Annotated in this window: 48 protein-coding genes and 6 tRNA genes (2 of these 54 running past the window's edge); 34 read left to right on the top strand and 20 right to left on the bottom strand. The window is 65.4% G+C overall.

From position 1 onward, the window contains the following. From CK498_RS04755 to mnmA, 6 genes are all read right to left on the bottom strand, one after another. On the bottom strand, window positions 1-685 hold the beginning of the coding sequence (locus CK498_RS04755) for an isocitrate lyase (protein WP_095619719.1). Its footprint begins 914 nt before the window's first position; the window shows 685 of its 1,599 coding nt (coding positions 1-685); the start codon lies at window positions 683-685; the stop codon falls past the left edge of the window. A 368-nt stretch (window positions 686-1,053) separates the two neighbouring features. Beyond that, window positions 1,054-1,485 (bottom strand): GNAT family N-acetyltransferase, encoded by a 432-nt coding sequence (locus CK498_RS04750; RefSeq protein ID WP_095619718.1) that lies wholly within the window; start codon window positions 1,483-1,485, stop codon window positions 1,054-1,056. Continuing rightward, the gene (locus CK498_RS04745; RefSeq protein WP_095619717.1) at window positions 1,482-2,669 is read right to left on the bottom strand and encodes a cupin domain-containing protein; all 1,188 of its coding nucleotides are present in this window, start codon (window positions 2,667-2,669) and stop codon (window positions 1,482-1,484) included. Before CK498_RS04745 ends, CK498_RS04750 begins: the two co-directional genes overlap by 4 nt. A gap of 439 nt (window positions 2,670-3,108) precedes the next feature. Continuing rightward, the gene (purB, locus tag CK498_RS04740; RefSeq protein ID WP_095619716.1) at window positions 3,109-4,473 is read right to left on the bottom strand and encodes an adenylosuccinate lyase; all 1,365 of its coding nucleotides are present in this window, start codon (window positions 4,471-4,473) and stop codon (window positions 3,109-3,111) included. Between the two features lie 44 nt (window positions 4,474-4,517). Then, window positions 4,518-5,162, bottom strand: a complete 645-nt coding sequence (gene hflD, locus CK498_RS04735) for a high frequency lysogenization protein HflD (RefSeq protein ID WP_095619715.1) — start codon at window positions 5,160-5,162, stop codon at window positions 4,518-4,520. Continuing rightward, on the bottom strand, window positions 5,159-6,271 hold the full coding sequence (gene mnmA / locus CK498_RS04730) for a tRNA 2-thiouridine(34) synthase MnmA (RefSeq protein WP_095619714.1): 1,113 nt from the start codon (window positions 6,269-6,271) through the stop codon (window positions 5,159-5,161). Before mnmA ends, hflD begins: the two co-directional genes overlap by 4 nt. 135 nt (window positions 6,272-6,406) lie before the next feature. On the opposite strand from mnmA, the gene CK498_RS04725 reads away from it, so the two are divergent. From CK498_RS04725 to CK498_RS04715, 3 genes are all read left to right on the top strand, one after another. Further along, entirely contained in the window at window positions 6,407-7,012 is a 606-nt protein-coding gene (locus CK498_RS04725) for a TetR/AcrR family transcriptional regulator (RefSeq protein WP_176475720.1), read from the top strand. Window positions 7,013-7,081: 69 nt separating this feature from the next. Continuing rightward, window positions 7,082-8,173, top strand: a complete 1,092-nt coding sequence (locus tag CK498_RS04720) for an efflux RND transporter periplasmic adaptor subunit (RefSeq protein ID WP_095619712.1) — start codon at window positions 7,082-7,084, stop codon at window positions 8,171-8,173. Next, window positions 8,170-11,172, top strand: coding sequence for an efflux RND transporter permease subunit (locus tag CK498_RS04715; RefSeq protein ID WP_095619711.1), 3,003 nt, complete (start codon window positions 8,170-8,172; stop codon window positions 11,170-11,172). Before CK498_RS04720 ends, CK498_RS04715 begins: the two co-directional genes overlap by 4 nt. 19 nt (window positions 11,173-11,191) lie before the next feature. On the opposite strand, the gene CK498_RS04710 is transcribed toward CK498_RS04715, so the two are convergent. Then, a complete protein-coding gene (locus CK498_RS04710) occupies window positions 11,192-11,641 on the bottom strand; it encodes an NUDIX domain-containing protein (RefSeq protein WP_095619710.1) in 450 nt (149 codons plus the stop codon). After that, the gene (locus tag CK498_RS04705) at window positions 11,638-12,234 is read right to left on the bottom strand and encodes a pseudouridine synthase (RefSeq protein ID WP_095619709.1); all 597 of its coding nucleotides are present in this window, start codon (window positions 12,232-12,234) and stop codon (window positions 11,638-11,640) included. The genes CK498_RS04710 and CK498_RS04705 overlap by 4 nt, the downstream gene beginning before the upstream one ends. A gap of 241 nt (window positions 12,235-12,475) precedes the next feature. On the opposite strand from CK498_RS04705, the gene CK498_RS04700 reads away from it, so the two are divergent. The 3 genes from CK498_RS04700 (at window position 12,476) to clpA (ending at window position 17,720) form a co-directional block, all read left to right on the top strand. Continuing rightward, entirely contained in the window at window positions 12,476-14,710 is a 2,235-nt protein-coding gene (locus tag CK498_RS04700) for an NADP-dependent isocitrate dehydrogenase (protein WP_095619708.1), read from the top strand. A gap of 226 nt (window positions 14,711-14,936) precedes the next feature. Then, complete coding sequence (clpS, locus tag CK498_RS04695) at window positions 14,937-15,299, top strand: ATP-dependent Clp protease adapter ClpS (RefSeq protein WP_095620230.1); 363 nt, start codon at window positions 14,937-14,939, stop codon at window positions 15,297-15,299. 144 nt (window positions 15,300-15,443) lie between these two features. Continuing rightward, window positions 15,444-17,720 (top strand): ATP-dependent Clp protease ATP-binding subunit ClpA, encoded by a 2,277-nt coding sequence (gene clpA, locus CK498_RS04690; RefSeq protein WP_095619707.1) that lies wholly within the window; start codon window positions 15,444-15,446, stop codon window positions 17,718-17,720. A gap of 129 nt (window positions 17,721-17,849) precedes the next feature. Here the strand turns inward: clpA and infA are convergent, their stop codons facing one another. The 3 genes from infA to aat all read right to left on the bottom strand — a co-directional run bounded on the left by infA (window position 17,850) and on the right by aat (window position 19,590). Beyond that, window positions 17,850-18,068, bottom strand: a complete 219-nt coding sequence (infA, locus tag CK498_RS04685; RefSeq protein WP_013332816.1) for a translation initiation factor IF-1 — start codon at window positions 18,066-18,068, stop codon at window positions 17,850-17,852. Between the two features lie 93 nt (window positions 18,069-18,161). Next, the gene (locus CK498_RS04680) at window positions 18,162-18,899 is read right to left on the bottom strand and encodes an arginyltransferase (RefSeq protein ID WP_095619706.1); all 738 of its coding nucleotides are present in this window, start codon (window positions 18,897-18,899) and stop codon (window positions 18,162-18,164) included. Continuing rightward, entirely contained in the window at window positions 18,889-19,590 is a 702-nt protein-coding gene (aat, locus tag CK498_RS04675) for a leucyl/phenylalanyl-tRNA--protein transferase (protein WP_095619705.1), read from the bottom strand. The genes CK498_RS04680 and aat overlap by 11 nt, the downstream gene beginning before the upstream one ends. 181 nt (window positions 19,591-19,771) lie before the next feature. Here aat and CK498_RS04670 point away from each other — a divergent pair, with 181 nt between their 5' ends. Then, complete coding sequence (locus CK498_RS04670) at window positions 19,772-22,876, top strand: DNA translocase FtsK (RefSeq protein ID WP_095619704.1); 3,105 nt, start codon at window positions 19,772-19,774, stop codon at window positions 22,874-22,876. 116 nt (window positions 22,877-22,992) lie between these two features. Then, on the top strand, window positions 22,993-23,622 hold the full coding sequence (lolA, locus tag CK498_RS04665; RefSeq protein ID WP_095619703.1) for an outer membrane lipoprotein chaperone LolA: 630 nt from the start codon (window positions 22,993-22,995) through the stop codon (window positions 23,620-23,622). A gap of 44 nt (window positions 23,623-23,666) precedes the next feature. On the opposite strand, the gene CK498_RS04660 is transcribed toward lolA, so the two are convergent. Further along, the gene (locus CK498_RS04660; protein WP_095619702.1) at window positions 23,667-25,001 is read right to left on the bottom strand and encodes a replication-associated recombination protein A; all 1,335 of its coding nucleotides are present in this window, start codon (window positions 24,999-25,001) and stop codon (window positions 23,667-23,669) included. Between the two features lie 184 nt (window positions 25,002-25,185). On the opposite strand from CK498_RS04660, the gene CK498_RS04655 reads away from it, so the two are divergent. Continuing rightward, complete coding sequence (locus tag CK498_RS04655) at window positions 25,186-25,731, top strand: hemerythrin domain-containing protein (RefSeq protein ID WP_095620229.1); 546 nt, start codon at window positions 25,186-25,188, stop codon at window positions 25,729-25,731. A gap of 12 nt (window positions 25,732-25,743) precedes the next feature. Here CK498_RS04655 and CK498_RS04650 read toward each other — a convergent pair whose 3' ends face one another. Beyond that, entirely contained in the window at window positions 25,744-27,006 is a 1,263-nt protein-coding gene (locus CK498_RS04650) for a Y-family DNA polymerase (RefSeq protein WP_095619701.1), read from the bottom strand. A gap of 14 nt (window positions 27,007-27,020) precedes the next feature. After that, on the bottom strand, window positions 27,021-27,464 hold the full coding sequence (locus CK498_RS04645; RefSeq protein WP_095619700.1) for a LexA family protein: 444 nt from the start codon (window positions 27,462-27,464) through the stop codon (window positions 27,021-27,023). 155 nt (window positions 27,465-27,619) lie between these two features. On the opposite strand from CK498_RS04645, the gene CK498_RS04640 reads away from it, so the two are divergent. The 5 genes from CK498_RS04640 to CK498_RS04620 all read left to right on the top strand — a co-directional run bounded on the left by CK498_RS04640 (window position 27,620) and on the right by CK498_RS04620 (window position 36,570). Beyond that, complete coding sequence (locus CK498_RS04640) at window positions 27,620-28,495, top strand: LysR family transcriptional regulator (RefSeq protein ID WP_229358961.1); 876 nt, start codon at window positions 27,620-27,622, stop codon at window positions 28,493-28,495. Then, the gene (gene murI / locus CK498_RS04635) at window positions 28,492-29,307 is read left to right on the top strand and encodes a glutamate racemase (protein WP_095619699.1); all 816 of its coding nucleotides are present in this window, start codon (window positions 28,492-28,494) and stop codon (window positions 29,305-29,307) included. Before CK498_RS04640 ends, murI begins: the two co-directional genes overlap by 4 nt. Window positions 29,308-29,347: 40 nt before the next feature. Then, window positions 29,348-30,496: a tRNA (uridine(54)-C5)-methyltransferase TrmA gene (gene trmA, locus CK498_RS04630; RefSeq protein ID WP_095619698.1), complete on the top strand. Its 1,149-nt coding sequence runs from the start codon at window positions 29,348-29,350 to the stop codon at window positions 30,494-30,496. Between the two features lie 101 nt (window positions 30,497-30,597). Then, entirely contained in the window at window positions 30,598-35,436 is a 4,839-nt protein-coding gene (locus CK498_RS04625) for an NAD-glutamate dehydrogenase (protein WP_095619697.1), read from the top strand. A gap of 111 nt (window positions 35,437-35,547) precedes the next feature. After that, the gene (locus CK498_RS04620) at window positions 35,548-36,570 is read left to right on the top strand and encodes a quinone-dependent dihydroorotate dehydrogenase (RefSeq protein WP_095619696.1); all 1,023 of its coding nucleotides are present in this window, start codon (window positions 35,548-35,550) and stop codon (window positions 36,568-36,570) included. Between the two features lie 92 nt (window positions 36,571-36,662). On the opposite strand, the gene rmf is transcribed toward CK498_RS04620, so the two are convergent. Next, entirely contained in the window at window positions 36,663-36,869 is a 207-nt protein-coding gene (gene rmf / locus CK498_RS04615; protein WP_076748798.1) for a ribosome modulation factor, read from the bottom strand. Between the two features lie 246 nt (window positions 36,870-37,115). On the opposite strand from rmf, the gene rlmKL reads away from it, so the two are divergent. The 11 genes from rlmKL to CK498_RS04560 all read left to right on the top strand — a co-directional run bounded on the left by rlmKL (window position 37,116) and on the right by CK498_RS04560 (window position 49,306). Then, entirely contained in the window at window positions 37,116-39,344 is a 2,229-nt protein-coding gene (gene rlmKL, locus CK498_RS04610; RefSeq protein WP_095619695.1) for a bifunctional 23S rRNA (guanine(2069)-N(7))-methyltransferase RlmK/23S rRNA (guanine(2445)-N(2))-methyltransferase RlmL, read from the top strand. Next, entirely contained in the window at window positions 39,341-39,688 is a 348-nt protein-coding gene (locus tag CK498_RS04605) for a glutaredoxin family protein (RefSeq protein WP_095619694.1), read from the top strand. Before rlmKL ends, CK498_RS04605 begins: the two co-directional genes overlap by 4 nt. Window positions 39,689-40,018: 330 nt before the next feature. Further along, a complete protein-coding gene (locus CK498_RS04600; RefSeq protein WP_217987690.1) occupies window positions 40,019-40,813 on the top strand; it encodes a sugar phosphate isomerase/epimerase family protein in 795 nt (264 codons plus the stop codon). Continuing rightward, complete coding sequence (locus CK498_RS04595) at window positions 40,810-42,207, top strand: enolase-like domain-containing protein (RefSeq protein ID WP_095619692.1); 1,398 nt, start codon at window positions 40,810-40,812, stop codon at window positions 42,205-42,207. The genes CK498_RS04600 and CK498_RS04595 overlap by 4 nt, the downstream gene beginning before the upstream one ends. Before the next feature lie 55 nt (window positions 42,208-42,262). Continuing rightward, window positions 42,263-43,414 (top strand): Gfo/Idh/MocA family protein, encoded by a 1,152-nt coding sequence (locus CK498_RS04590; RefSeq protein WP_095619691.1) that lies wholly within the window; start codon window positions 42,263-42,265, stop codon window positions 43,412-43,414. 1 nt (window position 43,415) lies between these two features. Beyond that, on the top strand, window positions 43,416-44,582 hold the full coding sequence (locus CK498_RS04585; RefSeq protein WP_095619690.1) for a dihydrodipicolinate synthase family protein: 1,167 nt from the start codon (window positions 43,416-43,418) through the stop codon (window positions 44,580-44,582). Next, window positions 44,579-45,418: a sugar phosphate isomerase/epimerase family protein gene (locus CK498_RS04580; protein WP_095619689.1), complete on the top strand. Its 840-nt coding sequence runs from the start codon at window positions 44,579-44,581 to the stop codon at window positions 45,416-45,418. Before CK498_RS04585 ends, CK498_RS04580 begins: the two co-directional genes overlap by 4 nt. A gap of 39 nt (window positions 45,419-45,457) precedes the next feature. Next, entirely contained in the window at window positions 45,458-46,492 is a 1,035-nt protein-coding gene (locus CK498_RS04575) for a Bug family tripartite tricarboxylate transporter substrate binding protein (RefSeq protein WP_095619688.1), read from the top strand. 71 nt (window positions 46,493-46,563) lie between these two features. Further along, window positions 46,564-47,082, top strand: coding sequence for a tripartite tricarboxylate transporter TctB family protein (locus tag CK498_RS04570; protein ID WP_176475718.1), 519 nt, complete (start codon window positions 46,564-46,566; stop codon window positions 47,080-47,082). Window positions 47,083-47,100: 18 nt separating this feature from the next. Further along, a complete protein-coding gene (locus CK498_RS04565) occupies window positions 47,101-48,651 on the top strand; it encodes a tripartite tricarboxylate transporter permease (RefSeq protein ID WP_217987689.1) in 1,551 nt (516 codons plus the stop codon). A gap of 25 nt (window positions 48,652-48,676) precedes the next feature. After that, window positions 48,677-49,306 carry a TetR/AcrR family transcriptional regulator gene (locus CK498_RS04560; protein ID WP_095619686.1) on the top strand — a complete coding sequence of 210 codons (630 nt, stop codon included), beginning with the start codon at window positions 48,677-48,679 and terminating at the stop codon, window positions 49,304-49,306. A gap of 5 nt (window positions 49,307-49,311) precedes the next feature. Here CK498_RS04560 and CK498_RS04555 read toward each other — a convergent pair whose 3' ends face one another. Continuing rightward, window positions 49,312-49,593 carry a hypothetical protein gene (locus CK498_RS04555; RefSeq protein ID WP_095619685.1) on the bottom strand — a complete coding sequence of 94 codons (282 nt, stop codon included), beginning with the start codon at window positions 49,591-49,593 and terminating at the stop codon, window positions 49,312-49,314. A 130-nt stretch (window positions 49,594-49,723) separates the two neighbouring features. On the opposite strand from CK498_RS04555, the gene pdxB reads away from it, so the two are divergent. Beyond that, a complete protein-coding gene (pdxB, locus tag CK498_RS04550; protein WP_095619684.1) occupies window positions 49,724-50,884 on the top strand; it encodes a 4-phosphoerythronate dehydrogenase PdxB in 1,161 nt (386 codons plus the stop codon). 77 nt (window positions 50,885-50,961) lie between these two features. Here pdxB and htpX read toward each other — a convergent pair whose 3' ends face one another. The 4 genes from htpX to msrB form a co-directional block, all read right to left on the bottom strand. Next, a complete protein-coding gene (gene htpX, locus CK498_RS04545) occupies window positions 50,962-51,864 on the bottom strand; it encodes a protease HtpX (protein ID WP_095619683.1) in 903 nt (300 codons plus the stop codon). A gap of 92 nt (window positions 51,865-51,956) precedes the next feature. Beyond that, on the bottom strand, window positions 51,957-53,183 hold the full coding sequence (locus CK498_RS04540) for a pyridoxal phosphate-dependent aminotransferase (protein ID WP_095620226.1): 1,227 nt from the start codon (window positions 53,181-53,183) through the stop codon (window positions 51,957-51,959). Between the two features lie 46 nt (window positions 53,184-53,229). Further along, window positions 53,230-54,183, bottom strand: coding sequence for a ribosome biogenesis GTPase YlqF (gene ylqF / locus CK498_RS04535; RefSeq protein ID WP_095619682.1), 954 nt, complete (start codon window positions 54,181-54,183; stop codon window positions 53,230-53,232). Between the two features lie 86 nt (window positions 54,184-54,269). Continuing rightward, complete coding sequence (gene msrB, locus CK498_RS04530; RefSeq protein ID WP_095619681.1) at window positions 54,270-54,671, bottom strand: peptide-methionine (R)-S-oxide reductase MsrB; 402 nt, start codon at window positions 54,669-54,671, stop codon at window positions 54,270-54,272. Window positions 54,672-54,854: 183 nt separating this feature from the next. Here msrB and CK498_RS04525 point away from each other — a divergent pair. The 8 genes from CK498_RS04525 to CK498_RS04490 form a co-directional block, all read left to right on the top strand. Beyond that, window positions 54,855-54,930, top strand: a tRNA-Glu gene (locus CK498_RS04525). 45 nt (window positions 54,931-54,975) lie between these two features. Then, window positions 54,976-55,050 (top strand) — tRNA-Gly (locus tag CK498_RS04520). A 17-nt stretch (window positions 55,051-55,067) separates the two neighbouring features. Continuing rightward, window positions 55,068-55,143 (top strand) — tRNA-Glu (locus tag CK498_RS04515). A 27-nt stretch (window positions 55,144-55,170) separates the two neighbouring features. Beyond that, window positions 55,171-55,245: transfer RNA gene (locus tag CK498_RS04510), tRNA-Gly, on the top strand. Between the two features lie 93 nt (window positions 55,246-55,338). After that, window positions 55,339-55,414: transfer RNA gene (locus CK498_RS04505), tRNA-Glu, on the top strand. Window positions 55,415-55,436: 22 nt separating this feature from the next. Beyond that, window positions 55,437-55,511: transfer RNA gene (locus tag CK498_RS04500), tRNA-Gly, on the top strand. A gap of 176 nt (window positions 55,512-55,687) precedes the next feature. Next, the gene (locus tag CK498_RS04495) at window positions 55,688-56,653 is read left to right on the top strand and encodes an ABC transporter ATP-binding protein (protein ID WP_095619680.1); all 966 of its coding nucleotides are present in this window, start codon (window positions 55,688-55,690) and stop codon (window positions 56,651-56,653) included. Further along, window positions 56,650-56,891 carry the beginning of an ABC transporter permease gene (locus CK498_RS04490; RefSeq protein WP_095619679.1) on the top strand. Its footprint extends 532 nt past the window's final position, so 242 of the gene's 774 nt are visible here — the first part of the coding sequence; it begins with the start codon at window positions 56,650-56,652; the stop codon falls past the right edge of the window. The genes CK498_RS04495 and CK498_RS04490 overlap by 4 nt, the downstream gene beginning before the upstream one ends.

Raw genomic sequence — 56,891 nt, 5'->3', positions numbered from 1 at the left:
CCTTGCCATCCTGGTGGCCGCACTGCTTGACGTCGGAAACCTGGTTCTCGAGCTGAATGCAGCAGGCGCCAGCCTCGATCATGCGCTTGGCCAGCAGGTAGGTGGCCTCCTCGTTGCCGAAGCCGGCGTCGATATCGGCGATGATCGGCACCACATGGGTCTCGTAGTTGTCGATGCGCTTCTGGACGGCGCGTGCGGCGACGTCGTCGCCCTTGGCCTGGGCCTCGTCCAGCTCGTGGAACAGGTGGCCGAGCTCGCGGGCGTCGGCCTGGCGCAGGAAGGTGTAGAGCTCTTCGATCAGCGCCGGCACCGAGGTCTTCTCGTGCATCGACTGGTCGGGCAGTGGGCCGAATTCCGAGCGCAGCGCGGCGATCATCCAGCCCGAGAGGTACAGGTAGCGCTTGCTGGTGGTGCCGTGGTGGCGCTTGATGGCGATCATCTTCTGCTGGCCGATGAAACCGTGCCAGCAGCCCAGCGACTGGGTGTACTGGCTGGTGTCGGCGTCGTAGTCGGCCATGTCCTGACGCATGATGCCGGCGGTGTAGCGGGCGATGTCGAGGCCGGTCTTGAAGCGGTTCTGGGCCTTCATGCGCGCGGCGTACTCGGGGTTGATGGCATCCCACTTGCCGCCCTGGGCGTCGCGTAGTCGAGTGATGGTGTCGAGGTCGTCTTGGTAAGCTGACATGGGGCCGTCCTTTCTCGTCTGTTGCACTGCGGTATCACGCTGTTGGCTTGGTCGACTTCACCGGGTGCCGTGTGGGTTAGGGTTATGCTGCACCTGCGAAGTAATCTCAGGATTGACCAGGTTTCAAAGGCTGTCTGTACTGCCTTGGTCGTATCAGGCGGTAATATCAAACGAATGTTTAATGGCGACTACAAGTTGCATTGAAACAATCGTTTTAACTCATGCCTGTGATTGAACTATGGCCCATGACTACTGGGCCTCACAATCATTACTTAGCGGCAGAAGGGGTTGTAGTATGACTACAAGCGAGCCAATAATGGCTCGCTTTATGTAGTCAACTTTCCGCTATCGAGAAAGGAGGTGATGAATCAATCACCTAGGGGAAGGGACATGTTGCGGTGCGGAATTCCGGCGTCGAGAAATTCATCGCCGTAGGCAATGAAGCCGAGACGTTCGTAGAAGGGTATCGCCTGGAGCTGGGCGGACAGTTCCAGGTGGGCGTGGCCCTGGGCGCGGGCCGCTTCGATGGCGGCCTCGACCAGTCGCTGGCCCAGACCCAGGCCGCGTCCCTCCTCGAGAACCGCCACGCGCCCCAGGTGGCCGTCGGGCAGCAACCGTGCTGTGCCCAGTGCACGGCCCCCGCGGCGGATCAGGAAGTGCAGGCAAAAGCTGTCGCGGCCGTCCCACTCCTCCTCCTGAGGCACCTGCTGTTCGACGATGAACACGATGCGGCGTATCTCGCTGGCCTCGCTGCCGAGTTCTTCCCAGTCACCCTGTTCCATGCTGATGGCGTCGCTCATTGGTCATCCTCGTCGTCGTCTTCCAGTGGCCAGCCGAGGCTGCCGCGGTCGTGAAGCAGCGCGAGCAGCTCGGCGGCCCCGTCGAATTCGAGCAGCGTGGCGTCCAGCGCGGCGTCGGAGGCCAGTGCCCGGGCCAGCGGCAGCGAGCAGGTCAGGCCGTCGCCGTCGACGAACAGCGTGGCACGCGCATCGTCAAGCGCCCGCCAGGCGAAGCGCGACCCCAGGCTGCGCACCAGCTGGTCGCCGTCGTGTAGTGTCGCGACAAGCTCCTCGACTTCAATGGGGCGTTCGGCGGGTACCAGCTGGTCGACGTACTTGGGCTGGGTCATGGCCCGGCCGAACCACTGTGCCATCTGGGCGGGGTCATCGAGGCTGTCGAGGATCAGCCGGCGTACACGTTGCACTGCGGCGTCGTCGAGCTCATGGGGATCGGCAGGCGCAGCCATGCCGGCATCGCCGAAGCGCCTCGAGGCGGGCAGCGTCTCGCCGACATAGTCGGCATAGGAGGTCACCGCCTCGTCGGCGGAGGGGGCGCGGAAGCCCACCGAGACGGTCATGCAGTCGTCGGACTGGCTGACCCCGTGATGGGCCCAGCCGGGCGGCAGGTAGAGCATGTCACCGGGCTCGAGTACCCAGTCGGCGCCAGGAGTCACCTCGAAGCGTTCGAGGATGCGCAGGTCGATGCCGGCGATGATCGGGGCGTCGTCGGCCACTGGGCCGCCCAGCTGCCAGCGGCGCTGGCCGCTGGCCTGGAGCAGGAAGACGTCGTACTGGTCGACGTGGGGGCCGACGCTGCCGCCCGGCGGGGCGTAGCTGATCATGATGTCGTCGAGGCGCCAGCGCGGCAGGAAGTCGAAGTGCTCGAGCAGCGCGGCGACCTCGGGTACGTAGTGGTCCACGGCCTGGACCAGCAGCGACCAGTTCTCGTCGGGCAGGGCGGCGAAGGTGGCGTCATCGAAGGGGCCGTGCTGGACCTGCCAGGGGCCGTCGCGGCCATGCTCATCGACCAGGCGCGCCTCGATGCCTTCCTCGCAGGCCAGGCCGGCCAGCTCGTCTGGGTCGAGCGGGCATTCGAGGTCGGGCAGGGCGCCGCGGATCAGCAGCGGTTTCTGCTGCCAGACGTCGCGCAGGAACTCGCTGGCGGTAAGGCCGCCGAGCAGTTGTCGCGGGGAATCAGAGGGCATGCGTCGTACCTCGTTGCAAATATTGGAAGCTGCGGGCGGGCGACGCGGCTGTCCCCGGCGCCGTTCATCCTGTCCCGCGCTGACCCGTCGACAGGCCTGCGAGGGGGCGCTGTGAATACGTCCCTGTACGCTACCTTTTGCCGTCCCTGGCAAAAACCCCCTCTGCGACCTGTCCCCGGCACCGCTTATGCTGTGTCGCGGCTGACCCGGCGACAGGCCTGCGAGGGGGCGCTGTAAATACGTCCCTGTACGCTACCTTTTGCCCTGCGGCGCTCTCGCATCCTGCTCCGCTTGCAGGACCGGGGCTGGCCATCCATGGCCAGCCCGTTCGGCGGGAAGAAGATACACTGGATCTTCTTCTCTTTCCGCCTCACCCCTGGCAACCCCCCCCTCTATGGCCTGCCCCCGGCGCCGCATGCCATGGCCACCAGCTTCCAGCTTAAAGCTTGCGAGCTTGCTCGGCGGCGTTGCCAGTATAGGTCGCCGGGCTGAGCGCCTTCAGCTCCACTTTGACGTCCTCTGGAAGTTCCAGGGTGTCGATGAAGGCGGCGAAGCCGGCCTGGTCGATGCGCTTGCCGCGGGTTAGTGCCTTGAGCTTCTCGTAGGGCTGTTCGATGCCGTAGCGGCGCATCACCGTCTGGATCGGCTCGGCGAGCACCTCCCAGCTGGCGTTGAGGTCTTCGTCAAGACGCGAGGGGTTGGCCTCGAGCTTGGAGATGCCCTTGAGCGAGGCCTGGTAGGCGATCAGGCCGTAGGCCAGGCCGACGCCGAGATTGCGCAGCACCGTGGAGTCGGTGAGGTCGCGCTGCCAGCGCGAGATCGGCAGCTTCTGGGCGAGGTGGCCGAGGATGGCGTTGGCCAGCCCCAGGTTGCCCTCGGAGTTCTCGAAGTCGATGGGGTTGACCTTGTGCGGCATGGTCGAGGAGCCGATCTCGCCCTCGACGGTGCGCTGCTTGAAGTAGCCCAGCGAGATATAGCCCCAGACGTCGCGATCGAAGTCGATCAGCACGGTGTGGAAACGGCAGATGGCGTCGAACAGCTCGGCGATATAGTCGTGGGGCTCGATCTGGGTGGTGTAGGGGTTGAAGGTCAGCCCCAGGCCCTCGACGAAGGTGCGGGCATTGGCTTCCCAGTCGACCTCGGGGTAGGTAGTGAGGTGGGCGTTGTAGTTGCCCACCGCGCCGTTGATCTTGCCGAGGATCTCGACGCCCTCGATCTGCTTGAGCTGGCGGCGCAGACGGTAGGCGACGTTGGCCATCTCCTTGCCGAGCGTCGTGGGACTGGCGGTCTGGCCGTGGGTACGCGACAGCATCGGCTGGGCGGCGTGCTCGTGGGCGAGTGCGGCGATGGCGTCGGCCACCTCGTGCATCACCGGCAGTAGGCTCTTGAGCCCGTCTGTCAGCATCACGCCGTGGGACAGGTTGTTGATGTCCTCGCTGGTGCAGGCGAAGTGCACGAACTCGCTGATTGCATGCAGTTCGGGCTGCTCGGCGATGCGTTCCTTGATGAAGTACTCCACCGCCTTGACGTCGTGATTGGTGGTGCGCTCGATCTCCTTGATGCGTGCGGCGTCGGCTTCGCTGAAGTTGGCCACCAGGGCGTCGAGAAAGGCCTTGGCGGCCGGCGACAGCGGCGGCACCTCGGCGATGCCGGGCAGCGCGGCCAGCGCCTCGAGCCAGCGTACCTCGACGGTGACCCGGGCGCGGATCAGGCCGAATTCGCTGAAGTGTTCGCGCAGCGCCGCGGCCTTGCTGCCGTAGCGGCCGTCGACGGGGGAGAGAGCGGTCAGGGAGGAGAGCTGCATGGTCGGGACTTCCTGGAGGTTGGGACGGGCCGTCTGTTTGCGCGTCACTGGCGGTTGATCTGGTCGAGGGCGCGCTTCATGGCGCCGCGCTGGAAGACCAGCTTCCAGCGCCGGCCGCCCTGCTGATGCCACAGCAAGGCGAAGCGCACGCCGGCCAGCAGCGCGGCGCGCACTCGCTCGGGCATCATGCGCTGCTGTAGCAGGCTGGGCTCGCCCTGCACCACGATGCGGTACTTGAAGGTCGAGAGCGTCTCCTGATAGAGCTCGCCAAGGCTGGCGACCACGTTCTCGTGGGTGTCGCCGAAGTGCTCGGCCTGGCCCTGGATACGCGTCAGCTTGCTACCCAGATCGCTCATCATGTTGCTGTTGTTGCGCAGCTTGTTCATCAGCATCAGCAGCGAGAAACCATAGCGCAGTACCACCGGGTTGGCCTGCTTGCGGCCGACCACCGCCTCGAGCACCTCGAGTCCCTGGCGCAGGTAGTTGGGGTGGCCGCCGTAGATCGCTTCGAAGCTCTCGGGGTCGGTGTCGACGGTGGCGCGGATCAGGGTGCTCCAGGCGCGCTCGTCGGCCTGGCCGGTGCGTGCCATTTCATCGACCACCGCGGCGGCCTGAAAGACCCCGGCAAGGGCCAGGGCCTGGCGGGCCATCGGGCTGTCCGGGGCGCTGTGGATCGGGGTGCTGCTCATGCGGCGGCCTCCGTGGCGTTCCAGGTGGTGCGGATCACGCCGCCGCCGAGGCAGATGTCGTCGGCGTAGAGCACCAGCGACTGGCCTGGCGTCACCGCGCGCTGCGGCTCATCGAAGCGTACCTCGACGCCGCCATCGGGCAGCGTGTGCATATGGCAAAGCACGTCTTCCTGGCGGTAGCGGGTCTTGGCGGTGAAGCGTCCTGCGCTGACAGGCGGTTCGCCGGCCACCCAGTCCATGGCCTCGGTGGCCAGGCTGTCGCTGTAGAGCAGCGGGTGATGCTTGCCCTGCACGGCGACCAGCACGTTGCGCTCGAGGTCCTTGGCGGCCACGTACCAGGGCGCGTCCGGGTGGTTGGCCAGGCCGCCGATGCCGAGCCCCTGGCGCTGGCCAAGGGTGTAGTACATCAGGCCCATGTGCTCGCCGATGACCTCGCCGTCGGGGGTCTCGATGGTGCCGGGCTGGGCCGGCAGGTACTGCTTGAGGAAGTCGCTGAAGCGGCGCTCGCCGATAAAGCAGATCCCCGTCGAGTCCTTCTTGCGTGCGGTGACCAGGCCGTGCTGCTCGGCCAGCGCGCGGACCTCGGGCTTTTCGAGCTCGCCGACCGGAAACAGGGTGCGGGCGATGGCCGCCTCGGGCACCGCGTGCAGGAAGTAGCTCTGGTCCTTGTTGACATCGATGCCCTTGAGCAGCCGTGCGCGACCCTCGCGCACGCCGCCGCGCACATAGTGGCCGGTGGCGATCTTGTCGGCGCCGAGCATCTCGGCGTAGTCGAGGAACACCTTGAACTTGATCTCGCGGTTGCACAGGATATCGGGATTCGGCGTGCGCCCGGCCTGGTACTCGGCCAGGAAGTGCTCGAAGACGTTGTCCCAGTACTCGGCGGCGAAGTTGGCGGTATGCAGCGTGATGCCGAGCTTGTCGCACACCGCCTGGGCGTCTGCCAGGTCCTCCTTGGCGGTGCAGTACTCGGTGCCGTCGTCCTCGTCCCAGTTCTTCATGAACAGGCCTTCGACCTGATAACCCTGCTCCAGCAGCAGCAGGGCGGAAACGGAGGAGTCGACGCCGCCGGACATGCCGACGATCACCTTGCCGGTAGCTGAAGACATACACTCTCTCGGGTTGGAGCCTCAAATGGCCGGCGATTATACCTCATGTTGCCGCGGTGCTTCATCTCGTGGGGCATCGCTGCGACGAGCGCGCACTCAATTGACCGGTCGGCCAATCGAGGCTATCGTCTGCTGATGAGCGAGAAAACCCAGACACGAGACCCTGAACTGACCCGCACCCGCATTCTCGACGCGGCGGAATCCCACTTCGTGGAGCAGGGCTTCTCTGCCGTCAAGCTGAGTGCGCTGGCGCGTTCCGCTGACGTCACCAAGAGCCTGATCCATCACCATTTCGGCAGCAAGGAACAGCTGTGGGAGGCGGTCAAGAATCGTGCCTTCGAGCGCTATTACACTGGCCAGATGGCCATGCTGGAGGAGGCCGGCGAGCCGGATGCCATGCTGCTGCGGCATTCGGTGGAAGCCTACTTCCACTTTTTACGCGACAACCCCGGCGTAGTGCGGTTGTTCGCCTGGACCCACCTGGAAGGGGACAGCCATTGTGGAGAGCTCGACAACCAGCTCGTCGGTGCGGGGGCCGAATGGGTTCGCCAGGCCCAGATGCGTGGCCTGTTGCGTAAGGACATCAACCCAACCCATGTGATCGCGCTGTTCGTGATGACGTGCACGCAATGGTTCGAGGCCAAGTGTCACCATCAACACTGGCCGGGCATGGGCAGCGACGAGGCCTTCCTGGAAGATTTCCTGACGATTTTCATGGCCGGGGTCGCGCCGCAGAACTGAGTTTTTTGCGCCAATTACTGACCGGCCGGCCAGTTTATTAGCCGGTTCGCTGAATGAGGAAGCAGGAACATGACACAGGGGAAAAGAGGGGGACCTGCCACGGGGGTGCTGGGGGTGTTGGGCATCGTGCTGCTACTTGCAGGCTGCGACTCGGCGCCGGCCGCGAGAGGCGAGGCCGGCGAGACGCTGGATTCTCGGCCGATGGTGCGTGTCGCTCAGGTGCGCAACGGTTCCGCCGAACAGAGGATGCGCTTCCCCGGTGTGGCGCAGGCAATGGACCGGGTCGCGCCGGCATTCCTGCATGCCGGCGTGCTCAGCGAGCGCCTGGTGGAGCGTGGCCAGCGTGTCGAGCAGGGTGAGCCCCTGGCACGGCTGCACAACCCCGCGCTTGAGCCTGCCCTGGTGGGTGCCGAAGGACGGGTCAAGGAGCTTGACGCCCATCTGGCCAGGCTGGGCAGGGATGTGGAGCGGGCTCGGGTACTGCGTGAGCGGAACCTTGTCGCCGAGGAGGAGTTGGATCGGCTGGTTGCGGAACGGCAGGCCACCGCCCAGGTCAGGGAGCAGGCAGTGGCTGCCCGGGCCGATGCCGCAGCCCAGGTCGAGGAGATGACGCTGCGGGCGCCGTTCGCCGCCAACGTGGCCGACTTGTTCGTCGAGCCGGGAGACTTCGTGGCCGCCGGCGAGCCGGTGCTGGCGCTTTCCGGTGTCGATGGCGTGGAGGTGGCGATTCGCGTCCCGGTGACGCTCGGCGCCCGGCTGACCGCGGGGATGCCGGCTCAGGTGTCGCCGACGCTGCAGGAAGGCCGCTTTGAGGGAAGGATCAGTAGCGTGGGGAGGGCGGGTTCGGCACTGGTGCCGGTGGTGGTCGAACTCGAACCCGACCCGCGCCTGGTCCCGGGGGAGTCGGTGCAGGTATATCTTGCCGTTGCCACGCAGCCATCGCTGCAGATACCGCTTGTGGCGGTGCAGGACCCCGGCGGGCACGCGCCCTACGTCCTTGCCCTCACTGATGATGAGCGCGTGCGGCGGGTGGCGGTGGCGCCGGGACGGCTGGAAAACGACTGGGTGACCATCTCGGCCCCGCTCTCTCTCGGCGATCGGGTGGTCACTGCTGGTCAGGGGCGCCTCCAGCAAGGCGATAGCGTGCGGGTGCTGCCATGAAGTGGCTGCACGCGGCGCTGCACGTCAAGCGCCTGGTGCTGACCGTGACGGCACTGCTGGCGCTGATCGGGCTGGCCGCCTGGCTGACCATGGATCGTCAGGAGGATCCCTTCTTTCCCTACCGCTTCGGCCAGGTGCTGGTGCCGTATCCCGGCGCGGAGCCGGAGCAGGTCGAGCGTCTGGTGCTCAACGCGCTGGAAGAGGAGTTGGCCCAGGTCGAGGAGGTCAACGAGCTCATCGGCACGGCGCGGCTGGGTGTGGCGCATGTCAACATCGAGATGCACGAACATGTCTATGACACCGACGCCGCCTGGGAGCAGATCCGCATTGCGGTGAATCGGGCGTCGCGGAAATTTCCCGACGGGGTGGGCGAGGCCGAGATCAGCGACCGGGACTCCGACGCCCACGGCATCGTGCTATCGGTGACCGGCAGCGATGACCTGCTCGAGCTGCGCGAGGCCGCCGAGCGGCTGCGGCGCGACCTGTTCCGACTCAAGGACATTGCACGCATCGACCTGCTCGCCGATCCCGGACAGCAGGTCATCGTCAGTTGGGACGATGCCCTGGCGGAACTGACCGGGCTCGATGCCCAGGCGCTGGGCGATCAGTTGGCCGCCCGCAACCTGACTACCGCGGGAGGCAGCCTCTCCAGCGGTGGGCGCTCGGTGGTGCTCGATCCGGTGACGGAGTTTGGCAGCCTCGATGAACTGGCCGCGACCCCGATTCGCACGCGGCGAGGGGACACTTTGCCACTGGGCGAGCTGGCGGATGTACGGCTGTCGCCACGCGAGCCCGCCACCGAGCGCATCTGGCATGACGGCGAGCCCGCCGTGTCGCTGGGCATCATTCTCTCCAACGAGCGGGTCAATGCCGTCCGTTTCGGCGAATCCCTGCGCAGCCTGCTCGACGAGGTGCGCCCCGCCTATGCGCCGCTGCAGATCCAGGAGATGTTCTATCAGCCCCGCTGGGTGGAGCAGCGGCTGGCCGAACTCGGCGTCTCGCTGCTGCTGGGCATTGCCATTCTCGGCGCCCTGCTGTTCCTGACCATGGGCCTGAGGCTGGGATTCGCGGTGATGCTGATCGTGCCGCTGGTGACCTTTTCGGCCCTGGCCATCTATGCCATGGGCGGCGGCATCCTGCACCAGATCGCCGTGGCGGGCATGGTGATTGCGCTGGGCATGCTGGTGGACAATGCCATCGTCATGGTCGAGAACCTGCAGTGGCATCGCGACCAGGGGCGCTCGGCGGCGGAGGCCGTGTCGCGCTCGGTGCGAGAGCTTGCCGCGCCGCTGCTGGCGGCGACCGGCACCACCCTGGCCGCCTTCGTGCCGCTGCTGCTCTCCAGTGGCAATACCGCCGACTTCACCCGGGCGATTCCGGTGATGGTGATGCTGACCTTGGTGGTCAGCTATCTCTACGCGATCTTCGTCACCCCGGTCTTCGCCGCCGCCATCCTCAAGCCCGGCGGCGGTTCGCAGCGGCGCAGCCTGTCAAGTGCCGGCCGGCGGATCGGGCGCTTCGCCGTGCGCTGGCCGGGCGGCATACTCGCCGGTGCCGTGGTCCTGTTGGTGGGGGCGATGGCCATGCTGCCACTGCTCAACCATGACTTCTTCCCCGATACGGACCGCAATCAACTGGTCATCGACCTGCACTTCGCCGAGGGTACGCATCTCGATTACACCGCCCATGAGGCAAGCGTGCTGGCCGCGGACCTGCGTGAGCGACCGGCGGTGACCGGCGTACACCTCTTTGCCGGCTTCAGTGGCCCACGGTTCTATTACAACCTGGTCGAGCAGCCCCGTCAGGCGCATCTGGCGCGGCTGGTGGTCGAGGCGGAGCATGCCGACGATCTGGCTCCGCTGATGGCGTGGGTGCGGGACGTTACCCCGGAACGGTTGCCGGAGGCCGATGTGGTGGCGCGACGCCTGGGGCAGGGGCCTCCCGTCACGGCCCCCGTCGAGATTCGCGTCTTCGCCGAAGAGCGCAGCCGGCTCGCCGAAGGCACCGAACGTATTCTGGCGCTGTTGCGGGGTGCCGAGGGTGCGCGCGATGCGCGACATACCCTGGGTGAAGGGCTGCCTACGCTGCGGCTGGACGTGGACGATGCCCGTGCCGGCGAGTTCGGCCTGTCGCGGCGCGAGGTCGCCATGGCGGTGGCGGGTGCCAGTCGCGGCATCGAGGTGAGTACCTGGCGCGCCGAGCGCGACCCTGCGCCGCTGTTGATTCGTTCGCCGGAAGGCGAGCGCTTCCCGCTATCCGCGCTCGAAGGGCTGCGCCTGGCGACTGGCAATGGCGATTCGGTGCCCCTCGGCGAGGTCGCTTCCCTACGCACCACATGGCAGCCGGCAGTGATCCAGCATCGTGGCCTACGTCGCATGACCACCGTGCTGGCCGAGGTGGCCGATGGCCAGACCTATGCCAGCGTGCTGGACGGGCTGCTGCCGCGGCTGGCAGAACTCGAGCTGCCGGAGGGAGTGACCTACATGGTGGGTGGGGCGGCCGAGTCGGCGGGGGATGCCAATACGGCGCTGTTCCAGACCCTGCCATTCGGCGTCCTGTTGCTGATCGTGTTCCTGCTGGCGCAGTTCAACTCCTTTCGCCAGCTGGGCATCGTATTGACCAGCGTGCCACTAGCGGCCATCGGCGTGATCCCGGGCCTGTGGCTGACCGGGCAGCCATTCGGCTTCACCGCCATGCTGGGTGTCGTCGCCCTGGTGGGGATCGTGGTCAACAATGCCATCGTGCTGATCGATGTGATGAATGCCAATCGCCGGCAGGGCATGCCCCTCGACGATGCAGTGGTCGGGGCGGTCGCCCGGCGCACCCGACCGGTGCTGCTGACCACCGCCACCACCGTCGCCGGCCTGGTGCCCCTGACCCTGACCCAGTCGACGCTGTGGCCGCCGATGGCCTGGGCGATCATCTCCGGGCTCGTCGCCTCGACCCTGCTGACACTACTGGTGATCCCGGCGCTCTATCGACTGGCCATGAAGTGGTGAACTCAGGGGACGCGGGGTGCTAGCGCTCCTGAATCACGTCCATCGGAAACACCCGGCCGCTGCGCGCGTCGCGGATGCGGCGCATCACCAGCGGGCTCCTCAGCCGCCCGGCGCGCTCCAGGTCCTCGATCTCGTCGAAGGTCAGCCAGTGAATGGCCAGCACGTCGCGGTCGAGCTCGTTGCCCAGGTGGGCCAGCGCCATGCCTACGTAGCCGTGGCTGTGGAAGGTCACGCCGTCCGGAGCGTGGTAGACGTAGAGCCCCAGGTAGTCGGTAATGCCGACCCGCCAGGCGGTCTCTTCGCGGACTTCTCGCTCGGCGGCCTCGAGCAGCCGTTCATCGGGTTCGAGGTGGCCGGCGGGCTGGTTGAACAGGGTGAAGGGGCCACCGCGGTCCTCTTCGACCAGCAGGTAGCGCCCGGCACGTTCGACCACGGTGGCAACCGTGACGCGGGGAGACCAAGGTTTCATCGTGAGCGCCTCTGTGGGGAGTGGTGCGGGTTGGCCGTGCGGCGCGCTGGCGCATGCAGGGTTTCGCGGCGCCATTCGCCGGGGGCCAGGCCATCGAGTCGCCAGGCACCAATGGCCACGCGCACCAGGCGCAAGGTGGGATGGCCGACGTGAGCGGTCATGCGCCGCACCTGGCGGTTACGGCCCTCGCTGATGGTTAGCTCGAGCCAGGTGGTATGCGGGTGGCGCCTGGCGTCCAGCGGCGGCTGCCGCTCGGGCAGCTCACTGGTCGCCAGGCGGCGCACCTTGGCCGGCTGGGTGGTGCCATCCTTGAGCGGCACGCCGCGGCGCAGGGCCTGCAGTGCGGCATCGTCGGGCTCGCCCTCGACCAGCACCCGGTAGGTCTTGGGTTGCTTGTGGCGTGGGTGGCTGATGCGATGGATCAGCGCGCCGTCGTCGCTGAGCAGCAGCAGGCCCTCTGAGTCGTAGTCGAGGCGGCCGGCGGCGTACACCCCGGGGGCGTCGAGATAGTCGCCCAGAGTGGCGCGGCCCTCGCGGTCGGTGAACTGCGAGAGCACCTGATAGGGCTTGTGCAATAGATACAGGGTGCTCATGGGGCTCCGTCATCAAGAGTAAATCGTGCCGCGCCATGGCAGGCTTGCCCAGCGCCTGGCGGCGGGGTATACGAACATCGCTCATGCGAAACAGGCCTCGCGCTGGTATACTCCCAGCCGATCGTTGGGAACGCCGTCGTCACAACCGGACCCGCCGAGTCCTGTCCCTGCCTGGTGTTCCGACCCGCTCGCCTTTCCTGCAATCGCTGTGACCAGAGAGACCAGAGAGACTACCGCCAACATGTCAAAAACGCCGAAGATTATCTACACGCTTACCGACGAAGCGCCTGCCCTCGCCACTCATTCGCTGCTGCCGATCATCGATGCTTTCACCGATCCGGCCGGTATCGAAGTGGAGACCCGCGATATCTCGCTGGCCGGGCGCATCCTGTCTCAGTTTCCCGATTACCTGAGCGACGAGCAGCAGCTCGGCGACCATCTGGCCGAGCTCGGCGACCTGGCCAAGACGCCGGAAGCCAACATCATCAAGCTGCCCAACATCAGCGCCTCGACGCCGCAGCTCAAGGCGGCCATCCGCGAACTGCAGCAGCAGGGCTACAAGCTGCCCAACTACCCCGATGAGCCTTCTTCGCAGGTCGAGCACGACGTCAAGGCGCGCTACGACAAGACCAAGGGCAGCGCGGTCAACCCGGTGCTGCGCGAAGGCAACTCCGACCGCCGTGCGCCGCAGTCGGTCAAGGGCTTCGCCCGCAAGTACCCGCACCGCATGGGCGAGTGGAGCGCCGATTCCAAGTCCCACGTGGCGAGCATGAGCGACGGCGATTTCTACGCCAGCGAGAAGTCGGCGCTGATCGAGGCCGCCGGCAACGTCAAGATCGAGCTGGTGGCCGCCGACGGCAGCACCCAGGTACTCAAGGAGCAGACCCCGGTACTGGCCGGCGAGGTGATCGACGGCTCGGTGATGAGCCGCCGCGCGCTGAGCGCCTTCATCGCCGAGCAGATCGAGGATGCCAAGCAGCAGGACGTGCTGTTCTCGCTGCACCTCAAGGCCACCATGATGAAGGTCTCCGACCCGATCATCTTCGGCGTGGCGGTGGAGGCCTTCTACGGCGACGTGCTGGCTAAGCACGCTGCCGACCTCGACGAGGTGGGCTTCAACGCCAACAGCGGCATCGGCGATCTCTACGCCACCATCAAGGAGCTGCCCGAGGCCAAGCAGGAGGCGGTCAAGGCCGACGTCGAGGCGCTCTACGCCGAGCGTCCGCGCCTGGCGATGGTCAACTCCCACAAGGGTATCACCAACCTGCACGTGCCCAGCGACGTGATCGTCGACGCGTCGATGCCGGCGATGATCCGCGACTCCGGCAAGATGTGGGGCGCCGACGACCAGCTGCATGATGCCAAGGCGGTGATTCCGGACCGCTGTTACGCCAGCATCTATCAGACCGTGATCGACGACTGCAAGGCCAACGGCGCCTTCGATCCGACTACCATGGGCAGTGTACCCAACGTCGGTCTGATGGCACAGAAGGCCGAGGAGTACGGCTCCCACGACAAGACTTTCGAGATTCCTGCCGACGGCACCGTGCGGGTCAGCGACGAGAGCGGCGCGCTGCTGTTCGAGCACGCCGTCGAACGCGGCGACATCTGGCGCATGTGTCAGACCAAGGATGCGCCGATCCAGGACTGGGTCAAGCTGGCGGTGACCCGTGCCCGCGACAGCGGCGCACCGGCGATCTTCTGGCTCGACGCCAAGCGCGCCCACGACGCCCAGCTGATCCGCAAGGTCGAGACCTACCTCAAGGATCACGACACCAGCGGCCTGGATATCCGTATTCTGGCACCGGTAGAAGCCATGAAGGTCTCGCTGGAGCGTATCCGCAAGGGCGAAGACACCATCTCGGTCACCGGCAATGTGCTGCGCGACTACCTGACCGACCTGTTCCCGATCATGGAGCTTGGCACCAGCGCCAAGATGCTCTCCATCGTGCCGCTGATGAACGGCGGTGGCCTGTTCGAGACCGGTGCCGGCGGTTCGGCGCCCAAGCACGTCCAGCAGTTCCTCGAGGAGAACCACCTGCGCTGGGATTCGCTGGGCGAGTTCCTGGCCCTGGCCGCGTCCCTCGAGCACCTCGGCAACACCTTCGGCAACGTCCGCGCTACGCTGCTGGCCAAGGCGCTGGACAGCGCCAACGGCAAGTTCCTCGACAGCAACAAGTCGCCGTCGCGCAAGGTCGGTGAGATCGACAATCGCGGCAGCCACTTCTACCTGGCGATGTACTGGGCCGAGGCGCTGGCCGCCCAGGACGAGGATGCCGAGCTCAAGGCGCTGTTCGCGCGCCTGGCCGAGTCGCTGAAGAGCAACGAGGCAGCTATCCTCAATGAACTCAACGGTGTGCAGGGCAAACCGGTCGATATCCGCGGCTACTACCATCCGGATCACGACCTGACCCGCGCGGCGATGCGCCCCAGCCGGACCCTCAACGAGGCGCTGAACGTGGTCGCCAACGGCTGATCACTTCGCTCTCTGCGAGGCTCAGGGCCCTCGTCCGCCAGGCGGGCGGGGGCTTTTTTGCCTGTATCGCTGGCCTGGCCCTTGCAAGAGGCGTGCTGGGGACGCATTTATCACTTAGTACTGAACCCGCTGCCGCGAATGGCGTCGAAAGAGCGTGACGCCGGCGGTGAGCAGACGCTATCGATGGACATGAATGGTTATGGTTGAACACGATGAGTCCGTGCCGATGGGTGCCGCCGACCGTGCCCCCGCGTTGGGCATGACGAAGCCGCCCGAGCCGGATCAGGAAGATGATGGCAATCTGGCGGTCAAGCCAGCCGACCCGGAACTGGCCAAACCGCCGATGTACAAGGTGGTGCTGCACAACGACGACTTCACGCCGATGGAGTTCGTGGTCGAGGTGCTGCAGACTTTTTTTCATTTCGAGAGCGAGAAAGCCGTACAGGTGATGCTGGCGGTGCATACTCAGGGTAAGGCGACCTGCGGGATCTTTACTCGCGATATCGCCGAGACCAAGAGTCATCAGGTCAATGAGTATGCCCGGGAGTGCCAGCACCCGCTGCTGTGCGACATTGATGCGGCGGATTGAGTGCATACGCAATCGGTCGTTTGCACGCTACGACCGGCAAGCGTTGGAACATCGAGCTTGCGAAACCCATGAATGTGCCCGATGGTGAGAATGCGGCCGAGAAATTTGCCGACGTAAGCCCGAGGCGGCGAGAAGGGGACTGCCATGCTGAGCAAAGAACTTGAACTGACCCTGAACACGGCCTTTACCGTGGCCCGCTCCAAGCGCCACGAGTTCATGACCGTGGAGCACCTGCTGCTGGCTCTGCTGGACAACGCCTCTGCGGCAGACGTGCTGCGAGCCTGCGGGGCCAACCTCGAAAAGCTGCGCTCCGACCTGCAGGATTTCATCAATTCCACCACGCCGCTGATTCCCGAGGATCAGGTCGACCGCGAAACACAGCCAACGCTAGGTTTCCAGCGGGTGCTGCAGCGCGCGGTCTTCCACGTGCAGTCCTCCGGCAAGAGCGAGGTCACCGGCGCCAATGTGCTGGTGGCGATCTTCTCTGAGCAGGAGAGCCAGGCGGTCTACTTCCTCAAGCAGCAGAACGTGGCGCGAGTGGATGCCGTCAACTACATCGCCCACGGCATCTCCAAGGTCTCGGGGCACACCCAGAACCCGTCGTCGGCACCGTCATCGGATGCCGAAGAGGGCGAGGAGGGCGGCAACGAAGGGGCCGCGCACCCGCTTACCGGCTATGCCACCAACCTCAACGAGCAGGCGCGACTGGGCAAGATCGATCCGCTGATCGGTCGCGACCACGAGCTCGAGCGGGTGGTGCAGATCCTTGCCCGGCGGCGCAAGAACAACCCGCTGCTGGTGGGTGAGGCCGGGGTCGGCAAGACCGCCATCGCCGAGGGTCTGGCCAAGCGGGTCGTCGAGGAAGAGGTGCCCGACGTGATCGCCGATGCAGTGGTCTACTCGCTGGACATGGGCGCGCTGCTGGCCGGTACCAAGTACCGCGGCGACTTCGAGAAGCGTCTCAAGAGCCTGCTGGCCGAGCTCAAGAAGCAGCCCAACGCGATCCTGTTCATCGACGAGATCCACACAGTGATCGGCGCCGGCGCGGCATCCGGTGGGGTCATGGACGCCTCCAACCTGCTCAAGCCACTGCTCTCGTCTGGCGAGCTGCGCTGTATCGGCTCGACCACCTTCCAAGAGTTCCGTGGCATCTTCGAGAAGGACCGTGCCCTGGCCCGGCGCTTCCAGAAGGTCGATGTCATGGCGCCCTCGGTAGAGGACACCATCCGTATTCTCAAGGGCCTGCGTGGGCGCTTCGAGGAGCACCACAAGCTCAAGTACACCGACGGCGCGCTGGAGAGCGCTGCGCGCCTGGCGGATCGCTACATCAACGATCGCCACCTGCCCGACAAGGCCATCGACGTGATCGACGAGGCCGGCGCCCATCAGCGCCTGCTGCCGCCGGAAGTGCGGGTCGATGCCATCGACGTCGATCAGGTCGAGGCGGTGGTCGCCTCGATCGCGCGGATTCCGCCGAAGAGCGTCTCCAGCTCCGACCGCAAGCTGCTCTCCAACCTCGAGCGCGACCTCAAGATGCTGGTGTTCGGCCAGGACGAGGCGATCACCAGCCTGTCGGCGGCGATCAAGCTGTCGCGGGCCGGTCTCAAGTCGCCGGACAAGCCGGTGGGCAGCTTCCTGTTCTCCGGCCCCACCGGGGTCGGCAAGACCGAGGTGGCCAAGCAGCTGGCCTCGCTGATGGGCATCGAGCTGGTGCGCTTCGACATGTCCGAGTACATGGAGCGCCACACCGTGTCGCGGCTGATTGGCGCGCCTCCCGGCTATGTCGGCTACGACCAGGGCGGGCTGCTCACCGAGGCGATCACCAAGCAGCCGCACTGCGTGCTACTGCTCGACGAGATCGAGAAGGCGCACCCCGAGGTCTTCAACCTGCTGCTTCAGGTGATGGATCACGGCCGTCTGACCGACAACAACGGCCGTGAGGCGGACTTCCGCCACGTGATCCTGATCATGACCTCGAATGCCGGTGCCGAGCAGATCGCACGGCGCTCGATCGGCTTCCAGACCCAGGACCACTCCACCGACGGCATGGAGGTGATTCGCAAGACCTTCACCCCCGAGTTCCGCAATCGTCTCGACGGCATCATCCAGTTCCACGGCCTGATGCCCGAGGTGGTGCGCAACGTGGTCGACAAGTTCCTGGTCGAATTGCAGGCGCAGCTCGACGAGAAGCGCGTGCAGCTCGATGTCGACGAGGCGGCGCGCAGCTGGCTTGCCGAGCAGGGCTATGATCCGGAGATGGGCGCGCGGCCGATGGCGCGGCTGATCCAGGACAAGCTCAAGAAGCCGTTGGCCGAGATGATCCTGTTCGGCGAGCTCTCCGAACACGGCGGCGTGGTCCACGTCAGCATCGAGGAGGGGGACGACGAGTTGCGGCTGGAAACCGAGGCCGAGCTGGCCTGAGCGTAGCGCGACCGGTGAATGCCGGTCGCAGCCTGTCGACGCGTAATACCGGCGCCCTGTCACTTGACGGGGCGTCGCGCGTTATGGGGCTGCGGTTCGAGGGCTGGCGGCCGGTGGCGGGGCGCGGGCTTAGCGGGAGCGGTAGACGATGCGGCCCTTGGACAGGTCGTAGGGCGTCAGCTCGACCTTGACCTTGTCGCCGGTCAGGATGCGGATGTAGTTCTTGCGCATCTTGCCGGAGATGTGCGCGGTGACCACGTGGCCGTTTTCCAGCTCGACGCGGAACATGGTGTTGGGAAGGGTATCGACGACGACGCCTTCCATTTCGATATGGTCTTCACGTGCCATATTAGGCGGTTCCTCGTAATGGTGCGCTTGGTGTTGGTCAACAAGATAGCGCGATATTGTGCCGCAAGCCGCCCTTCAAGGCAAAAAAGCTGCTCATAGTGGAATCTCGCGTCGCCAGTGGCGGCCGTGCAAGTACTCCAGTGGCTGAAAGCTGCGCTTGTAGTTCATCTTGCGGCACTCGCGGATCCAGTAGCCCAGGTAGACATGGGGGAGCTCGCTGCGGCGTGCCAGCTCGACCAGGCTGAGCACTGCATAGCTGCCCAGCGAGCGCCGCTCGAAGGCCGGGTCAGGATCGAAGAAGGTGTAGATCGCCGATATCCCGTGCCCCAGCAGGTCGATGGCCGCGACCGCTACCAGGCGTCCCTCGAGGCGAAACTCGAGCAGCCGCGCATAGGGGTGATCGAGGGTCAGGAAGGTGCGGTACTGCTCGTGGCTGGGTGGGTACATGTCGCCATCGGCATGGCGCTCGCGAATATAGCGCGAGTAGAGGCCGTAGTGCTCGGCGTCGAAGCGCGCCGGACGCTCGTGCAGGGTCAGGTCGGCGTTACGCCGCAGCAGCTTGCGCTGGCTGCGGCTGGGGGTGAAGTCGGCGACCGGGATGCGCACCGAGACGCAGGCGTTGCAGGCGTCGCAGTGAGGCCGGTAGAGGTGCCGCCCGCTGCGCCGAAAACCGAGCAGGGCCAGGGCGTCGTAGACGCCCTGGCCGGGGGACTCCTGGGGGTCGAGAAACAGCGTGGTGGCCTCGCGTTTCTCGAGATAGCTGCAGGCATGCGGGACCGTCAGAAAGAAGCGGAGATCCCGCGTCGGCTGCTGAGGCGTGTTACTGCTCACTGTCGCCCTCTCCTGGCGGGTGGAAGGCCGGCTCGGCGGCCCGTGCATACTGCTCAAGATAGTCGAGGAAGCTGTCTCGGGCGATGTCCCGTGCGCCCAGACTGGCCAGGTGGGCGGTATGCATCTGGCAGTCGATCAGCCCGCCGCCATCGGCCTCGAGGTGCCTGGCAAGGGCCACCAGCGCGATCTTCGAGGCATCGCGCTCCCGCGAGAACATCGATTCGCCGAAGAACATCCGACCAATGGCCACGCCATACAGGCCGCCGACCAGTTCTTCTTCGCGCCATACCTCCACTGAATGGGCGTGACCGAGGCGGTGCAGGGCCAGGTAGGCGTGGCGCATCTCGGCGGTGATCCAGGTGCCCTCGTGGGCGGCTCGTGTTTCGGCACAGGCCTCGATGACCGCCGCGAAGGCGCGGTCGAGGCTGGTCGAGAAGCCGCCGTTGCGCAGCCGCTTGGCGAGGCTGCGGCGCACCTTGAGCTCCTCGGGAAACAGCACCATGCGTGGATCGGGGCTCCACCACAGGATCGGCTGGTCGTCGCTGTACCAGGGGAAGATACCGCGCCGATAGGCTGCCAGCAGCCACTCCGGTGTCAGCGCGCCGCCAGCGGCCAGCAGGCCATCGGGATCGTCGAGGGCGGTGTCGGTCGGCGGAAACTGAATCGGCGTCGGGGGCAGCCAGGGCAGCATCGGTGGGCACGGTCTATATCGGAAGCGGGCAGCCATTATTGACCATGGGCAGGGCAGGGGTCATCCCCAGCGTGGTGCTGTCGCCGATTCCCTACTGTGATGCGGCCTGCTGGCTCGGTATGATGGCGCCATTGCAAGACCATGGAAGACGCCGTGACAGGCGTACAAGGGGGAAGGTCGCTTGAGTGTCAAGAAGAGAGCCAGCGGTCGCCGCACCACGGCGACCCAGGCCAAGGGCAGGGCCAGTCAGGCCAAGGACCAGGCGCGTCGCGTCGGATTGAAACTGCAGGGCGCCAGCCGCGAAGGCGTGGTGATCATGCTGCTGGCCGGCTGCGTGTTTCTGCTGCTGGCGTTGTTCAGCTACCAGTCGGGCGATCCGGGGTGGTCGCACAGCGGGCCGGAGACGACGGTTGGTAACTGGATGGGGCCGGTCGGCGCCTGGTTGTCGGACGTGCTCTACTCGCTGTTCGGTGCCAGCGCGCTGTGGTGGCCCGGCATGCTCGGCTTCGCCGCCTGGTGGCTGGTGCGCTCGCGTCAGGTGCGTTTCGAGTGGGACACCACCGTGCTGGCGGTCAAAGCCGCCGGCCTGGTGCTGCTGCTGCTCGGCACCACCACTATCGGCGCACTGCACTTCTACAGCCCCTATAGCGGTTTGCCCTACGCCTCGGGCGGGATTCTCGGCGAAGGGCTGGTGGCGGGGCTGTATCCGCTGGTTGGCGCTCACGGCACCACGCTGCTGGCCATGGTATCGATTCTGTGTGGCTTCCCGCTGTTCTCCGGCCTCTCCTGGTTGACGGTGATGGACGAACTGGGTCGCCAGCTGTTTCGCCTGATCGGCTGGGTCTGGGGGCTGCTGGGGGGAGCCAAGGATCACTGGCTGGTGCGCCGTGAGCAGGCTCGCGATGCCAAGCGAAGCGATGAGCAAGCCCGGCGCAGCGAGGAAGAGGCTACATCCCGCGATGCTCCCGATGAGCAGGACGACGCGCCGTCGCGCCGCTGGTGGCGGCGCCTGCTGCCCGGTGGGCATGCTGCCAGCGTAGCGCTAGATACGACGTCGGCGAACGGCGAGGCGCGTCGAGAACCCGGCTTCGGCGACGATGGCAAAACCGAGATTCCCTGGGAAGTGCCGGTACAGACGCCCTCGGCCAAGCGCCCCGAGGCGGCCTATAGCGCGCGGGCAGCGGACACGCCTTCGGCGAGCGACGGTCAGCCCGCCTGGGCGGGGGCCGCCAGCCTCGCGGGCGCCGCCAGTACCCGTGAGACGCCGCTGCGTCCCGAACTCGACGAGCCGCGTTGGGCCGGCATGTCGCTGAGCGCCCAGCGCGACGATACGCCGCCTGCCCCGGCCGCACCGGAGCCTGCTGAGCCAGCACCCGCACAACCATTTGTCGAGGACGAGGCACCGCCCCATGGCTGGGCGTCGTCCGGCTCATCGCCGCACTCGCCGGCGCGCAGCGACAAGCGCGAGCCAGGCCTGGTCAGCTGGCGCGACGCCGATTGGGACGACGAGGCCGATGCCGACGAGCCGCGTCTGTCGTGGTCGGATCTCGACGAGCCGGACGACGCGCCGCACGTCAGCGACAAGGCGCCAGGCGTCGACGAGGACGCTGCCGAGCTGCCGCCGGCGGTAGCGCCGCAAAGCCCTCCGGCCGAGGCACCGCAGGTGGCCAGCGCCGAGCAGGGCCGTGCCGCGGCCGCCGAGCCCGCCGGCCCGGCGCTGTGGACCGTGGAGCACCTGCAGAACCAGCGCCCCCAGTTCGATATGGTTTCAGAGCCCGATGGGGAGCTGCCCAGCCTGCGGCTGCTGACACCGCCGGAGCCGCATCAGCCCAACTACACCCAGGAGCAGCTGACCAGCATGGCCGAGCTGCTCGAGACGCGGCTGCGCGAGTACGGCGTCAAGGCCGAGGTGGTCGAGACCTGGCCGGGGCCGGTGATCACGCGTTTCGAGATCAAGCCCGCCGCCGGGGTCAAGGTCTCCAAGATCAGCAACCTGGCCAAGGACCTGGCGCGCTCGCTGATGGTCAAGAGCGTGCGGGTGGTGGAGATCATTCCCGGCAAGCCGACCGTGGGCATCGAGATTCCCAATCCCAAGCGCGCCATGATTCGCCTGCGCGAGGTGATCGACTCCGACCGCTACCAGCACGAGGCCTCGGCGCTGACCCTGGCGCTGGGCCAGGACATCGGCGGCGCGCCGGTGGTCGCCAACCTCGGCAAGATGCCGCACCTGCTGGTGGCCGGCACCACTGGCTCGGGCAAGTCGGTGGGGGTCAACGCCATGTTGATCTCGATGCTGCTCAAGGGCACCCCGGACGAGGTGCGCATGATCATGGTCGACCCCAAGATGCTCGAGCTGTCGGTCTACGACGGCATTCCGCACTTGTTGGCGCCTGTGGTCACCGACATGAAGGAGGCCGCCAACGCGCTGCGCTGGTGCGTGGCCGAGATGGAGCGTCGCTACAAGCTGATGGCGGCCATGGGCGTGCGCAATATCGCCGGCTTCAACGCCAAGCTCGACGAGGCCGAGCGCGCCGGTGCCCAGGTTGCCGATCCGCTGTGGGAGCCGCAGCCGTGGCAGATGCACGAAACGCCGCCGGTGCTCGAGAAGCTGCCCTATATCGTGGTGGTGATCGACGAGTTCGCCGACATGTTCATGATCGTCGGCAAGAAGGTCGAGGAGCTGATCGCACGGCTAGCGCAGAAGGCCCGCGCCGCCGGCATCCACCTGATTCTGGCTACCCAGCGCCCATCGGTGGACGTGGTGACCGGCCTGATCAAGGCCAACATTCCCACGCGCATGGCCTTTCAGGTCTCCTCGCGGGTCGACTCGCGCACCATCCTCGATCAGGGCGGCGCCGAGAACCTGCTCGGCCACGGTGACATGCTCTACCTGCCGGCCGGCTCGGGCCTGCCGACGCGGGTTCATGGCGCTTTCGTCGACGATGACGAGGTGCACCGCATCGTCGAGGACTGGAAGCGCCGCGGCGAGCCCGAGTACATCGAGGAGATCCTTTCCGGGGGAGTGTCCGCCGATGCCCTCACCGGCCTCGAGGCCGAAGGCGGCGGCGACAGCGACGACGCCGAGCAGGACGCTCTCTACGACGAGGCGGTGATGTTCGTTACCGAGTCGCGGCGCGCCTCGATCTCGGCGGTGCAGCGGCGCTTCAAGATCGGCTACAACCGCGCCGCGCGGCTGGTCGAGGCGATGGAGGCGGCGGGCGTGGTGTCGTCGATGGGCACCAACGGCAGCCGCGAGGTGCTGGCCGGACCGCCCGCCGGCGACTGACAAAAGCATGCAGCAATCGTGGAAGCGTCGGCCGGGCTGCAACGCTCTCTCGCGGGCGCTGTCCATGTATCGGGAACACAACCTCGCCGCCCAACGTGCGACGTAACGGAGTCAAGATGAAACTGAAGACATCGCTGCTGGCCCTGTCGCTGGCTGCCGCCACGCCGCTCACCGCACTGGCCGATGACGGCGCCCAGCGCCTTACCCAGCTGCTCGATTCGCTGCAGACCTATAGCGCCGACTTCGAGCAGCAGATCCTCGACGGCAGCGGCCAGCGTCTCCAGGAGGCGCGCGGCCAGATGTGGCTGTCACGTCCCGGCAAGTTCCGCTGGGAAGTCGACGCGCCCTACCGCCAGGAAGTGGTGTCCGACGGTGACGAGGTCTTCCTGCATGACCCGGACCTCGAGCAGGTTACCGTGCAGGCGCTGGATACCCGCGTCACCCATACCCCGGCATTGCTGCTCTCCGGTAGCGCCGCCGAGCTCACTGATAGCTACCAGGTGAGCCATCAGCAGCAGGGCGATACCGAGACCTTCACCCTGGTGCCGCGTGGCGCCGATACGCTGTTCGAGGAGCTCAAGATGACCTTCTACGGCGAGCAGTTCGGCGCCCTGCAGATGAACGACAGCACCGGCCAGCGTACCGCCATCGAGTTCAGCAGTATCGAGGTCAACGGCAGCATCGATGACGCGATGTTCGCGTTCGAGATCCCCGACGGCACCGATGTGATCCGCGACGATCACTGATCCCCGCCTTGCTTACGCTGACGCCGCCCCTAGGGGCGGCGTTTTCATTTGTCGGCGTCGGCGTCGGCCTCGGCGTCGAGCTCGGCGCGCCACGCCATGATCTGCTTGAAGCGCGCTTCCTGGCCGTAGTCGCTGGGCTGGTAGAGGCTCGCCGGCGGCAGCTGCTCGGGCCAGCAGTCGTGGCGGCGGCCGGCGGGGTAGCCGTGGGGCTCGTGGTGGGCGTAGCGGTAGCCCTCGCCGTGGCCGAGCTCCTTCATCAGCTGGGTCGGCGCGTTGCGCAGGTAGACGGGGACCTCGAGGGTAGGGTGCTGGGCGGCAAGCGCCTTGGCCTGCTTCCAGGCCTGGTCGATGGCGTTGCTCTTGGGCGCCACCGCCAGGTGGATGGCGGCGTGGGCGATGGCGCGCTGGCCCTCGTAGTCGCCGAGGCGTAGGTAGGCATCCCAGGCCGCCATCACCAGCGGCAGTGCCCGCGGGTCGGCGTTGCCGACGTCCTCCGAGGCGATCGCTGCCAGGCGCCGGATCACGTCGAGCGGGTCACCGCCGCCCTGCATGAACTGCGCCATGTACATCAGCGCGGCGTCGACCCGTGACGAGCGCACCGACTTGTGGATCGCCGAGAGCAGGTCGTAGTAGTGATCGCCCTGCTTGTCGAAGGCGCTGGCCTGATGTCCGAGCACGTCGTCCAGTGCCTCGGCCTTGAGTCGTTCGCCATCGCCCTCGGCGACGCAGAAATCGCAGGCGGTCTCGAGCAGGCCCAGGGCGCGGCGTGCGTCGCCGCCAGCGGCGCGGGCCAGCATCCCCAATACCTCGTCGTCAACGCGGATGCTCCGCTGGCCGAGCCCCCGCTCGCTATCCGCGAGGGCCTGGCGCAGCACCGCTTCGAGCTCTTCCTGGGTCAGCGCCTTGAGCACGTAGACGCGTGCCCGTGACAGCAGCGCCGAGTTGACCTCGAAGGAGGGGTTCTCGGTGGTGGCGCCGATCAGCGTCAACAGCCCGGATTCGACGTGGGGCAGCAGGGCGTCCTGCTGGCTCTTGTTGAGGCGGTGGATCTCATCCAGGAACAGCAGCGTGCTGTGCTGCGACAACCGTGCACGCTCTACCGCGGCGCGGATATCCTTGACCCCGGCCATTACCGCCGAGAGCTGTTCGAGCTGGGCGCCGGATTCGTTGGCAAGAATCTCTGCCAGGGTGGTCTTGCCCACGCCCGGTGGGCCCCACAGGATCATCGAGCGAACGCTGGCGCTCTCCGCCATGCGGCGCAGCGGCTTGTCAGGGCCGACCAGCGCCTGCTGGCCGATATATTCGTCCAGACGCCGCGGGCGCATGCGGTAGGCCAGCGGGGCGCTGGCATTGGCGTGAGACTGGCTGAACAGATCCATGACATCCTCAGTATGCTTCGTATGCGACGTTTGGCGACAGGCAGGATGACGCCATACCCACTAGGGTTAAACACTCACGGTCGCCGTGGCGTCATCCTAGCTTGTTGGAACCCGGAACGCCCTGACACGATCCAATGTCTTGCCGATGTCCGCCCTCGACACCAGAGGAGGTCCCACCATGCCCATGCTGACTCAACTGCGCCAGGATCATGCCAATATGGCGCGCCTGTTGCACGTGCTACAGCTCAAGCAGAAGACGCTCGCCGCCGGCGAGCGGCCTGATTTCCAGCTGATCCGTGAAGTCGTCGACTATATTCTCGACTACATGGAGGACTTCACCGTGCCACTCGAGCGGCTGTGCAGCGAGCAGCTTGCCGTGCAGGTGCCGGAAGTCCGTGATCTCAGCAACCGCCTGAGCGTCGACTACCGCGCGCTGCGTGAGCGGCTGCAGCGTCTATCCCAGGATATCGACATGATCCTGATGGACGCAGTGCTGCCCATGGACCGCTTCGCCGACGACCTGCGCGCCTATCTCGAGGCTCATCGCGCCTACCTGCGCGACGAGCGCGAGGCACTCTTCCCGCTGATCGCCGAGCATTTCGATGACGCCGACCTGCGCCATCTGGCGACCCTGCTGCCCGAGGGCGCCAAGGCGCGACTCGAATATCTTCAGGCCGCCTACCCCGAGCTCTACGCCGAGCTGCGGGCGACCCCGGAGCCGGTGTTGTAGCAGGCGCGTCCGTCAGCGGGCGCGTACCGCCGGCAGCTCATCCCAGCGCGTGGTATAGCGCGCCGAGCGCTGGCGGCTGTGCATTTGCCAGTCGGCTTCCGTTGCCTGTACTCCGAGTGTCAGTGCCTCGCGGCCGAAGCGCGCACGAATACCGTCCCAGGCGCTCATCAGGCGTGCCTGTTCGGGCGCTTCGGCGGGTGCCAGCAGCGAGGCCTGATGGTGCTGGCGCGGGCTCAGGTCGGTGAGCATCACGCCCAGCTTGTGATAAGCCAGCCCCACTTCCCATAGCTGGCCGAGCAACTGCTGGGCGAGGTGGTTGAGGTGCAGGGTATCGGCGCTGGGGACCGCCAGCGGTGCCCACAGGCTGGCGCGGTGCTGGACCACATCCTGGAACGGGTTGGTGCGCAGGAAGACGCCGATGGCGGCAGCCTGGAGGTCGTCGCGGCGCAGTTTCTCACCGGCCCGCTGACAGTGGTAGCGCAGCGCGGCGGCCAGTGACTCGCGCTGGCGTAGCGCCTGGCGAAACGAGCGCGAACAGAGGATGCTGCGCCGCGGCGTGGCCAGGTCGGTGCCCGCCAGGCAGGGCTGGCCGGCAAGCTCGAGGGCGGTGCGCGCGACTACCACGCCAAAGCGCCGCTGCAGCCAGCCGCTGGGGGCCGAGCGCAGCGCTCCGGCGGTATTGATGCCCTGGTCGAGTAGCCGGCACTGCAGACGCTCGCCGATTCCCCACACCGCGCTCAGCGGCAGCGCGGCGAGGGTCGTACGCAGGTCCTGATCGTCGCCGTCTTGCCACACGCATACCTGAGGCCGGCCCGGCTGACGCTTGGCGCGGTGATTGGCGAGCTTGGCCAGGGTGCGGGTCGGGGCGATACCCACCGACACTGGCAGCCCCACCTCGCGCGCCACCGCCTGGCACAGCTCGGCGCCGAGGACGTTGAGGTCGCCGGACAGGCCACGTAGATCGAGGAAACTCTCGTCGATGGAGTAGGGCTCCAGGCCCGGTACTCGCGCGGCCAGCACCTGCTGGGTACGTGCCGAGAGGTCGCCGTAGAGGGTGTAATTGGATGAGCACAGGGTGATCCGGCGGCGCAGCGCCGGGGCGATCTTGTGGGTCGGAACGCCCATCGGGATACCCAGTGCCTTGAACTCCTCGGAGCGGGCGATCACACAGCCGTCGTTATTCGACAGCACGCCCACCGGCTGGCCCTCCAGGTGGGGGGCGAACAGCCGCTCACAGCTGACGTAGAAGTTGTTGGCATCGACCAGCGCGTACATGGCGTGCTCCCGGCTCAGGCATTCAGCGGCGGCGCCTGGCGGCAGCCATGCACCACATAGTGCACCACCCCCCACAGGCGGCAGTCGTGTTCATTGTCGAGGGGCAGGCGTGCCTGGTGGACAGCGGGAGGGCACAGCCAGGTGCGCTCGGCGCTGCCGTCGAGCCGGCGCAGGCAGAGCTCGCCATCGATCGTCGCCACCACCCAGTCGCCACGCTGCGGCGCCAGTGCGCGGTCGACCACCAGCAGGTCGCCGTGTCGGAAGCCGGCATTGGCCTGGGCATCGCCCTCGACGCGCATGAAGAAGGTCGAGGCGGGACTCGGCACCAGCTGGCGGTGCAGGTCCAGCGGCGTGTCCAGGTAGTCGTCGGCGGGGGAGGGAAAACCGCTGGCGCCGCGGCGTTGCAGGCCGGGGTGGGGCTTGTGTGCGGCGTGCTGGGCTATCGGGGTCAGGCGCATACGCGGCTCCGAGGGGAGTAAAGATATGCTGTAAAAATAGCCAGTATTTGGCTCTTGGGCAAGGGCGGCCGTGATGGTCGAGTCGCGGCCGGCGGCAGGGTAGAATGCTCGACATCGAACACACCGCGCGGGGCGCTATGGACAGGCTACAGGCAATGCAGATATTTCGCGCCGTCGTCGAGGCGGGTAGCTTCGCCGGCGGCGCGCGCAAGCTCGGACTGTCCAACGCCATGGTCAGCAAGCAGATCTCGCGCCTGGAGGCGCTGCTCGGGGTACGCCTGCTGACGCGCACCACGCGCCGCCTGCAGCTGACCGCGGAGGGCGAGCGTTACCTGCAGGGCGCCGCACGGCTGCTCGACGAACTCGGTGAGCTGGAGGCAGAACTGGGCGAGCAGCGCGGCGAGGTGCGCGGCCGCCTGCGACTGTCGGCGCCGCTGGATTTTGGCGTGCGCGAGCTGATGCCGGCGCTTCAGGCCTTCGAGCAGGCCCACCCGGGGGTGGAACTGGAGGTCGTGCTCGAGGATCGCCGCGTCGACCCGCTGGCCGAGGACTTCGACCTGGTGGTACGCATCGGCACCCTGGAGGACTCCAGTCTGATCGCTCGCCCGCTGATGGCGATGCCGGTTCACTTGTACGGCGCGCCGAGCTACTTCGAGCGCTACGGTGTGCCGCAGCATCCCCGCGAACTCGCCAACCATCGCTGCCTGCACTACAGCCTGCAGCGCGGTGGCCCGGGCTGGGTCTTCCAGATTGATGGCCAACTGGAGCGGGTGCGCTATCGGCCGGTGTTGACCTGCAATAATGGCCGCGCCCTGGTCGAGGCTGCGGCGCGCGGCATGGGGCTGGCGATGAAGCCGACCTTCCTCGGCGAGCCCGAGGTGCGCCGCGGCCGCCTGGTGCGAGTGCTCGAGAGGTTTGCGCCGCCGCCGTTCGAGGTGCATCTGCTCTACGCCGAGCGTGAACTGATGCCGGCGCGGCTGCGGGTGCTGATCGAGACGCTGCTGGCGCATTTCCAGGCGCGCTCGGCATGAACGGGCCGCTGTTGGTGTTCGACTCCGGGGTTGGCGGGCTGTCGGTGGTAGCGGCCATGCGCCGGCAGCTGCCTGAGGCCTCACTGAGCTATGTCTGCGACAACGCCATGCTGCCCTATGGCACCAAGCCAGACGCCTGGCTGGTGACGCGCTGCGTGGCGGTGTGCGAGGCAGCAGTGGCGGCCAGCGGTGCCAGCGCCCTGGTGGTGGCCTGCAACACCGCCAGCACCGTGGCTCTCGAGGCGCTGCGCGCCCGACTGTCGATTCCGGTGGTGGGCACGGTGCCGGCGATCAAGCCCGCCGCGGCGCTGTCGCGCAGCGGCCACCTGGCGCTGCTGGCCACCTCGGCCACGGTCAATCGGCCCTACACGCGACGGTTGATCGAAACCTTCGCCGGCCACTGCCAGGTGCAGCGCCTGGCCGCCGACCCACTGGTTGGCCAGACCGAGGCGTGGTTGGCCGGTGCGCCGCTCGACCGGGATGTGATCGAGGCGTGCCTGGCGCCGCTGTGGCAGGACCCCGAACTCGACACCGTGGTGCTCGGCTGCACCCACTTTCCGCTACTGGGTGAGGTGCTGGCCGCTGCCCCGCCGCGGCCGGTGACCTGGATCGATTCCGGTGACGCCATCGCCCGGCGAGTCGCCCAGGTGGTGTCGCCACTGCCCACGCTGCCAGGCCCACAGACCGCCTGGCTGACCCGCGAGGCGCCGTCGCTGGCACCGGCCCTGGCGCGCTATGGCTTCGCCGAGGTGCGCTGCCTGGCGCTGGATGAGGCCCGTAGTGATACATCGTCCCCTTCGTCGACGCCGTGAGGCGTCGCCTATACCGTATTCTCACCGTCAAGGAGGCCGTGTGGCCGTACCCGTCGTCGACCCACCACGCTACGCCGAGCAGCTCGAGGCCAAGCGTCAGCGCATCAGTGCACAGTTCGCATGCTTCGAGCCGCCGCCGCTGGAGGTGTTCGCCTCGCCGCCGAGCCACTACCGCATGCGCTGCGAATTTCGTCTGTGGCACGACGGCGACGAGCTGTTCTACGCGATGTTCGAGGTCGATCCCGACGACCCCAAGCACAAGCGGGTGATCCGCCTCGATCAGTACCCGGTGGCCAGCCGGCGCATCAATCAGCTGATGCCGCAGCTGATCGAGGCGCTGCGCGACAATCCGCTGCTGCGCCGCAAGCTGTTCCAGGTCGAGTTTCTGACCACTCTGGCCGGCGAGGCGCTGGTCACGTTGATCTACCACAAGCCGCTGGACGAGGCCTGGGAGGCCGAGGCACGGGCGCTGCAGGCGCGGCTGGATATCGCCATCATCGGCCGCTCGCGCAAGCAGCGGCTGGTGCTCGCGCGTGATCACGTCTGGGAGCGGCTCGAGGTCGAGGGGCACGAGTTTGCCTACCAGCAGGTCGAGAACAGCTTCACCCAGCCCAATGCCGAGATCTGCCGTGCCATGCTCGGCTGGGCGCGGGACGTGACCCGCGACAGCCAGGCCGCCGACCTGGTCGAGCTCTACTGCGGCAATGGCAACTTCACCGTGGCCTTGGCCGAGAACTTTCGCCGCGTGCTGGCCACCGAGATATCGCGCACCTCGGTGGCCAGCGCGCGGGAGAACCTGGCCGCCAACGGCATCGACAACGTGCAGGTGGGGCGCATGTCGGCGGAGGAGTTCGCCGCGGCACTCAAGGGCGAGAAGGGCGGTCGCCGGGTGGCCGAGATGGCACTGGACGACTACGATTTTTCTACCGTACTGGTGGATCCGCCGCGGGCTGGGCTGGATGACGCCAGCTGTGCGCAGCTCAGCGGCTATTCGCGCATCGTCTACATTTCATGTAACCCTGATACGTTGGCGGCCAATCTCGAACGGCTCTGCGACAGCCACCGCATCACGCGCTTCGCGCTGTTCGACCAGTTTCCCTGGACCCACCACTGCGAATGCGGGGTGCTGCTGGAACGCCGATGCGCAACCGACATGACGCATGACAAGACTGGTAACTCAGTAGGTTAGACGCCGCGCCAAGGGTAGAGTGACGTCACGTGCGACCCAGGGGGTCGCTCACTGGACGATTTCGCCGGTCGCGCTGCGGCCGGCTCAGGCCGAGGTGATGGATGCAACACGTTGCGATCGAAGGCAAGCAGGAGTTTCTGGCTCAGCTTCAGGAGCAGTTGGTCAAGCGGCTGCCGGACGACAAGGTCAAGGCGATTACCGCCTTCGCCGATGCGTTCTATGCCAGCGCCTCGCTCGAGGACATGGCCGGGCGGCGCCCGGAGGACGTCTACGGCGCGACGCTGTCGACCTGGCACTTCATCCAGAGCCATGACCCGGCCAAGCCCAAGGTGCGGGTCTACAACCCCGATTTTGCCGAACACGGCTGGCAGTCGACCCACACCCAGGTTGAGGTCCTCCACGCCGATATGCCGTTTCTGGTCGACTCGGTGCGCATCGAGCTCAACCGCCGCGGCATCACTGTGCATGCTATCCACAATGCGGTGCTGGCCATGCAGCGCGATGCCAAGCATCGCCTGACCCGGGTGACCCGAGCCAACGACAAGGGTGCGCCGCCGTCGCGTGAGTCGCTGATAGTGATCGAGGTCGATCGCCACTCCGATCCCAAGCTGCTCGAGGAGATCGAGGCCAGCCTGCATGAGGTGCTGCTCGACGTGCGCACCGCGGTAGCCGATTTCGAGGCCATGCGTGAGCAGGTCGCGGCCGCTCTCGAGGAGCTCAAGGCCAAGCGCCCCAAGCAGGTCGATCCCGCCGACCACGAAGAGGCCAAGGCCTTTCTCGCGTGGCTGCTCGACAACAACTTCACCTTCCTCGGCTATGACGAGTATGAGGTGGTGGAGGTCGACGGCCACGACGAGCTCAAGCTGGTCGAGGGCAGCGAGCTGGGGGTGTTCCGCCTCGACCAGCCGCGCTACCGCGAGCGGATCCGCAACGACCAGGGCGTCGATGGCGATCACTACGTGCTGATCCCCGAGCTGCTGTCGTTTGCCAAGAGTGCCCACCATGCCCGCGTGCATCGTCCGGCCTATCCCGATTACATCTCCATCGACCGCTATGACGCCAAGGGCCGGGTAATCGGCGAGCGGCGCTTCCTGGGGTTGTATGCTTCTACGGTCTACAACGAGTCGCCGCGCAACGTGCCGGTGCTGCGCAAGAAGTTCAACGCGGTGATGGAGGCCACCGGTGTCAACCCCGAGGGGCACGACGGCAAGCAGCTGATGCAGATCCTCGAGGTCTATCCCCGCGACGACCTGTTCCAGATCACCACCGAGGAGCTGACCCGTACCGCGCTTGGCATCCTCAATATCCGCGAGCGGCGTCGGGTGCGGCTGTTCGTGCGCGAAGACCGGTTCGGCAAGTTCTACTCCTGCCTGGTATTCGTGCCGCGGGACGTGTTCTCCACCGACCTGCGCGTGCGCATCCAGAACCTGCTGTGCGAAGAGCTCGACGCCTCCTTCGGCGACTTCAACACCTATCTCTCCGAGTCGGTGCTGGCGCGCATCCAACTGATCCTGCGCTTCAACGGCGATGCCCCGGCCGACTACGATCTCAAGCGCATCGAGAACAAGGTCATCAGCCTGGCGCGCAGCTGGCGCGACGAGCTTCACGAGGCGATGGTCGAGGGCTTCGGCGAGGAGCAGGCCAATCGCCTGATGGACGTCTATCGCGACGCCTTCCCGGCGGCCTATCGTGAGGACTTCACGGCGCGTACCGCGGTCTACGATATCCATCATGTCAATGACCTGGACGCCGGCGCAGCGCTGTCGCTGTCGCTCTATCGGCTGGTCGAGGAGGAGGGCGACGGGGTCAATCTCAAGCTGTTCCACCGCGACCGGCCGATCCCGCTGTCCGACGTGCTGCCGGTGATGGAAAATCTCGGCCTGCGGGTGATCGGCGAGCGCCCCTACGAGATCACCCGTAACGACGGCACCTGCTGGATCCACGACTTCGATCTCGAGCACCATACCAACGAGGTCGTCAACCTGCAGGAGATGCGTGAGCCGTTCATCGATGCCTTCAAGCGCATCTGGAACGGTGAGGCCGAGAACGACGCCTTCAACCGCCTGGTGATCGGTGCCAACCTCAGCTGGCGCGAGGTGGCGATGCTGCGCGCCTACGCGCGCTACCTCAAACAGATCCGCTTCGGCCTGTCGCAGCTCTACATCGCTACTACCCTGACCAAGCACCCGGAGATCACCCGCGAGCTGGTCAGCCTGTTCGAGCTGCGCTTCGACCCCGAGCAGGGCGATCGCGACAGCGAGGTCGAGGCGTGCCTGGCGCGCCTGCAGCACAGCCTCGACGGCGTCGCCAGCCTCAACGACGACCTGCTGCTGCGCCGCTATATCGAGCTGATCCAGGCCACCCTGCGCACCAACTACTACCAGCCCGGCGCCGACGGCGAGCTCAAGGACTACATCGCCTTCAAGCTCGACCCGACCCGCGTGCCCGACATGCCCAAGCCGCGACCGGCGTTCGAGATCTTCGTCTACTCGCCGCGGGTCGAGGGCGTGCACCTGCGCGGCGGCAAGGTGGCCCGCGGTGGGCTGCGCTGGTCGGATCGCCGCGAGGACTTCCGCACCGAGGTGCTGGGGCTGGTCAAGGCCCAGCAGGTCAAGAACGCGGTGATCGTGCCGGTGGGTGCCAAGGGCGGCTTCGTCTGCAAGCGCCTGCCCGAGGGTGGCGACCGCGATGCCCTGCAGCGCGAAGGCATCGCCTGCTACCAGATCTTCATTCGTGCGCTGCTCGATGTCACCGACAACCTGGTGGCCGGCGAGGTAGTGCCGCCCCAGGCAGTGGTGCGCCACGACGATGACGACCCCTACCTGGTGGTCGCCGCCGACAAGGGCACCGCGACCTTCTCCGATATCGCCAACGAGATCTCCCTCGAGTACGGCCACTGGCTGGGCGATGCCTTCGCCTCCGGCGGCGCCAACGGCTATGACCACAAGAAGATGGGGATTACCGCCAAGGGCGCCTGGGAGTCGGTCAAGCGCCACTTCCGCGAGTTCGGCGTCAACACCCAGGCCGACGAGTTCAGCGTGGTGGGCATCGGCGACATGGCCGGTGACGTATTCGGCAACGGCATGCTGCTGTCGGACAAGATCCGCCTGCTCGGCGCCTTCAACCATCTGCATATCTTCATCGACCCGACGCCGGATGCGGGTAAGTCGTTCGCCGAGCGCAAGCGCCTGTTTGACCTGCCGCGTTCGAGCTGGGAGGACTACGACGCCAAGCTGATCTCGAAGGGCGGCGGGATCTTCTCGCGCAGCGCCAAGTCGATCGCGATCACGCCCGAAATGCAGGCGGCCTTCGACATACAGGCCGACAAGCTGGCCCCCAACGACCTGATCCGCGCCATGCTCAAGTCGTCGGTGGACCTGATCTGGAACGGCGGTATCGGCACCTACGTCAAGGCCGCCAGCGAGAGCGATGCCGAGGTCGGCGACAAGGCCAACGATGCGCTGCGCATCGACGGCCGCGAGCTCAACTGCCGGGTGGTTGGCGAGGGCGGCAACCTGGGGCTGACCCAGCGCGGCCGCATGGAGGCCGCGGCGCGTGGGATACGGGTCAATACCGACTTCATCGACAACGCCGGCGGGGTCAACTGCTCCGACCACGAGGTCAACATCAAGATCCTGCTCGACGACATCGTCAAGCGCGGCGACATGACCGACAAGCAGCGCAACCAGCTGCTCGCCGAGATGACCGAGGACGTGTCGCGGCTGGTGCTGATCGGCAACTATCGCCAGACTCAAGCGCTGTCGCTCTCGGAAATCCTCTCCCGCGAAGGCATGGGGCCCTACCGGCGCTTCATCAACGAACTCGAGGCCAGTGGGCATCTCGACCGCGAGCTGGAGTTCCTGCCCGACGACGAGTCGCTGATTGAGCGTGCCAATGCCGACCAGGGGCTGACCCTGCCCGAGCTGTCGGTGTTGATCTCCTACGCCAAGAGCACCCTCAAGGGCGACCTGATCGCCTCCGAGGTGCCCGATGACCCCTATATCCAGCAGCACCTCGAGCGGATCTTTCCGCAAGTGCTGGTGGAGCGCTTCAAGGACGAGATGTACGACCACAAGCTGAAGCGCGAGATCGTCGCTACCCAGATCGCCAACGACTTGGTCGACCATATGGGCATCGTCTTCGTGCGGCGGCTGATGGACACCACCGGCGCCGGCCGCGCCGACATCGCCCGTGCCTATATCGTGGCTCGCGACAGCTTCAGCCTCAACGGCGTATGGCACAAGATCGAGGCCCTCGACAACAAGGTCGACAGCCACGTGCAGTACCGCATGATGCTCGACCTGATGCGCCTGCTGCGGCGCGCCACGCGCTGGTTCCTGCGTCAGCGCAGCGGCATGACCACCAAGGACTGCATCGAGCACTTCGCTCCGCGCCTGGCCCAGCTGCAGGAGAGCCTCGGCAAGCGCCTGCGCGGCGACGAGCGCGAGGCCTGGGAGGCGCGCCGCGACGAGTTCAAGGCAGCCGGTGTGCCGGATGCCCTGGCCAGCAGCGTGGCCTCGACCCAGAGCCTGTATGCCGGGCTCGGCATCATCGAGGCGGCCAAGCAGACCGATGAGAAGATCCAGCGCGTCGCCGAGGTGTTCTACGAGGTCGGCCATCGCCTCGAACTGCCGTGGATGATCGAGCAGATCAACGCCCTGGAGGTGCGCGACAGCTGGCAGGCCCAGGCGCGGGAAACCTTCCGCGACGATCTCGACCGCCAGCAGCTGGCATTGACCGTGGGCGTGATCAAGCTCGACAGCGGTGCTCGTGACGTCGAGCAGCGCGTCGACCAGTGGCTCGAACGCCATGAACGGCTGTTCCAGCGCTGGTGCAGCCTGCTCGCCGAGGTGCGCTCCGGCAGCCAGGGCGGCTTCCCACTGTTCGCGGTAGCGATCCGCGAGCTGGTCGACCTCGCCGAGAGCAATGGCGAGAGCTGACGCGCCGCTCGCTGCCGCACGATGAACCCCCGCCGACGCGGGGGTTCGTCGTTTATGGGGCGGCTGGGCTATAATCGCCGCCCGTCGCCATCTGCCGCCCCGAGGAGTGCCATGTATTCGCTTGCCCGCTCGCTGCTGTTCCGACTCGATCCGGAAACCGCCCACGGTGTGGCCCTCAAAGGGCTCGACCTAGCCAATCGTGCGGGCCTGGCAAAGCGTTGCGGGGGCGAGCGGGTCGACGATCCACTGACGCTGATGGGCCTGCGCTTTCCCAATCGGGTCGGGTTGGCCGCCGGGCTCGACAAGAATGCCGACCACCTCGATGCGCTGGGCGCGCTGGGCTTTGGCTTCGTCGAGGTCGGCACCGTGACTCCCAAGCCCCAGGACGGCAATCCCAAGCCGCGCATGTTCCGCCTACCCGAGGCAGGGGCGATCATCAACCGCATGGGCTTCAACAACGCCGGTGTTGATCACCTGGTGGCGCGGGTCAAGGCCAGCCGCTACCAGGGCGTGATCGGCATCAACATCGGCAAGAACCTCACCACACCGGTGGAGCAGGCGGTGGACGACTACCTGATCTGCCTGCGCAAGGTCCACGCCCACGCCGATTACATCACCGTGAATATCTCCTCGCCCAATACCCCGGGGCTGCGTAACCTGCAGTTCGGTGAGCATCTCGATGCGCTGCTGGGCACACTGCGCGAGGAGGCCACGCAGCTGGATCAGCGTAGCGGGCGGCGCGTGCCGCTGGCGGTAAAGATCGCCCCGGACATGAGCGCCGCGGAGGTCGGGCTGGTCGCCGCCTCCTTGACCCGCAGCGAGATCGACGCGGTGATCGCCACCAACACCACGGTGGACCGCGAGGCGGTGGCCGGGCTTGCCCACGCCGATGAGCAGGGCGGACTCTCCGGGCGGCCGGTGTTCGAGGCCTCCAACCGGGTGATCCGCGAGCTGCGCCAGCAATTGCCGGACATGCCGATCATCGGCGTGGGCGGCATCGACAGCGGAGCGGCGGCGAGTGCCAAGGTCGCCGCGGGCGCCGACCTGGTACAGCTCTACTCGGGCTTCATCTACCGTGGCCCGGCGCTGGTGGGCGAGTGCGCGCGGACGCTGTGTGAGGCGGGCCAGACGTAAGCGACAGGCGGGCAACAGAAAGGCCCGCGGGTGAGGCGGGCCTTGAAAGAATCATCGCATGCGTTACGCATTAAACGATGAAGATAGTGATATCACATCACCATGGGGTTCTTGTGAATGCCGGAGACACCTGTCATACCGGACCATTGATCCCCACGACCTTCACGCCAACCGCTCATCCAGTATTCGCGAAGATTCACATCCTGACTGGGACAGTCATCACGGGAGCGGCCGGTGATGCCCGCCTTGTAACCGTGAACATAAGCACGCTGGAAGCGATCACGTTTCTGTCGTTTCATCGGATGGCCTCTTGATGAAGAACCGAAATTGTTCGGGACGAATGGTGTTAGTGCGGTGGGTCGTGCCGACCCGCCACACGCCATTGCCAATGGCGTCCATGGACAAGAAACGCATGCGTTTTCAGTAGCTACCCTATTACATCTAGTCCATGATGCGGGGCCTTGTCGAGCGGCGATTTTGCATAAGGCCATTATCAAATCGACACTACAGGAATATGACCGGCAGCAGGGCCGTGGCACTTTTTTATGACTGATCTACAACTAGCTGATAACCATCACATTTTTGTAACATGCCCGTGGGGTATCGAGGGTCTGCTGGCCGATGAGCTGAGCGCGCTCGGCGCCCAGGTCGACAAGACCACCGTGGCCGGTGTGCATGCCAGCGGCTCGCTCGAGGTGGCCTATCGGCTGTGCCTGTGGTCGCGGCTGGCCAACCGGGTGGTGCTGTGCCTGGCGCGGGAGGAGGGCATCGAACACCCCGAGCAGTTGCAGGCCAGCGCCGCGGCCGTGGCCTGGGAGCAGCACTGGCGGCCGGGCACCACGCTGGCGGTGGACTTCCACGGCCAGTCGGCGCATATCCGGCATACCCGCTTCGGCGCCCAGACGGTCAAGGATGGGGTGGTGGATGCGCTGCGTGCTGCCGGCGGCGGGCGCCCGGATATCGACCCCAAGGCGCCGGACCTGCGGCTCTATGCTCATCTGCACCGCGGCCGCCTGACGCTGGGCATCGACCTCTCCGGCGACAGTCTGCACAAGCGTGGCTATCGCCGAGAGCTTGGCCATGCGCCGCTCAAGGAAAACCTCGCCGCGGCGCTGCTGCTGCGCGTCGACTGGCCGGCTCGCGCCAAGGCCGGCGAGGCGCTGGTCGACCCGCTGTGCGGCTCGGGCACGCTGCTCGTCGAAGCCGCGCTGATTGCCGCCGACGTGGCGCCGGGGCTGGCTCGGGAGCGCTTCGGTTTGCACGGCTGGGCGGGCCACGACGCCACGCTATGGGCCGAGCTCAAGCGCGAGGCCGAGGCCCGCGCCAGCATCGGTCGCAAGCGCTGCAAGGCGCCACTGTTCGGCTTTGACCAGAGCCCTCAGGCGGTCGCCGCGGCCAAGGCCAACGCCATGCGCGCCGGGATTCCGGCGCTGATCGACATCAGCGGCGGCGCGGTGGCCCAACTGGTGCGCCCCGCGGCGCTGAATGCCGAGACGCCGGGGCTGATCATCACCAACCCGCCCTACGGCGAGCGCATCGGTGAGTTGCCCGAACTGGTACCGCTGTACGCCGCCATCGGCGAGCGTAGCCGGCGCGCCTTCCCGGGCTGGACCCTGGCGCTGTTCACCGGCAATCCGGACCTCGGCCACCGTACCGGGCTGCGCGCCGTCAAGCAGTACGCCTTCAAGAACGGCCCGCTGGACTGCAAGCTGCTGCTGATGCCGCTGCCGCAAGCTGACGTAGATGCGTCACCGGCAGACTCACTGGCGTCCAAACCTGCCCACGGTGAGGGCGACAGCGCGCCGCGGCGCAGCGAGGGCGCGCAGATGTTTGCCAACCGCCTGGAGAAGAACCGCAAGCGCCTCAAGAAATGGCTCAAACAGCGCGGCGAGCCCTGCTACCGGCTCTACGACGCCGATATGCCGGAGTACGCCCTGGCCATCGACGTCTACGGCGAGCGCGTACACGTGCAGGAGTATGCGCCACCGCGCTCGGTCAACGCCGCCCAGGCCCAACGCCGCCTGCATGACGCCCTGCAGGTGATTCCCGAGGTGCTCGGGGTGCGCCCCGAGCATGTCTACGTCAAGCAGCGCGAGCGCCAGAGCGGACGCGCCCAGTACCAGAAGCAGGCCGCCAGCGGTGAACGCTTCGAGGTGCGCGAGGGCCGTGCGCGGCTATGGGTCAACCTGCGCGACTACCTGGATACCGGGCTGTTCCTCGACCACCGCCCGGTGCGGCGGCTGCTCGCCGAGCTGGCCCCCGGCACGCGCTTTCTCAACCTATTCTGCTACACCGCCACGGCGACGGTGCACGCCGCGCTGGGTACCGAGCAGCAGGGCGGTGCCAGCGACAGCGTCAGCGTCGATCTGTCGAATACCTACCTGGAGTGGGCGCGGGACAACTTCGCCCTCAACCGCCTCGACCCGAGCCGCCACCGGGTGGTGCGCGACGACTGCCTGCGCTGGCTGGAGACTGCCGGCAGCCAGTTCGACCTGATCTTCATGGACCCGCCGACCTTCTCCAATTCCAAGAAGATGGCCGCGACCCTGGATATCCAGCGCGACCACGGCCGCCTGGTGCGTCTGGCCATGGCGCGGCTGGCCCCCGGCGGTACCCTGGTGTTCTCCAACAATCAGCGCAAATTCGTACTCGATACCGACCTCGCCGCGGAGTACGCGGTGGAGGACATCTCCGCCAAGACCTTCGACCCGGACTTCGCGCGGCGCCCGGATATCCACCACGTCTTCATGATCCGTCATCGGGAGGCCGCATGATCCGGCTGCGACTCTACACCACCCTGGGCTGCCACCTGTGCAGCCAGCTCGAGGCGCTACTCAGCGAGCTGAGTAGCGAGGCGGTGACGTTGGAGCATATCGAAATCAGCGAGGACGACGCCTTGATGGCGCGCTACGGCGTGCGGATTCCGGTGCTCGCCGATGAGCAGGGCGAGGAGCTCGACCGCGGCTTCGACCCGGCGCGGCTGGCGGCCTGGCTGGAGGCGCGCGGCTGGCTGGACGCCGCCGCCTGGGAGGCCCTGCAGCGGCGCCTTGACGGCGAGCCGCCGGCCGCTGAGGTCAAGGGTGCCGTGATGCGCGAGGGGCGGCGCTATCTGGGCTGACTTATTCCATTTATTGTCACAAGTAACTATGTGGTTATTATTTTCCAGCCATGGCTTCTGTCACGATCGTGGGCATGCTGTGGCTCTCGCCATCGCTGAGTAGTTGCTATTCCCCTCCTTTTGTCCGCATTTTTTGCTGTTATCCCTACTTTTGTTGCTTCCTTGGCGAAGCGACGTTCCTTGCTGCTTTTCCTAATGCCGTATGGAAATGCCCATCCGGTTGCGACCAAAGTTCAAATTGACGCGTTATCGGCCTGTGTCTACGTTCAAGTAACTAAATAGTTATAATTGGTCGTGACGATGGAAATCGTGCTGTGCAACGAAGTGTTGATGCCTCTCAGCTTTGCCGAGCAGTGTCAGTTTGCCGCGGCTCTTGGCTACGACGGCCTTGAGGTCGCTCCCTATACGTTGGCCGCTGATCCAACGACGCTTGGCAACGTGGCGCTGCAAGCGTATCGGCGCATGGCCAGCGATGCAGGGGTAATGATCAGCGGCTTGCACTGGCTACTGGTGGCGCCAGCGGGGCTCTCCATCGTCGCTGCCGACCCCGCCGTGCGGCGACGCACCCTGGATGCCATGCGCCGGCTGGTGGAGATGAGCGTCGAGCTGGGCGGCGACGTGCTGGTCCACGGCTCGCCGCGCCAACGCATGCTCGGCGCTGATGCAATGGGCGATCGCGAGCGGGCTCTAGCGTACTTTTCACTGGCCGGTGACGTGGCTGCCGACGCCGGCGTGACCTACTGCGTGGAGCCGCTAGCCGCCGCCGAGACCAATTTCATCACCACCCTGGACGAGGCCGCTGCCTTGGTGCGGGAGGTGAACTCGCCAGGCCTCAAAACCATGCTGGATACCTCGGCGGCAGCCAATGGCGAGCGGCACTCCGTGGTGGCACTGCTCGATGAGTGGTTGCCTTCCGGACTGATCGCGCATCTCCAACTGAACGATCGCAACCGCCGTGCACCGGGGCAGGGCGAGGATCGCTTCGCGCCGATACTCGATGCATTACGGCGCCATGGATGGGATCGTCCGGTTGCCGTCGAACCCTTCATCTACGAGCCCGATGGGCTGGCCACCGCGGCGCGCGGCATCGGCTATCTGCGCGGCATCGAGGAGGCGCTGACATGAATACACCGCGCGTGCGCATCGTCGAGGCCGAAGCCTTTGAGCGTGACGTCACCCTGCGCCAGCCCTTCCGCTTTGGTGTAGTGACCCTGCGTGAGGCGCCTCAGGCCTTTCTGCGGGTATGCGTCAAGGACCCTGCCAGTGGTCGCGAGGCATGGGGGCACGCTGCCGAACTGATGGTGCCGAAGTGGTTCGACAAACGGCCCGAACTGAGTCAGGAGGACAATATTGACCAGCTGCGCCGTTCGCTGCAAAGCGCCGTCACGCTGAGTCTGGCCCATGGCCAGGCCGCCTGTGCCGCCGACCTGGCGTGGCGGTTGGATCGCGAGCAGCAGGATGCCCTGCCGCATGAGAATGGCCTGGTTCAGGGCTTCGGTCCGGCACTAATGGCGTGTGCGGTACTCGATGCCCTGTGTCATCTCGAGCAGTGCTCGTTCTACGCCGCCATGCGCCATAACCGGGTGGGTCTGGGAGCCGCCCACCTGCCGGCGGATCTGCGCGGCGTGGATATCGATGCTTTCCTGGCCAGCTTGGCACCGCGCAAGCAAATCGCACTGCGCCATACCGTGGGGTTGGCCGACCCGCTGACTCCGGCCGATATCGAGCAGCGCCTGGATGACGGCCTGCCAGAGTGCCTCAGCGAGGTGATCACCCGCTATCGGCCGCGCTATTTCAAGCTCAAGCTGGGCGGCGAGCACGCCGGTGATCTGGCTCGACTCATGGCGATCACCGCACAGCTCGAGCACCTGCCGGACTACCGGGTGACCCTGGATGGCAACGAACAGTATGCCAGTCCCGAGGCGTTTGGCGAGCTGCTCGACCGCCTGGAGGACGAGCCGCGTTTGGCGGGACTACGCCGCGCGTTGCTATTTGTCGAACAGCCGATCCACCGCGACCGGGCGCTGCAGGCGCCGCTGGGAGAGCTGGGCCGCCGGGTACCGCTACTGATCGACGAGAGCGATAGCCATCTCGACAGCTTTCTCCAGGCCCGTGAGTGCGGGTACCGCGGTGTCTCCTCCAAGGCCTGCAAGGGGCTCTATCGCGCTGTCATCAACCGCGCGCGGCTAGACCATTGGCAAGGCGGCGATTACTTCATGTCGGCGGAGGACCTGACGACTCAGGCGGGGCTGGCGGTGCAGCAGGATCTGGCGCTGGTGGCGCTACTCGGTTTACAGCACGTGGAGCGCAATGGTCACCACTATGTCCGGGGGATGACCGGTGCGTCTACGGCGGAGATGGACGCCTTCGCGGCGGCTCATCCGACCCTCTATCGGCGTGACAAGCAAGGCCTGTTTGTGCACATCGACGATGGGCAGATCGCCCTGGACTCCTTGGCCGGCCTCGGTTTTGCCAGCGGTGCCGTGCCAGATACCGCCGCCATGCGGCCACTCACGTGACCACACCGAAGGTGTGGAGCGCCAAGCTAATGGCATGACAATAAAAGGAACCTCAATGGCTACTCAACGACTCGGTATCATCATGAATGGGGTGACTGGCCGCATGGGCATGAATCAGCACCTGATTCGCTCAATCCTGGCCATTCGAGATCAGGGCGGTGTGGTACTGGCCAGCGGTGAGCGGGTGCTGCCCGATCCAATCCTGGTCGGGCGCAATGCCGACAAGCTGCGCCGGCTGGCGGAGGCGCATGGCGTGGAACGCTGGACCACCGACCTGGATGCCGCCCTGACCAATGCCGACGACCGGATCTTCTTCGACGCGGCATCCACCCAGCTGCGTTGCGACCTGCTGCGCAAGGCCATTGCCGCTGGCAAGCACGTCTACTGCGAGAAGCCGATAGCCGAGAACCTGGCCGACGCCCTCGATATCGCTCGCTGTGCCGAGCAGGCCGGCGTCAAGAATGGCGCGGTGCAGGACAAGCTGTGGCTGCCCGGGCTATTGAAGCTCCAGCAGCTCAACGAGGCCAACTTCTTCGGGCGCATTCTCAGCGTGAATATCGACTTCGGCTACTGGGTCTTCGAGGGCGATTGGGTGCCTGCTCAGCGTCCCTCCTGGAACTATCGCAAGGAGGACGGCGGCGGCATGATCCTCGACATGATGTGCCACTGGCGCTATGTCATCGACAACCTGTTCGGCCAACCCACTTCACTGGTGTGCCTGGGCAAGACGCATATTCCCGAGCGGCATGACGAGCAGGGCAAGCCCTACCCGGCGACGGCGGACGATGCCTGCTATGCCACCGTGGAACTCGACAATGGCGCAGTGGTGCAGATCACGTCGAGCTGGAGTACCCGGGTGCGCCGCGATGACCTGGTGACGTTTCATGTCGATGGCACCCACGGTTCGGCGGTCGCTGGGCTGACCGACTGCCATATTCAGCCACGCGCGGCGACACCCAAGCCGGTTTGGAACCCCGACCAGCAGCAGACCCTGGATTTCTTCAGCGACTGGCAGTCGGTACCCGAGCGCGAGCCGATGGAAAACGCCTTCAAGCGTCAGTGGGAGCTGTTCATTCGCCACGTGGTGGAGGATGCGCCCTATCGCTGGACGCTGCGTGAGGCTGCCAAGGGGGTGCAGTTTGCCGAGCTGGCACTGCGCAGCTCCGACGAGCGGCGCTGGCTGGACATTCCAGCGCTGGAGGCCTGATATGAGCCGACTGATTCTGCCTAACCGGTACGGCGAGTTGGAGCACTATACCCCGGGCGAGCCGCTACGCTTCTCCGCCACACGCCGCCAGGCACCCACGCGGGTGGCCTATGCTGCCGCCCACGTGGTGACGAATCCGCTGGCGGCATCCGACCCATGGCTTGAAACCTCGCTGGATTGGGAGCGTACCCTCGATTATCGGCGCTATCTATGGGAGATGGGATTCGGTGTCGCCGAGGCGATGGATACCGCCCAGCGGGGCATGGGACTGGACTGGCCGACCAGCCTGGAGCTGATTCGCCGTTCGCTGGAGGCTTCTCGGGACGTGCCGGGAGCCGTGATTGCCTGCGGCTGTGGCACCGACCATGTCGCGCCTGAGGTGTGTCGAGACCTGGAGGATGTGATCCGCGCCTATGAGGAGCAGATGGCAGCCATCGAGGGCCTCGGGGGGCGTCTGATCCTGATGGCCAGCCGTGCCCTGGCGGCGTTGGCCAGCTCGCCGGACGACTACGTCAAGGTTTACGACAGGATCCTTTCCCAGGCTCGCGAGCCGGTGATCCTGCACTGGCTGGGCGAGATGTTCGATCCGGCATTGGCGGGCTACTGGGGACATGCCGATCCTGACACCGCCATGCAGGTGTGCCTCGGCGTCATCGCCGAGCACGCCGACAAGGTTGACGGCATCAAGATCTCGCTGCTGGACGCCGACAAGGAAGTCGCCATGCGCCGACAGCTGCCGCCCGGCGTGAAGATGTACAGCGGCGATGACTTCAACTATCCGAGTCTGATTGCTGGCGATGCCGAGGGGCATAGCCATGCGCTGCTGGGCATCTTCGACGCCATTGCGCCGGCCGCTGCCGCCGCCCTGGCGGCACTGGACGAGGGCGATATGGAGGCCTACGAACACATTTTTGCCCCCACCGTGCCCCTGTCGCGGCATATCTTTGCCTCGCCTACCCGCTTCTACAAGACCGGGGTGGTGTTCATGGCCTACCTCAATGGGCATCAGGACCACTTCACCATGGTCGGTGGCCAGGAGAGTACGCGCTCGACCCTACACTTGGCGGAGCTGTTCCGTCTGGCCGATCGCGCCGGCCTGCTGCGTGATCCGTCGCTTGCCGTACAGCGTATGGCAAACGTCATGGCGACTAAGGGGGTGGCGCAATGAGTGCACGTCCATTGACCGATTTCCGGCGTCTATCGATCAATGACGCCACCACCAAAGTGCAGTGGACGCTGGAGGAGGAGATCCGCGGCTACGCCGAGTTAGGTATCCCGGGGATCTCGATCTGGCGTGACAAGCTCGCCGAATGCGGCGTAGCCAAGGCGGCGGCCCTGCTGAGGGAGCATCGGATGACCGTGACCGGGCTCTGCCGTGGCGGCATGTTTCCCGCGGCGACGGCGGCGCAGCGCCAGGCCGCCATCGAAGACAACTGGCGTGCGATCGATGATGCCGCCGCACTCGAGGCGCAGTGCTTGGTACTGGTCGTGGGGGGCTTGCCGCCAGGCTCGCGGGACATCATCGGCGCCCGGCAGATGGTGCTGGATGGCCTGCACGCCATCGTCGAGCATGCTCGCCAGGCCGGCATGCCGCTGGCCATCGAGCCGCTGCATCCGATGTATGCGGCTGATCGCGCTTGCGTCAATAGCATGGCCCAGGCCAACGACCTGTGCGATGCCGTGGGGCAGGGGGTGGGAATTGCGCTGGACGTGTTCCACGTGTGGTGGGATCCCATGCTGGAGGCTGAAATTCGACGTGCTGGCAAGTCCCGGCTGCTAGCGTTCCATATCTGCGACTGGCTGGTGCCGATGCAAGACATGCTGCTCGATCGCGGCATGATGGGCGACGGTGTCATCGATATCCCGCTCATTCGCGGCTGGGTAGAGTACGCCGGTTATGCCGGTTTTCACGAAGTAGAGATATTTTCCGCCCACCACTGGTGGAAAAAGCCGGCACCTGAGGTGCTGGAGGTGTGCAAGGCGCGCTATCTAAGCGTGGTATGAGCGATAGGGCGTCAAACAACGACAACAACGGAGACAGCCATGCAAATCCAACGCTACATCAAGACGAGCAGTGTGATGCTTGCCGCTTCCCTGGTTTCAGGCTTGGCAGTAGCCCAGGAGTGGCAGCCGGAACGGCCGATCAACATTATCGTGCCCTGGGGGGCTGGAGGCTCGACGGACCAGGTGACGCGCGCAACGGCGCCGATTCTGGCCGAGGCACTGGATCAGAATATCGTGATTGTCAATCAGTCCGGTGCGTCTGGGGCGATCGGTACCCGAGAAGTACTGGAGGGTGATCTCGACGGATACACATGGACCGCCAATGCGATTGCCAACAATGCCAATTATGCGGTCACGGGGTTGATCGAAGGCACCGATATCGATGACTGGCATATCTACCTGTCGGTGGCCAATGTGCCGGTGGTCAGTGTGCCTGCCGATAGTGAGTTCGAGGATTTCGGCGACTTGCTGCGCGGCTTTCAGGAGCGTGGCAGTGAGATCACCGTGGCCACCGCGGGCGTGACCTCGTCGGGTGGCACTGCGATCGGCAGTCTAAGCGAGGCAGGTGAATTCGAGTACCGCATGATCACCTACGATGGCGGCAATCCGGCCGTAGTGGCCGCCGCTCGCGGCGAGGCCATGGTCACCACCCAGTTGGCGGTGGAACAGTCGGAGATGATCCGCGGTGGTCGACTGCGGCCCTTGGCAGTATTGAGTGATACCGCGCTGACCATCGAGGGGGCCGACCCCATTCCCCCAGTGACCGAATGGTTGCCTGATTTGCCGATTGCCCCCGATTACTTCGGCATCTTCTTGCCGCGCGGCGTTCCGGATGACGTCGTGGCCACCATGGATCGGATCTGGGAGGAGCAGGTAATGAACTCCGATGCACTGCGTGACTACGCCGATCGCCAGGGGGCGGTGTTCGATCCCTCCTATGGTGAAGAGGCACGAGCGCGTGCCATGCCGATCGCGATCCAGGAGGCCTGCGCTTACGTTGAGCGTGGTGAAGCGGAAATCGATCCCATCGAGATTGGTATCGACTGCGATACTCGCACCGAAGTGGAGCGCTGATCCCTCTATGCCTTGGCCCGTACCACCGCAAGTGGTGCTGGCCGGGGCGCTAACGTTGCGAGGAGAGGATGATGGAAGAGGGTAGGCAATCAGCCCGGGCCGACCTGATTACCGGCGGCGTCTTCATACTGCTGGGGTTGGCGGTGGCCTATGCAGCCTGGGAAATGCCCCGCTTTGCCAACCGTGGTGTGCACCCGTGGGTGGCACCAGGGGTTGTGCCGCTGCTGTTGGGAGGGCTGTTGGCACTATGCGGCGCATTGCTCGGCTGGCGTGCGGCGAAGCAGGGCGCGCTGGGCAAGCTATCGCAACACACCTCGTGGAGAATGCTGATCGCCAGCGTAGAGTCGCGCCGGCTATGGGCGATGATTGCGCTGGCCTTGATGTACACCCTGGTCCTGCTGGGTTGGCTGCCATTCTGGCTCGCCACGGGGCTGTATGTGTGGGCATCGATCGTCATCTTCGAAACCGTGCTGTCGGATAAGCCCCGAAGGCTGTGGCGTAGCCTAGTCCTGGCGCTACTACAGGCAGTGCTGGTAGCCGCCATCGTGACGCTCGTCTTTCAGTATGGCTTCCTAGTCCGTCTGCCCTGACCCGAGGAGAGAAGTGCCATGTTCATGATCGAAGGGCTGAGCATGTTGGGAGGCGGCATCCAGCATTTCTTGACCCCACTCAGCCTGTTCAATGTTGCCTGGGCAACCCTGCTGGGTATCGTTATCGGTATGCTGCCGGGGCTGACTGCCACCATGGGTGTTGCGTTGCTCGTAACCCTGACCTACGGCATGCCGGGAGATCAGGCGATCCTGACGCTGATCTGCATGTATGTTGGAGCCATTTACGGCGGTAGCCGTAGTGCCATCTTGCTGAATATCCCCGGCACACCGGCGAGTGCCGCGACCAGTCTGGATGGGTTTCCGCTAGCGCAGCAGGGAAAAGCGGGCTATGCCATGGGGCTGGCAACGGTCAGCTCGGCGATCGGAACCGTCATCGGTATTATCTGCCTGGCGGTATTTGCTCCACTGCTGGCAGAGCTGGCCTTTGACTTCGGTACCTATGAGTTTTTCTGGTTGGCCGTATTCGGGGTGGTGATTTCAGGTCGATTGACCGCCATGGGTGACCCTTTGAAAGGCTACATCGCCGGTATTCTCGGCCTTCTCGTTGCCATGATCGGCATGGAAAGTCTGCAGGCATACCAACGCTTCACCTTTGGTGTCCACCAGCTTTCCGGAGGGATCGACATTATACCGGCCATGGTTGGAGCCTTTGGCTTTGCTGAGATATTGACCGTCATGCGCCGCCGCTATGACGCCAAGGTGCTGGTATCGCAAGATAGAGTGGTGCCTCGCTTCAAGGATGTCTGGCGCTTTAAAAGAACATCGGTACGCTCGGGGATTATCGGGACTTTTGTAGGTATCGTACCCGGTGTCGGTGAGGATATTGGCAGTTGGGCATCATATGCTGCCGCGCGCCGTGCCAGCAAAGAGAAAGAGATGTTCGGCAAAGGCTCTTATGAGGGGCTGACGGCAGCTGAAACCGGTAACAGTGCCGTTATTCCTGGCGCACTCATCCCTGTATTGACACTGGCAATTCCTGGCTCTACGGCAGCTGCCGTGCTGATTGCTGCCATGTTGATTCATGATATTCGTCCGGGGCCAATGTTAATGATCGAGAATCCCGAGTTTCTCTATCAAGTCGTCGCCATGCTGTTATTCACCACCTTGGCGATTACGCTCTATGGTTTGTCATTGACGAAGGTTCTGGTGAAAGTTCTCGCTATCCCACGCGAGAAATTGATGCCGGTGGTATATGTGCTATGTGTGATCGGACCTTTCGCCATATCACAGCGAATGTTCGATGTTTATGTCATGATATTCTTCGGGCTGGCGGGGTTCATCTTGCGTGAAATGAAATATCCCATGGCACCTATCGTACTCGGCATTATTCTGGGAACGCTGTTGGACACCAATCTGCGTCGTGGCCTGGCGTTGACCGACGGTGATCCGACGCCTTTCTTTACCCGTCCAATCAGTATGTTACTATTCGGTATAACACTGCTGGTAATCTTGATAAGCATTCCTGTGGTTAGTAGAACGATAAAACGGTTGTGTCTGGCGCTGGGGCTGCATGGGAAGCTATGGGGAAAAGCCAGGCATGAACGATAAATGAACTCACGCAAGGTGCCGTACCGTGGCTCGAAAACGCAATCCGGAATTGACCAAGGGCGATATTCTCAAGGCTGCACATGATGAGTTCTGTGAGCGTGGGTTCGATGGGGCCAGGGTCGATAGCATTGCCTCGCGCGCGGGGGCCAATAAACGTCTGCTATATCATTATTTTGGCGATAAAGAACAGCTGTACTGTGCGGTTCTATCCGGTGCATATCGTACTATTCGGGCGGGGGAAAAGGAGCTGAGTCTTGACCAATACTCTCCTGAGGAGGCCATGGATAGGCTGGTGCGCTTTACGTTTCGGCACTTTCATCAGAATCCCTGGTTCATTCGCCTGTTGACCACAGAGAATCTTCACCATGCGCGCTTCCTTAAGCTACTTCCCGAGATAAGAGAGTTGCACTCGCCTCTTGTGGCGCAGATCCAGACCTTGATCGAGCGTGGCGCCGAGAAGGGGGTGTTTCGTCGTGACGTCGATCCGGTCCAGCTGTATATATCGATCGCTGCGCTAGGCTACTTCTATCTCTCTAATATTCATACGTTATCGGTGATTTTCGACACTGATCTGGCGCATATCACCTTGATTCAAGAGCGCGAGGCGCACGCTGTCGCCATGGTGCTGGATCACCTGCGTACGATGCCTGTTTAGCAGTATCAGGCACTATCCAGCAGCGATAGCTGGCGCACCGCATCGCGCCCCTCGGGGGTGTCGTCCTGTACCTCCAGTACCTTGTGAAGGCCCCGCGAGGCCTGGATATGGCCGATGTCGTCGAGCCACATCATCGCCTGGGCGTAGTCGTCGGCAAGCTGGTGCTTGAGACCGCCGAACTGGGTGCCGATCTGCCCCCAGGCACGACTGAAGATCCAGTCGCCGAACATGTCCTGATGGATATGCACCAGCACGTAGTCATGTTCACTCTCCCAGCGGATGATCATCGGGGCTCCTGAAGGTGGTTGGCGAGCGTGGTTGGGCGCTCGACGCTGATCAGCGTGCTATTGTAACGGCGCCGCCGCCCATAGCCATAGCGCTGTGCTTGCCTGCTAACGCAATAGTTGGGAGCCCCATATGCGTGTGATCGTCGATGCCAACATCCCCGCCGCCGAGCGCTGCTTCGGTGCGCTTGGCGAGGTCATCGCGTTGCCCGGCCGCGAGATCGATGGCGCGGCGCTGGCCGGCGCCGAGGCGCTGATCGTGCGCTCGATCACGCGGGTCGATGCGGCGCTGCTCGAGGCCGCCGAACGGGCCGGGGCGCGGCTGCGTTTCGTCGGCACCTGTACCATTGGCACCGATCATGTCGACCAGGCGGCGCTGGCCGCACGCGGCATCGAGTTTGCCAGCGCCCCGGGCTGTAACGCCGAGGCGGTGGTCGACTATGTGCTGTCGAGCCTGACGCTGCTCGCCGAGCGCACCGATGCAGCGCTCGACCAGCGTCGCATCGGCATCGTCGGCGCCGGCAACGTCGGCGAGCGGCTCTATCGGCGGCTGACGGCGCTGGGGCTCGACTGCCGGCGCTGCGACCCACCGCGCGCCGAGGCGGAGCCGGGTGAGCGCTTCTATGACCTGGATGGGCTGTGCCAGTGGGCTGAGGTGCTGTGCCTTCACGCCCCGCTGGTACCTGACGGGCCGCACGCGACCCACCACCTGCTCAACGCCGAGCGCATAGCGGCACTCAAGCCGGGCACCTGGCTGCTCAATGCCGGGCGCGGCGACTGCCTGGATGGCGCGGCACTGCGCCAGCGCCTGGCCGATGCCGGCGACCTGCGCACAGTGCTCGATGTCTGGGAAGCCGAGCCGGGTATCGACGCGGCGCTGTGGCAGCTGGCGGATATCGCCACGCCGCATATCGCCGGCTATAGCCTCGATGGCAAGCTGCGCGGCACCCAGCAGGTCTATGCCGCGGCGCTGCGACGCTTCGGGATGCCGGCCGGGCTGAGCTTCGAGGACCTGGCGCCGCCGCCACCACTGACGCGCCTCGAGCTGGGCAGTGGGCTGTCGCCATGGGAGGCGCTGCGGCTGTGCATGCGCGCTGTCTACGATGTGCGCCGCGACCACGACGGCCTGGCACGGATGGCGGCCGAGTTGGGCATGGCCCGCGGCTTCGACGCCTGGCGTGCCGGCTATCCGCTACGGCGTGAATTCGCCACTCTCGAGGTGGCATTCGGCAAGGACAGCCAGTCGCTGGTGCCACTGTGCGCCGCGGCGGGCTTTCGGGTGAGGGGGTATTGAGCCACGAAAAGCAACGCCACCGCCCCGAGGGGCGGTAGCGTTGTGGGTGGTGGAGCGCCGACTAGTCAGCGCGCCGCTTACTGGCGGTAGGCGGCTTCCTTGAGGGCGCGAATGCGATCATCCAGCGGCGGGTGGCTGGCGAACATGCGCTCCATCAGCGAGCGGGTCTGGCCCTTGGTGATGGCCATGGCGCGCAGCGTGTCCGGCATCTGGTCGGGCAGCTCGGTCTCGGCCTTGAGGCGCGCCAGGGCGTTGATCATCGCCCCGGAGCCGGCCAGTTGGGCGCCAGCGGCGTCGGCGCGGTATTCGCGGAAGCGCGAGAACCAGGCGACGATCGCCGAGGCGACGATGCCGAACACGATCTCGGCCACGATCACCACCGCAAAGTAGCCCATGAAGCCGAGCCCGGCGCCGTCGGTGCGGCTCTTCAGGAAGCTGTCCACCAGGTGGGCGACGATGCGCGCGAAGAACATCACGAAGGTGTTCACCACCCCCTGAATCAGCGCCAGGGTGACCATGTCGCCATTGGCCACGTGGCCGATCTCGTGGGCCAGCACCGCACGCACCTCCTCCGGTCGCATGCGGTTGAGCAGGCCGGCGGAGACTGCCACCAGGGCATCGTTCTTGTTCCAGCCGGTGGCGAAGGCATTGGACTGCTGGGCCGGGAAGATGCCCACTTCGGGGGTCTTGATGCCGGCCTCCCGGGACAGCTCCTCGACGGTGTCGAGCAGCCACTTCTCGGTGCTGTTCGACGGCTGCTCGATGACCACCGTGCCGGTGCTGCGCTTGGCCATCCACTTGGAGATGAACAGCGAGATCATCGAGCCGGCCATGCCGAAGATGAAGCAGAAGATCAGCAGCGAGTTCATGTTCAGGCCTTGGGCATTGAGGTAGGGCTCAATGCCGAGCAGCCTGAGGGTGATGCTGGCGACCAGGATCACCCCCAGGTTGGTGGCCAGGAAAAGCAGGATTCTCATCATGTTACGCGGTCTCCGGCAAGAAACGACAAATTAGCTGTGGATTAGATACGGCCTGTGGGCCCGGGTTTCAAGCGCCACTGGCGTTTTATGCGTCATTGACGATAGCGCGACAGGAAATTACCGAAGCGCTCCAGCGCATCGTCGAGCTGCTCGGCCCACGGCAGAGTGACGATGCGCACGTGGTCCGGCTCCGGCCAGTTGAAGGCAGTACCCTGCACCAGCAGGATCTTCTCCTGCAGCAGCAGGTCGAGCACCAGCTGCTGGTCGTCCTGGATATTGAACACCTTGGGGTCGAGCCGCGGGAAGGCGTAGAGCGCGCCCTTGGGCGTGGTGCAGGAGACCCCGGGGATGGCGTTGAGCTTCTCCACGGTGATATCGCGCTGGGCGCGCAGCCGTCCGCCAGGCAGGATCAGGTCGTTGATCGACTGGTAGCCGCCCAGTGCGGTCTGGATGGCGTGTTGGGCCGGCACGTTGGCACACAGCCGCATCGAGGCGAGCATGGTCAGGCCCTGGATGTAATCGGCGGCGCGCTGCTTGGCGACGCTGCCGGAGAGGATCATCCAGCCGGAGCGGAAGCCGGCGCAGCGGTAGCTCTTGGAGAGCCCGTTCATGGTCACCACCAGCTGGTCGTCACTGGCCAGGGCGCCGGTGGAGACGTGCTCGACGTCGTCGTAGAGGATCTTGTCGTAGATCTCGTCGGAGAACACCACCAGGTCGTGCTCGCGGGCGATGTCGAGCAGCTCGCTGACCACCGCCGGCGGATATACCGCGCCGGTGGGGTTGTTGGGATTGATCAGCACGATGGCGCGGGTATGGCTGGTGAGCTTGGCGCGAATATCGTCCATATCCGGTGCCCAGTCGGCCTGCTCGTCGCACAGGTAGTGCACCGGGCGGCCGCCGGAGAGGTTGGCGGCAGCGGTCCACAGCGGGTAGTCCGGTGCCGGGATCAGTACCTCGTCGCCGTCGTTGAGGAGTGCCTGCATGGCCATCACGATCAGCTCCGAGACGCCGTTGCCGATGTAGATGTCCTCGATGCCGACGCTGGGGATCTGCTTGCGCTGGCACTCCTGCATGATCGCCTTGCGCGCCGAGTAGAGCCCCTTGGAATCGCAGTAGCCCTGGGCGGTGGGCAGGTTGCGCATCACGTCCTGGAGGATCTCCTCCGGCGCCTCGAAGCCGAACGGCGCGGGATTGCCGATATTCAGCTTGAGGATGCGCTGGCCTTCCTCTTCCAGGCGCTTGGCGTGGTCGAGCACCGGGCCGCGAATGTCGTAGCAGACGTTGTATAGCTTGTGCGATTTCCTGATCGGGGTGTCCATGTGGTGTCCGAAAAATGCGTCCAGTAGTGGGCCCACGAGGGGCGTCTCATTGGTTATCGGTGGTGCTCGGGGCGTCGTCCTCGGCCGCTGGCGCGGGGATGTCCGCCGGGGTCTCGAGCGTTACCGGGCCGAGCTTGCCGTCGCGCAGCTCGTGCAGCAGCACCTCGGCGCCGCGGTGCAGGTCGACTTCGCCGCCGGCACGCAGGCCGCCGCGCCTGGCGGCGATCTCGGCGACGATGGCCGCGCCGTCGAAGCCGGCCAGGGCCAGGAAGTCGGGCCGTGCCGGGCCGTCAGCCTCGACCCGCGCCGCCTCGGGGTTGGCGGTGTAGGCGGGCAGGGCCTTGAGCTTATAGCGCGCGGTGAGGGCCTCGGGATAGCGCTTGGCCAGTTCGGCGGCGGTGATCACTGCCACGTCGATGTAGTCGATGGCGGTGTCGCGGATCGCGCCGCTGGCGGCCAGGCGGTAGGCGCTGGCCTGGTCCTCGATCTTCGGCCACAGCACCCCGGGGGTGTCGACCAGCGCCACCCGGCCGTCGAGGCGCACCTTCTGCTGGCGCTTGGTCACCGCCGGCTCGTTACCGGTCTTGGCGATCTTGCGGCCGGCCAGGCCGTTGATCAAGGTCGATTTTCCCACGTTGGGTATGCCCATCACCATTACCCGCACGTCGCGGTCGGCGCGGATCTGGCCGGCCAGTTCGTGGCACAGCTTGGGGATGTGCTTGAGCTCTCGGGCGTTGGTGGTGGTCACTGCCAGGGCGCGGGTGTCGGGCTGGGCGTCGAAGTGGGCGACCCATTCGGCGGTGCGCGCCGGGTCGGCGAGGTCGGCCCGCGACAGGATCTTGAGCACCGGCTTGTGTTCGGTGAGCTCGGCGAGCATCGGATTGGCGCTGGAGTAGGGCAGGCGGGCATCCAGCACCTCGAGCACCACGTCGATCTCCGGCAGCGCCTCCTTGATCTGGCGGCGCGCCTTGTTCATGTGTCCCGGGAACCAGCCGAGCATGGCCACTCTCCATCAGCGTGCAAAAGGTGACCATTCTAGCAGAGCGTAACCCGTGCGTGGGCCGGCAAACGCCGGCCCGGGCAGGCTCATTCGCCGTCGTGAAAGCTCAGCGACACCGAGTTGATGCAGTAGCGCAGGCCGGTGGTCTGGGGCGGGCCATCGGGGAAGACATGGCCGAGGTGGGCGTTGCAGTGGGCGCAGACCACCTCGGTGCGCTGCATGCCGTGGCTGTCGTCGACGTGCTCTTCCACGGCGTTGACTCCCAGCGGGCGGTCGAAGCTCGGCCAGCCGCAGCCAGCATCGAACTTGTGCTCGCTTTCGAACAGCGGCGCCTGGCAGCACACACAGTGGTAGATGCCGTGGTCGTTGCTGACCTGATAGTCGCCGCTGAACGGCCGTTCGGTGCCTTTCTCACGGGTGACGCGATACTGCTCCGGAGTTAGCTGGGCACGCCACTCGGCGTCGCTTTTCTCGACTTTGTTGCGCATGGCGGTCTCTCTCGCTGCGGGTGAATCTGTGGCCATCAAACACCGCTCGGGGGGTGTCTGGCTAGTCTCGACACGGCTATTATCAGCGTAGCTGGCCGGTCGGGAAAATCCCGCTTGGGCAGTCGCTTGACAGCCTAATGGGCGCTCAGTAACATACGCGCCACCTCGATGAGGGAACGCCGCGTCCCATTCGTCTAGTGGTCCAGGACACCGCCCTTTCACGGCGGTAACAGGGGTTCGAACCCCCTATGGGACGCCACTTCCTCTCGTCAGGTGCTGGATGATCGGTTGGTGAAGGGCCTGCGCGGGAATAGCTCAGTGGTAGAGCACAACCTTGCCAAGGTTGGGGTCGCGAGTTCGAATCTCGTTTCCCGCTCCAAGAACCGCAAGCGCTGCGTCCCATTCGTCTAGTGGTCCAGGACACCGCCCTTTCACGGCGGTAACAGGGGTTCGAACCCCCTATGGGACGCCACTCGATCATCGATAGGTTGCGATACAAGCGGGAATAGCTCAGTGGTAGAGCACAACCTTGCCAAGGTTGGGGTCGCGAGTTCGAATCTCGTTTCCCGCTCCAAGTAAGACCCGAGCAGGCCAATGTGACGGTCGCGAGCTGGTGCGCCAGCCCGGTCGATCTCGTTTCCCGCTCCAAGCACCAAAAAAATATTGCGTCCCATTCGTCTAGTGGTCCAGGACACCGCCCTTTCACGGCGGTAACAGGGGTTCGAACCCCCTATGGGACGCCACCTTGCTGCCACGCTTCATTATGCGGGAATAGCTCAGTGGTAGAGCACAACCTTGCCAAGGTTGGGGTCGCGAGTTCGAATCTCGTTTCCCGCTCCAAGCGAGTCCCGAGCAGGCCAACGTGACGGTCGCGAGCTGGTGCGCCAGCCCGGTCGAATCACTTTTCCCGCTCCAAATAATCCCCTTCCTTATCTGATTCTCGAGGCCCTTGAATTCTCGACGATCGGCCATATCTTTAGTCGCCTAATGATTCACCCATCTCCCGGGAGATCCCGATGGCCACACCGGCGCTGTCCATCCGTGGGCTGACCAAGGTCTACGGCAACGGTTTTCACGCCCTCAAGGGCATCGATCTCGACGTGCAACAGGGCGACTTCTTCGCGCTGCTCGGGCCCAACGGGGCCGGCAAGTCGACCACCCTCGGCGTGGTCTGCTCACTGGTGCAGAAGAGCGCCGGTCAGATCTCGATCTTTGGCATCGATACCGACCGCGATTTCGCCCGCGCCAAGTATCACCTCGGCGTGGTGCCCCAGGAGTTCAACTTCAACCAGTTCGAGAAGGTCATCGATATCGTGCTGGCCCAGGCCGGCTACTACGGCATGCCGCGCAGCGAGGCCTTGCCCCGCGCCAAGCGGCTGCTCGGCGACCTCGGCCTGTGGGACAAGCGCGATGGCAGCGCGCGGATGCTCTCCGGCGGCATGAAGCGCCGGCTGATGATCGCCCGCGCGCTGATGCACCGCCCCAAGCTGCTGATCCTCGACGAGCCTACCGCCGGGGTGGATATCGAGCTGCGCCGCAGCATGTGGGAGTACCTGCGCCGCATCAACCGCGAGGAGGGCACCACCATCATTCTCACCACCCACTACCTCGAGGAAGCCGAGAGCCTGTGTCGCAACGTGGCGATCATCAACCACGGCGAGATCATCCGTAATACCAGCGTCAGGGCACTGCTCACCGAGCTCGACACCGAGACCTTCCTGTTCGACCTGGCCGCACCGCTGGAGGCGGTGCCGCACATCGAAGGCTTCGAGGTGCAGCAGGTAGACGGCGCCCAGCTCGCGGTCATGGTGCACCGCGGGCAGCGGCTCAACGATATCTTCGCCGCCCTGGGCGAACAGGGCATCGAGGTGGTGTCGATGCGCAACCGCGCCAACCGCCTCGAGGAGATGTTCGTAACCATGGTCGAGCAGGGCAATGCCGACCTTGCGCGTGCCGCTGCCGCGGCGGAGGCGCGCCCATGAGCCCGACACAGATCGCCATCGCGCTATGGACCCTGGTGCACAAGGAGATCAAGCGCTTCACGCGGATCTGGCCGCAGACCCTGCTGCCGCCGTCGATCACCATGACCATGTACTTCATCATCTTCGGCAACCTGATCGGCTCGCGGATCGGCGACATGGATGGCTTCAGCTACATGGACTTCATCGTCCCCGGGCTGATCATGATGGCGGTGATCACCAACAGCTACTCCAACGTCGC

The organism is Halomonas salipaludis (assembly GCF_002286975.1).
Taxonomy (GTDB): Bacteria; Pseudomonadota; Gammaproteobacteria; order Pseudomonadales; family Halomonadaceae; genus Franzmannia; species Franzmannia salipaludis.
This window is presented reverse-complemented; position numbering and strand designations above follow the sequence as displayed.

What these genes read in the sequence shown, in the direction of transcription:
- CK498_RS04750 (WP_095619718.1), bottom strand. Translation starts at nt 1,485, where the DNA reads ATGAGCGACGCCATCAGCATGGAACAGGGTGACTGGGAAGAACTCGGC.
- CK498_RS04745 (WP_095619717.1), bottom strand. Translation starts at nt 2,669, where the DNA reads ATGCCCTCTGATTCCCCGCGACAACTGCTCGGCGGCCTTACCGCCAGC.
- purB (WP_095619716.1), bottom strand. Translation starts at nt 4,473, where the DNA reads ATGCAGCTCTCCTCCCTGACCGCTCTCTCCCCCGTCGACGGCCGCTAC.
- hflD (WP_095619715.1), bottom strand. Translation starts at nt 5,162, where the DNA reads ATGAGCAGCACCCCGATCCACAGCGCCCCGGACAGCCCGATGGCCCGC.
- mnmA (WP_095619714.1), bottom strand. Translation starts at nt 6,271, where the DNA reads ATGTCTTCAGCTACCGGCAAGGTGATCGTCGGCATGTCCGGCGGCGTC.
- CK498_RS04725 (WP_176475720.1), top strand. Translation starts at nt 6,407, where the DNA reads ATGAGCGAGAAAACCCAGACACGAGACCCTGAACTGACCCGCACCCGC.
- CK498_RS04720 (WP_095619712.1), top strand. Translation starts at nt 7,082, where the DNA reads ATGACACAGGGGAAAAGAGGGGGACCTGCCACGGGGGTGCTGGGGGTG.
- CK498_RS04715 (WP_095619711.1), top strand. Translation starts at nt 8,170, where the DNA reads ATGAAGTGGCTGCACGCGGCGCTGCACGTCAAGCGCCTGGTGCTGACC.
- CK498_RS04710 (WP_095619710.1), bottom strand. Translation starts at nt 11,641, where the DNA reads ATGAAACCTTGGTCTCCCCGCGTCACGGTTGCCACCGTGGTCGAACGT.
- CK498_RS04705 (WP_095619709.1), bottom strand. Translation starts at nt 12,234, where the DNA reads ATGAGCACCCTGTATCTATTGCACAAGCCCTATCAGGTGCTCTCGCAG.
- CK498_RS04700 (WP_095619708.1), top strand. Translation starts at nt 12,476, where the DNA reads ATGTCAAAAACGCCGAAGATTATCTACACGCTTACCGACGAAGCGCCT.
- clpS (WP_095620230.1), top strand. Translation starts at nt 14,937, where the DNA reads ATGGGTGCCGCCGACCGTGCCCCCGCGTTGGGCATGACGAAGCCGCCC.
- clpA (WP_095619707.1), top strand. Translation starts at nt 15,444, where the DNA reads ATGCTGAGCAAAGAACTTGAACTGACCCTGAACACGGCCTTTACCGTG.
- infA (WP_013332816.1), bottom strand. Translation starts at nt 18,068, where the DNA reads ATGGCACGTGAAGACCATATCGAAATGGAAGGCGTCGTCGTCGATACC.
- aat (WP_095619705.1), bottom strand. Translation starts at nt 19,590, where the DNA reads ATGCTGCCCTGGCTGCCCCCGACGCCGATTCAGTTTCCGCCGACCGAC.
- lolA (WP_095619703.1), top strand. Translation starts at nt 22,993, where the DNA reads ATGAAACTGAAGACATCGCTGCTGGCCCTGTCGCTGGCTGCCGCCACG.
- CK498_RS04660 (WP_095619702.1), bottom strand. Translation starts at nt 25,001, where the DNA reads ATGGATCTGTTCAGCCAGTCTCACGCCAATGCCAGCGCCCCGCTGGCC.
- CK498_RS04655 (WP_095620229.1), top strand. Translation starts at nt 25,186, where the DNA reads ATGCTGACTCAACTGCGCCAGGATCATGCCAATATGGCGCGCCTGTTG.
- CK498_RS04650 (WP_095619701.1), bottom strand. Translation starts at nt 27,006, where the DNA reads ATGTACGCGCTGGTCGATGCCAACAACTTCTACGTCAGCTGTGAGCGG.
- CK498_RS04645 (WP_095619700.1), bottom strand. Translation starts at nt 27,464, where the DNA reads ATGCGCCTGACCCCGATAGCCCAGCACGCCGCACACAAGCCCCACCCC.
- CK498_RS04640 (WP_229358961.1), top strand. Translation starts at nt 27,620, where the DNA reads ATGCAGATATTTCGCGCCGTCGTCGAGGCGGGTAGCTTCGCCGGCGGC.
- murI (WP_095619699.1), top strand. Translation starts at nt 28,492, where the DNA reads ATGAACGGGCCGCTGTTGGTGTTCGACTCCGGGGTTGGCGGGCTGTCG.
- CK498_RS04625 (WP_095619697.1), top strand. Translation starts at nt 30,598, where the DNA reads ATGCAACACGTTGCGATCGAAGGCAAGCAGGAGTTTCTGGCTCAGCTT.
- CK498_RS04620 (WP_095619696.1), top strand. Translation starts at nt 35,548, where the DNA reads ATGTATTCGCTTGCCCGCTCGCTGCTGTTCCGACTCGATCCGGAAACC.
- rmf (WP_076748798.1), bottom strand. Translation starts at nt 36,869, where the DNA reads ATGAAACGACAGAAACGTGATCGCTTCCAGCGTGCTTATGTTCACGGT.
- rlmKL (WP_095619695.1), top strand. Translation starts at nt 37,116, where the DNA reads ATGACTGATCTACAACTAGCTGATAACCATCACATTTTTGTAACATGC.
- CK498_RS04605 (WP_095619694.1), top strand. Translation starts at nt 39,341, where the DNA reads ATGATCCGGCTGCGACTCTACACCACCCTGGGCTGCCACCTGTGCAGC.
- CK498_RS04600 (WP_217987690.1), top strand. Translation starts at nt 40,019, where the DNA reads ATGCCTCTCAGCTTTGCCGAGCAGTGTCAGTTTGCCGCGGCTCTTGGC.
- CK498_RS04595 (WP_095619692.1), top strand. Translation starts at nt 40,810, where the DNA reads ATGAATACACCGCGCGTGCGCATCGTCGAGGCCGAAGCCTTTGAGCGT.
- CK498_RS04590 (WP_095619691.1), top strand. Translation starts at nt 42,263, where the DNA reads ATGGCTACTCAACGACTCGGTATCATCATGAATGGGGTGACTGGCCGC.
- CK498_RS04585 (WP_095619690.1), top strand. Translation starts at nt 43,416, where the DNA reads ATGAGCCGACTGATTCTGCCTAACCGGTACGGCGAGTTGGAGCACTAT.
- CK498_RS04580 (WP_095619689.1), top strand. Translation starts at nt 44,579, where the DNA reads ATGAGTGCACGTCCATTGACCGATTTCCGGCGTCTATCGATCAATGAC.
- CK498_RS04575 (WP_095619688.1), top strand. Translation starts at nt 45,458, where the DNA reads ATGCAAATCCAACGCTACATCAAGACGAGCAGTGTGATGCTTGCCGCT.
- CK498_RS04570 (WP_176475718.1), top strand. Translation starts at nt 46,564, where the DNA reads ATGGAAGAGGGTAGGCAATCAGCCCGGGCCGACCTGATTACCGGCGGC.
- CK498_RS04565 (WP_217987689.1), top strand. Translation starts at nt 47,101, where the DNA reads ATGTTCATGATCGAAGGGCTGAGCATGTTGGGAGGCGGCATCCAGCAT.
- CK498_RS04555 (WP_095619685.1), bottom strand. Translation starts at nt 49,593, where the DNA reads ATGATCATCCGCTGGGAGAGTGAACATGACTACGTGCTGGTGCATATC.
- pdxB (WP_095619684.1), top strand. Translation starts at nt 49,724, where the DNA reads ATGCGTGTGATCGTCGATGCCAACATCCCCGCCGCCGAGCGCTGCTTC.
- htpX (WP_095619683.1), bottom strand. Translation starts at nt 51,864, where the DNA reads ATGATGAGAATCCTGCTTTTCCTGGCCACCAACCTGGGGGTGATCCTG.
- CK498_RS04540 (WP_095620226.1), bottom strand. Translation starts at nt 53,183, where the DNA reads ATGGACACCCCGATCAGGAAATCGCACAAGCTATACAACGTCTGCTAC.
- ylqF (WP_095619682.1), bottom strand. Translation starts at nt 54,183, where the DNA reads ATGCTCGGCTGGTTCCCGGGACACATGAACAAGGCGCGCCGCCAGATC.
- msrB (WP_095619681.1), bottom strand. Translation starts at nt 54,671, where the DNA reads ATGCGCAACAAAGTCGAGAAAAGCGACGCCGAGTGGCGTGCCCAGCTA.
- CK498_RS04495 (WP_095619680.1), top strand. Translation starts at nt 55,688, where the DNA reads ATGGCCACACCGGCGCTGTCCATCCGTGGGCTGACCAAGGTCTACGGC.